At 46.0% G+C, this 57,671-nt stretch carries 54 protein-coding genes, 1 rRNA gene, 1 other RNA gene, 2 pseudogenes and 2 riboswitches (1 of these 60 running past the window's edge); of the genes and pseudogenes, 21 read left to right on the forward strand and 37 right to left on the reverse strand.

The window, feature by feature from the left end:
* The 11 genes from FYJ39_RS15515 to tadA form a co-directional block, all read right to left on the reverse strand.
* Positions 1–128, reverse strand: a 16S ribosomal RNA gene (locus FYJ39_RS15515); the annotation flags it as partial.
* A gap of 195 nt (positions 129–323) precedes the next feature.
* Entirely contained in the window at positions 324–455 is a 132-nt protein-coding gene (locus FYJ39_RS21245) for a hypothetical protein (RefSeq protein WP_268890680.1), read from the reverse strand.
* Between the two features lie 257 nt (positions 456–712).
* Positions 713–1,429: a CvpA family protein gene (locus FYJ39_RS15520; RefSeq protein WP_235919861.1), complete on the reverse strand. Its 717-nt coding sequence runs from the start codon at positions 1,427–1,429 to the stop codon at positions 713–715.
* Between the two features lie 40 nt (positions 1,430–1,469).
* Positions 1,470–2,297 carry a Cof-type HAD-IIB family hydrolase gene (locus FYJ39_RS15525; RefSeq protein WP_154473361.1) on the reverse strand — a complete coding sequence of 276 codons (828 nt, stop codon included), beginning with the start codon at positions 2,295–2,297 and terminating at the stop codon, positions 1,470–1,472.
* Positions 2,294–4,543, reverse strand: a complete 2,250-nt coding sequence (locus tag FYJ39_RS15530) for a hypothetical protein (RefSeq protein WP_154473362.1) — start codon at positions 4,541–4,543, stop codon at positions 2,294–2,296. Before FYJ39_RS15530 ends, FYJ39_RS15525 begins: the two co-directional genes overlap by 4 nt.
* 53 nt (positions 4,544–4,596) lie before the next feature.
* A complete protein-coding gene (gene recR, locus FYJ39_RS15535; protein ID WP_154473363.1) occupies positions 4,597–5,193 on the reverse strand; it encodes a recombination mediator RecR in 597 nt (198 codons plus the stop codon).
* Positions 5,193–5,537, reverse strand: coding sequence for a YbaB/EbfC family nucleoid-associated protein (locus tag FYJ39_RS15540; RefSeq protein WP_154473364.1), 345 nt, complete (start codon positions 5,535–5,537; stop codon positions 5,193–5,195). Before FYJ39_RS15540 ends, recR begins: the two co-directional genes overlap by 1 nt.
* Before the next feature lie 83 nt (positions 5,538–5,620).
* Entirely contained in the window at positions 5,621–7,237 is a 1,617-nt protein-coding gene (gene dnaX / locus FYJ39_RS15545) for a DNA polymerase III subunit gamma/tau (protein ID WP_154473365.1), read from the reverse strand.
* Positions 7,238–7,276: 39 nt separating this feature from the next.
* Positions 7,277–8,356: a 6-phosphofructokinase gene (locus FYJ39_RS15550; protein WP_154473366.1), complete on the reverse strand. Its 1,080-nt coding sequence runs from the start codon at positions 8,354–8,356 to the stop codon at positions 7,277–7,279.
* A 226-nt stretch (positions 8,357–8,582) separates the two neighbouring features.
* Positions 8,583–8,844, reverse strand: an RNA gene (ffs, locus tag FYJ39_RS15555) — signal recognition particle sRNA large type.
* Between the two features lie 123 nt (positions 8,845–8,967).
* Positions 8,968–9,630 (reverse strand): tRNA adenosine(34) deaminase TadA, encoded by a 663-nt coding sequence (gene tadA / locus FYJ39_RS15560; RefSeq protein ID WP_178258891.1) that lies wholly within the window; start codon positions 9,628–9,630, stop codon positions 8,968–8,970.
* A 93-nt stretch (positions 9,631–9,723) separates the two neighbouring features.
* Here tadA and FYJ39_RS15565 point away from each other — a divergent pair, with 93 nt between their 5' ends.
* Entirely contained in the window at positions 9,724–10,440 is a 717-nt protein-coding gene (locus tag FYJ39_RS15565) for an anaerobic ribonucleoside-triphosphate reductase activating protein (protein ID WP_353954613.1), read from the forward strand.
* Between the two features lie 63 nt (positions 10,441–10,503).
* Here FYJ39_RS15565 and FYJ39_RS15570 read toward each other — a convergent pair whose 3' ends face one another.
* Positions 10,504–12,117 (reverse strand): DUF6128 domain-containing protein, encoded by a 1,614-nt coding sequence (locus FYJ39_RS15570; RefSeq protein ID WP_154473367.1) that lies wholly within the window; start codon positions 12,115–12,117, stop codon positions 10,504–10,506.
* A gap of 219 nt (positions 12,118–12,336) precedes the next feature.
* Between FYJ39_RS15570 and nagB the strand changes: the two genes are divergently transcribed.
* The gene (nagB, locus tag FYJ39_RS15575; RefSeq protein ID WP_154473368.1) at positions 12,337–13,062 is read left to right on the forward strand and encodes a glucosamine-6-phosphate deaminase; all 726 of its coding nucleotides are present in this window, start codon (positions 12,337–12,339) and stop codon (positions 13,060–13,062) included.
* Between the two features lie 530 nt (positions 13,063–13,592).
* Here the strand turns inward: nagB and FYJ39_RS15580 are convergent.
* The 9 genes from FYJ39_RS15580 to FYJ39_RS15620 all read right to left on the reverse strand — a co-directional run bounded on the left by FYJ39_RS15580 (position 13,593) and on the right by FYJ39_RS15620 (position 23,352).
* Positions 13,593–14,207 carry a substrate-binding domain-containing protein gene (locus FYJ39_RS15580; RefSeq protein WP_154473369.1) on the reverse strand — a complete coding sequence of 205 codons (615 nt, stop codon included), beginning with the start codon at positions 14,205–14,207 and terminating at the stop codon, positions 13,593–13,595.
* A gap of 17 nt (positions 14,208–14,224) precedes the next feature.
* The gene (locus tag FYJ39_RS15585) at positions 14,225–14,668 is read right to left on the reverse strand and encodes a MarR family winged helix-turn-helix transcriptional regulator (RefSeq protein WP_353954612.1); all 444 of its coding nucleotides are present in this window, start codon (positions 14,666–14,668) and stop codon (positions 14,225–14,227) included.
* 136 nt (positions 14,669–14,804) lie between these two features.
* Positions 14,805–16,154 carry a UDP-N-acetylmuramoyl-L-alanine--D-glutamate ligase gene (murD, locus tag FYJ39_RS15590; RefSeq protein ID WP_178258887.1) on the reverse strand — a complete coding sequence of 450 codons (1,350 nt, stop codon included), beginning with the start codon at positions 16,152–16,154 and terminating at the stop codon, positions 14,805–14,807.
* A gap of 33 nt (positions 16,155–16,187) precedes the next feature.
* Positions 16,188–17,630, reverse strand: a complete 1,443-nt coding sequence (locus FYJ39_RS15595) for an adenine nucleotide alpha hydrolase family protein (protein ID WP_154473370.1) — start codon at positions 17,628–17,630, stop codon at positions 16,188–16,190.
* A 110-nt stretch (positions 17,631–17,740) separates the two neighbouring features.
* Positions 17,741–18,268 carry a spore maturation protein gene (locus tag FYJ39_RS15600; RefSeq protein WP_178258885.1) on the reverse strand — a complete coding sequence of 176 codons (528 nt, stop codon included), beginning with the start codon at positions 18,266–18,268 and terminating at the stop codon, positions 17,741–17,743.
* Between the two features lie 175 nt (positions 18,269–18,443).
* The gene (locus FYJ39_RS15605) at positions 18,444–19,808 is read right to left on the reverse strand and encodes a GntP family permease (protein ID WP_154473371.1); all 1,365 of its coding nucleotides are present in this window, start codon (positions 19,806–19,808) and stop codon (positions 18,444–18,446) included.
* 31 nt (positions 19,809–19,839) lie between these two features.
* Positions 19,840–21,516: a dihydroxy-acid dehydratase gene (ilvD, locus tag FYJ39_RS15610; RefSeq protein ID WP_154473372.1), complete on the reverse strand. Its 1,677-nt coding sequence runs from the start codon at positions 21,514–21,516 to the stop codon at positions 19,840–19,842.
* A gap of 300 nt (positions 21,517–21,816) precedes the next feature.
* Positions 21,817–22,509 carry a FadR/GntR family transcriptional regulator gene (locus FYJ39_RS15615; protein WP_154473373.1) on the reverse strand — a complete coding sequence of 231 codons (693 nt, stop codon included), beginning with the start codon at positions 22,507–22,509 and terminating at the stop codon, positions 21,817–21,819.
* A gap of 174 nt (positions 22,510–22,683) precedes the next feature.
* Complete coding sequence (locus FYJ39_RS15620) at positions 22,684–23,352, reverse strand: 4'-phosphopantetheinyl transferase family protein (protein WP_154473374.1); 669 nt, start codon at positions 23,350–23,352, stop codon at positions 22,684–22,686.
* A 504-nt stretch (positions 23,353–23,856) separates the two neighbouring features.
* Positions 23,857–23,965: riboswitch (TPP riboswitch) on the forward strand.
* 47 nt (positions 23,966–24,012) lie between these two features.
* Positions 24,013–24,120: riboswitch (TPP riboswitch) on the forward strand.
* Between the two features lie 262 nt (positions 24,121–24,382).
* Between FYJ39_RS15620 and thiW the strand changes: the two are divergent.
* The 12 genes and pseudogenes from thiW to FYJ39_RS21725 all read left to right on the forward strand — a co-directional run bounded on the left by thiW (position 24,383) and on the right by FYJ39_RS21725 (position 31,946).
* Positions 24,383–24,884 (forward strand): annotated as a pseudogene (gene thiW / locus FYJ39_RS15625) (energy coupling factor transporter S component ThiW).
* A gap of 12 nt (positions 24,885–24,896) precedes the next feature.
* Positions 24,897–25,718, forward strand: coding sequence for a hydroxyethylthiazole kinase (thiM, locus tag FYJ39_RS15630; protein ID WP_154473375.1), 822 nt, complete (start codon positions 24,897–24,899; stop codon positions 25,716–25,718).
* Entirely contained in the window at positions 25,705–26,346 is a 642-nt protein-coding gene (gene thiE, locus FYJ39_RS15635; RefSeq protein ID WP_154473376.1) for a thiamine phosphate synthase, read from the forward strand. The genes thiM and thiE overlap by 14 nt, the downstream gene beginning before the upstream one ends.
* A complete protein-coding gene (locus tag FYJ39_RS15640) occupies positions 26,343–27,005 on the forward strand; it encodes an HAD family hydrolase (protein ID WP_154473377.1) in 663 nt (220 codons plus the stop codon). The genes thiE and FYJ39_RS15640 overlap by 4 nt, the downstream gene beginning before the upstream one ends.
* Before the next feature lie 90 nt (positions 27,006–27,095).
* Positions 27,096–27,902 (forward strand): bifunctional hydroxymethylpyrimidine kinase/phosphomethylpyrimidine kinase, encoded by an 807-nt coding sequence (gene thiD / locus FYJ39_RS15645; RefSeq protein WP_154473436.1) that lies wholly within the window; start codon positions 27,096–27,098, stop codon positions 27,900–27,902.
* A gap of 1 nt (position 27,903) precedes the next feature.
* On the forward strand, positions 27,904–28,569 hold the full coding sequence (tenA, locus tag FYJ39_RS15650) for a thiaminase II (protein WP_154473378.1): 666 nt from the start codon (positions 27,904–27,906) through the stop codon (positions 28,567–28,569).
* Positions 28,570–28,571: 2 nt separating this feature from the next.
* Complete coding sequence (locus tag FYJ39_RS15655; protein WP_328597568.1) at positions 28,572–29,327, forward strand: ABC transporter ATP-binding protein; 756 nt, start codon at positions 28,572–28,574, stop codon at positions 29,325–29,327.
* Complete coding sequence (locus tag FYJ39_RS15660) at positions 29,324–30,079, forward strand: ABC transporter permease (RefSeq protein WP_154473380.1); 756 nt, start codon at positions 29,324–29,326, stop codon at positions 30,077–30,079. Before FYJ39_RS15655 ends, FYJ39_RS15660 begins: the two co-directional genes overlap by 4 nt.
* A 14-nt stretch (positions 30,080–30,093) precedes the next feature.
* Entirely contained in the window at positions 30,094–31,089 is a 996-nt protein-coding gene (locus FYJ39_RS15665) for an ABC transporter substrate-binding protein (RefSeq protein WP_154473381.1), read from the forward strand.
* Positions 31,090–31,473: 384 nt separating this feature from the next.
* Positions 31,474–31,659: pseudogene (locus tag FYJ39_RS21715) on the forward strand (MATE family efflux transporter); the annotation flags it as partial.
* 1 nt (position 31,660) lies between these two features.
* A complete protein-coding gene (locus FYJ39_RS21720; protein ID WP_235919864.1) occupies positions 31,661–31,903 on the forward strand; it encodes a hypothetical protein in 243 nt (80 codons plus the stop codon).
* Positions 31,887–31,946, forward strand: coding sequence for a hypothetical protein (locus FYJ39_RS21725; RefSeq protein WP_456236694.1), 60 nt, complete (start codon positions 31,887–31,889; stop codon positions 31,944–31,946). The genes FYJ39_RS21720 and FYJ39_RS21725 overlap by 17 nt, the downstream gene beginning before the upstream one ends.
* A gap of 642 nt (positions 31,947–32,588) precedes the next feature.
* Here the strand turns inward: FYJ39_RS21725 and FYJ39_RS15680 are convergent.
* The 3 genes from FYJ39_RS15680 to FYJ39_RS15690 form a co-directional block, all read right to left on the reverse strand.
* Positions 32,589–32,810: a hypothetical protein gene (locus tag FYJ39_RS15680; RefSeq protein WP_154473382.1), complete on the reverse strand. Its 222-nt coding sequence runs from the start codon at positions 32,808–32,810 to the stop codon at positions 32,589–32,591.
* A gap of 19 nt (positions 32,811–32,829) precedes the next feature.
* Positions 32,830–33,552, reverse strand: coding sequence for a CPBP family glutamic-type intramembrane protease (locus FYJ39_RS15685; protein ID WP_154473383.1), 723 nt, complete (start codon positions 33,550–33,552; stop codon positions 32,830–32,832).
* Positions 33,553–33,677: 125 nt separating this feature from the next.
* Positions 33,678–34,547 (reverse strand): motility protein A, encoded by an 870-nt coding sequence (locus FYJ39_RS15690; protein WP_154473384.1) that lies wholly within the window; start codon positions 34,545–34,547, stop codon positions 33,678–33,680.
* Positions 34,548–35,228: 681 nt separating this feature from the next.
* Here FYJ39_RS15690 and FYJ39_RS15695 point away from each other — a divergent pair.
* Together FYJ39_RS15695 and FYJ39_RS15700 are read left to right on the forward strand one after the other, a co-directional pair.
* On the forward strand, positions 35,229–35,846 hold the full coding sequence (locus FYJ39_RS15695; protein ID WP_154473385.1) for a recombinase family protein: 618 nt from the start codon (positions 35,229–35,231) through the stop codon (positions 35,844–35,846).
* A gap of 753 nt (positions 35,847–36,599) precedes the next feature.
* On the forward strand, positions 36,600–40,616 hold the full coding sequence (locus FYJ39_RS15700) for an exo-alpha-sialidase (RefSeq protein ID WP_154473386.1): 4,017 nt from the start codon (positions 36,600–36,602) through the stop codon (positions 40,614–40,616).
* A gap of 253 nt (positions 40,617–40,869) precedes the next feature.
* Here FYJ39_RS15700 and FYJ39_RS15705 read toward each other — a convergent pair whose 3' ends face one another.
* From FYJ39_RS15705 to FYJ39_RS15725, 5 genes are read right to left on the reverse strand one after another with little or no spacing between them, the layout of a single operon-like run.
* Positions 40,870–41,688 carry a PTS system mannose/fructose/sorbose family transporter subunit IID gene (locus tag FYJ39_RS15705; protein WP_154473387.1) on the reverse strand — a complete coding sequence of 273 codons (819 nt, stop codon included), beginning with the start codon at positions 41,686–41,688 and terminating at the stop codon, positions 40,870–40,872.
* On the reverse strand, positions 41,689–42,435 hold the full coding sequence (locus FYJ39_RS15710) for a PTS mannose/fructose/sorbose/N-acetylgalactosamine transporter subunit IIC (protein WP_154473388.1): 747 nt from the start codon (positions 42,433–42,435) through the stop codon (positions 41,689–41,691).
* A 35-nt stretch (positions 42,436–42,470) separates the two neighbouring features.
* Positions 42,471–42,941: a PTS sugar transporter subunit IIB gene (locus FYJ39_RS15715; RefSeq protein WP_154473389.1), complete on the reverse strand. Its 471-nt coding sequence runs from the start codon at positions 42,939–42,941 to the stop codon at positions 42,471–42,473.
* Complete coding sequence (locus FYJ39_RS15720) at positions 42,938–43,366, reverse strand: PTS sugar transporter subunit IIA (RefSeq protein ID WP_154473390.1); 429 nt, start codon at positions 43,364–43,366, stop codon at positions 42,938–42,940. Before FYJ39_RS15720 ends, FYJ39_RS15715 begins: the two co-directional genes overlap by 4 nt.
* 33 nt (positions 43,367–43,399) lie before the next feature.
* Positions 43,400–44,413, reverse strand: a complete 1,014-nt coding sequence (locus tag FYJ39_RS15725) for an SIS domain-containing protein (RefSeq protein ID WP_154473391.1) — start codon at positions 44,411–44,413, stop codon at positions 43,400–43,402.
* 244 nt (positions 44,414–44,657) lie between these two features.
* Between FYJ39_RS15725 and FYJ39_RS15730 the strand changes: the two genes are divergently transcribed.
* Positions 44,658–45,404, forward strand: coding sequence for a GntR family transcriptional regulator (locus FYJ39_RS15730; protein WP_154473392.1), 747 nt, complete (start codon positions 44,658–44,660; stop codon positions 45,402–45,404).
* A gap of 72 nt (positions 45,405–45,476) precedes the next feature.
* The gene (locus FYJ39_RS15735; RefSeq protein WP_154473393.1) at positions 45,477–46,157 is read left to right on the forward strand and encodes a GntR family transcriptional regulator; all 681 of its coding nucleotides are present in this window, start codon (positions 45,477–45,479) and stop codon (positions 46,155–46,157) included.
* Between the two features lie 133 nt (positions 46,158–46,290).
* Here FYJ39_RS15735 and FYJ39_RS15740 read toward each other — a convergent pair whose 3' ends face one another.
* Genes FYJ39_RS15740 through FYJ39_RS15755 form a run of 4 tightly spaced genes read right to left on the reverse strand, consistent with a single transcriptional unit; the run spans position 46,291 to position 50,050 of the window.
* Positions 46,291–47,304 (reverse strand): siderophore ABC transporter substrate-binding protein, encoded by a 1,014-nt coding sequence (locus FYJ39_RS15740; protein WP_154473394.1) that lies wholly within the window; start codon positions 47,302–47,304, stop codon positions 46,291–46,293.
* Between the two features lie 15 nt (positions 47,305–47,319).
* Complete coding sequence (locus FYJ39_RS15745) at positions 47,320–48,072, reverse strand: iron ABC transporter ATP-binding protein (protein ID WP_154473395.1); 753 nt, start codon at positions 48,070–48,072, stop codon at positions 47,320–47,322.
* Complete coding sequence (locus tag FYJ39_RS15750) at positions 48,072–49,049, reverse strand: iron chelate uptake ABC transporter family permease subunit (protein ID WP_154473396.1); 978 nt, start codon at positions 49,047–49,049, stop codon at positions 48,072–48,074. Before FYJ39_RS15750 ends, FYJ39_RS15745 begins: the two co-directional genes overlap by 1 nt.
* On the reverse strand, positions 49,040–50,050 hold the full coding sequence (locus FYJ39_RS15755) for an ABC transporter permease (protein WP_154473397.1): 1,011 nt from the start codon (positions 50,048–50,050) through the stop codon (positions 49,040–49,042). The genes FYJ39_RS15750 and FYJ39_RS15755 overlap by 10 nt, the downstream gene beginning before the upstream one ends.
* Positions 50,051–50,402: 352 nt before the next feature.
* On the opposite strand from FYJ39_RS15755, the gene FYJ39_RS15760 reads away from it, so the two are divergent.
* Genes FYJ39_RS15760 through FYJ39_RS15770 form a run of 3 tightly spaced genes read left to right on the forward strand, consistent with a single transcriptional unit; the run spans position 50,403 to position 51,536 of the window.
* The gene (locus FYJ39_RS15760) at positions 50,403–50,621 is read left to right on the forward strand and encodes a spore coat associated protein CotJA (RefSeq protein WP_154473398.1); all 219 of its coding nucleotides are present in this window, start codon (positions 50,403–50,405) and stop codon (positions 50,619–50,621) included.
* A complete protein-coding gene (locus tag FYJ39_RS15765; RefSeq protein ID WP_154473399.1) occupies positions 50,614–50,925 on the forward strand; it encodes a spore coat protein CotJB in 312 nt (103 codons plus the stop codon). The genes FYJ39_RS15760 and FYJ39_RS15765 overlap by 8 nt, the downstream gene beginning before the upstream one ends.
* On the forward strand, positions 50,925–51,536 hold the full coding sequence (locus FYJ39_RS15770) for a manganese catalase family protein (RefSeq protein WP_154473400.1): 612 nt from the start codon (positions 50,925–50,927) through the stop codon (positions 51,534–51,536). Before FYJ39_RS15765 ends, FYJ39_RS15770 begins: the two co-directional genes overlap by 1 nt.
* 271 nt (positions 51,537–51,807) lie before the next feature.
* On the opposite strand, the gene FYJ39_RS15775 is transcribed toward FYJ39_RS15770, so the two are convergent.
* The 4 genes from FYJ39_RS15775 to FYJ39_RS15790 form a co-directional block, all read right to left on the reverse strand.
* On the reverse strand, positions 51,808–52,593 hold the full coding sequence (locus FYJ39_RS15775; RefSeq protein WP_154473401.1) for a sirohydrochlorin cobaltochelatase: 786 nt from the start codon (positions 52,591–52,593) through the stop codon (positions 51,808–51,810).
* A gap of 393 nt (positions 52,594–52,986) precedes the next feature.
* The gene (gdhA, locus tag FYJ39_RS15780; protein ID WP_154473402.1) at positions 52,987–54,321 is read right to left on the reverse strand and encodes an NADP-specific glutamate dehydrogenase; all 1,335 of its coding nucleotides are present in this window, start codon (positions 54,319–54,321) and stop codon (positions 52,987–52,989) included.
* A 270-nt stretch (positions 54,322–54,591) separates the two neighbouring features.
* Positions 54,592–57,207 carry a bifunctional acetaldehyde-CoA/alcohol dehydrogenase gene (gene adhE, locus FYJ39_RS15785; protein ID WP_154473403.1) on the reverse strand — a complete coding sequence of 872 codons (2,616 nt, stop codon included), beginning with the start codon at positions 57,205–57,207 and terminating at the stop codon, positions 54,592–54,594.
* Positions 57,208–57,435: 228 nt separating this feature from the next.
* Positions 57,436–57,671: the 3' portion of a methyl-accepting chemotaxis protein gene (locus FYJ39_RS15790; RefSeq protein ID WP_154473404.1), read on the reverse strand. It continues 1,807 nt past the right edge of the window; the window shows 236 of its 2,043 coding nt (coding positions 1,808–2,043); its start codon lies beyond the right edge, outside the window — the gene reads right to left on this strand; it ends in the stop codon at positions 57,436–57,438.

The raw sequence follows: 57,671 nt of genomic DNA on the forward strand, positions 1-57,671 counted from the left end.
CTCACCCGTCCGCCACTCAGTCATCTTAAATTCCATCCGTAAACTTCCTTTATGATGCTTCGTTCGACTTGCATGTGTTAGGCACGCCGCCAGCGTTCATCCTGAGCCAGGATCAAACTCTCATGTTTAAGTTTCCTCTTCCCAGGCTTCCTTTACGCCCTTGGCTTAAAGGCTTCCCTTAAGAGTGTTTCTTGGTTAAGACTACTTCGCTTGGCTTTTTCGTTCTTTCCCGTCTTACTGTTGGTTCTGTTCTGGATTTCTCTCAATCCAAGGCCCTAACCCGGCCTTTGTTTTCTTAGAATTTTCAGGGTTTTACATACTGTTTAATCTTCAATTTTCAAGGTGCTTTCAACATTGACGCCAAAGCGTTTCAGCGGCAACTCCTCTATCTTATCACAACCATTCCGCTTTGTCAATCCTTTTTTAACTGCTTTCAGAATATTTCCTTCCAGCATACCCCCACGTTAATGTGGCGGACTTTTAATATAGCACTCCGGTTTTCATTTGTCAAGAGAATTTGTATCACTTTTTCAAACAATTTGTAACTTTGTATTAAAAACTACTACATATGCATGTTTTTCTTGCTTTTCCTCTATAATTTGTGGCAATAAGATAAAAGATGAATCACCGAAAAAAGAATCTTATCTTTTGCCGTTGATTTGCTTTTTAATTAATTGAATGTATGTTAAAAACAATTTATACTGCTCTTATTCTAAAAAATCCCCCTCATTATCCCTCCAAAAAGGATCGAAAGTAGATTATAGCGGTAAAGGAAGTTAAGCCACCGGCTTTGGTTCACCTGCTCTATCAGCATTCCTCCGGTTGGTGTGGCAGAGAAAAGCTTCATCAGAAATAGAGCCATCCACAAGAGCAATAGTCCGTAGGCCAGCCCCATCACTGCGCCAGCAATATGATTCAGTCCATGTATGATCGGCAGCCGGGCAATAATATCCAGCCATTTTACCGCCAGATGAATCAGAATGAATACAATCAGAAACAATACTGCGGATACAACCGCATTGATGAGCATATCAGCCAGATAGAGGCTAATATATTCCGCGAACTGACTGACTCCCAGCATATGATAAATCTCACTGTTGTTATTTTCCAGGAGAATTTCCTTTACCGGCTCCGGCAGATTCATTTTCTCAATGGATATTCTCTGGGCGGCAGGAATTCCCGTCTGATTTTCCGCAGGCGCTTCCCATCCAGCCGCTGAAAGAATGGCGTTGCCTGCGTTTTTCCGAATAGATGGGTTATCCTTTAAAAAATCAGTTATATAAGGTGTTGACAGTTTTACAATTACTATAGTAAGAACCAAAGCTCCCAGAGATACGCATTGCTTCAGCAGACCACGGTAATGTCCATACAACATCATTCCAATTAAAAATATTCCTGCCCCTATGGACAGCCAATGCTCCAATATCATATCACCTCTTCTTTCAGTTCCTGTTCATATTCATCTAAATTTAACACAGTATTAGCCTTTCAATAGCGGCAGCCACTCCGTCCTGGTCGTTGGTTAAAGTCAGCTCATTAGCTGCCGCTTTGGCTGAATCCTGCCCGTTTTCCATAGCTATGCCAATCCCGGCTGCCTTCAGCATGGAAATATCATTTTCCCCATCTCCAAATGCCATGGTAGCTGTTCTTTTAATTCCCAGGTGATTAGCCAGCCATAGAAGAGCCTCTCCCTTAGTGGCTCCCTGGGCATTCAGCTCCAGATTATTATTCAGAGAAGAGCTTATGATAAGCCCCTCAACCTGTTTCAATTCCTCTCTTACAAGCTCCCTGTCCTCCGGCCTTAAAAAAAACACGTTCAGCTTTTCTACATCATAGCCAGTTTCTCTTACATAGGACTCTGTATCTGGTACGATATATCTGGTTTCACGGATCATTTTTTGAATAGCCGGTTCAATCCCATAATTATCCATATGCTCAATAAAAGCAGGCTGTGAAATGCCTCTTCCATTTATGTATGGATCGTACATCGCATGGTATTTCTTCAAAATGCCTATGAGTTCCAATACTGTTGCGTTAGAAAGAACACAGCTTTTAAGCACTTTTCTTGTATCCAGGTCAACTACAGCCCCTCCATTTGTTGTAATCGCATAGCGGATTCCTGGAATCTCCTGTACCTTCTTGGGTATACCGTCAACTGCCCTTCCTGTAGCAGGCACAATCCATATTCCCTTCTGCGAGCAGCGGCTTAGGACCTCCAGAGTGTGCTCTGAAATATTTTTTCGGCTGTCAAGTATGGTACCATCTAAATCAAAGGCGATGAGGCTGATATTTTTCATATAAAATGCTCCTCTTTTAATATTAGCAGGCCCTCTTTGTCGTATTTGGATGAAAAAATTCCTGTAAGGCGCTTGAAAAAGGACGGATGTTCTGCCTTATCAGCTGCCTCCTCTATCAGCTCCTCCGCATTTTCTTTTATGAGAGGGATTCCATCCTCCTCCATAATCTCAATTCGCTCATAAAGGGCCAGCATACTTTTTCCTGAAATACTACAGTCGATTTCACCAGCATACTTACAAGCATACTTGGCGAATTCGTCAATGTCCATCTCCTCCTGCTCATCTTCATACTCTGGTTCTCCAGGCTTCCCAGAATTCTCCGCAGACGGAGGCGCCTCCCCATGCCATTTATAAGCAAGCGCGCTTTTGGAAGGGGCTGCTGCCTGTCTAGATTGTATCTGAACCGGCTTTGGCTGGGCCGCAGGTTCACGCCCCGGCTTTGGCTGAGGCTTTGGTTCTGCCATAGACTGTGGCTTTCGCTCTCCTATAGACTGAGACTTTCGCTCAGGAATATCCCTTGGGGCGGAAGTCTGAGGCTCCATCTGCCGAGGTCTCGCGGTAGGAGCCTCCGGAGTGGCTCCGTCGTTAAGCGGAACAGGCCTTCCTGCATTTTCCCTCTTAAGCTCTATATGTCTTACAGGGCGATTGTCCTTCTCAGGCTCAGCTTTAGATACAGATTCCTCAACCGTCTGTGCCTTTGTAAGCTCAAACTGTTTCGCAAAACCGGGATAAATCTGGTAAAGCTTCTGCAAACGATCCGCAGAATCAATTAATACCACGTTCATGCCTGTCTCATCTCTGGCTATCAGCTGATTCAACTCCTGGAGGGTACTCTCGGCCATCACACCAGCCTGTTCCACGATGAGATCCTTGCCTGTAAGCTTATCTGCCACCGCAAAGACGCCCTTCAGATTCAGCTTTTCTCCAGTAATTTTGGCTGCCTGATTCTTAGAGCCTGTTTCCCTGTGGATCTTCTTTAAGGCATCCACCGCCTGTTTCAGTCCCTGCTCCGGCGTCTCTGCTTCTATCATGAGGCGGAAAGCTACAGGCGTAGCCGCTCCTCGCTTGATATCCCGTATATCGGTGAGCACTCGTGTCTGAGCCATCTCCAGTTCCGGCTGGAAGCTGGGCCCCTCTGAAAGCCTGGACATTTCAGAGGCAAGATTGGCCTGAGCCTCAGCCTCGTGAATCCGTGCTTTTAATGCTTCATCGGATATGACCGACGGAGTAACAGGCTCCTGCGGCGTCCACTGGGAAGGTTCTGGCCCCTGGCCCTCCCCTGTTTCCTCAGGCTCTATGGTAAGCCGGGAGGACTCAGGCGTCTCATCTTCTTCGTCCTCAAAAAGCTCCTGCCTTCCCTCTCTGACAGGATGCTCGCCTTGTTCCTCATAACTGTCCTGGGGCCTATTTACAGAGGCTTCCTCATCAGCCTCTTGGCTGCTCCGGCTTTCATCTCTATATGCATCTCTCCGGCTTTCACTCTCAGGCTCCATGGTGTATGCAGCCTCCTGGCGGGCTCTGTAGGAAGGCTCCTGGTACCCGTAGGAAGCTGCCTCTGCCACAGTTCCTTCCTCGTACTCCCCAGATCCTCCCATATGGTATCCTTGCTCCACCGCCTTTAATCTGGCTTCATATTTATCCCGGTTCTCCACCAGGTCCATCTGATACTTTGTAAGTGGGGCCAGCTGCATCTTAAGCTCCATGGCCTTATCCACGTACTTGCCCAAGCCAAACATAAGCATAATTTTATCGCAGGTCATTATGCAAAGATCGTCTAAGCCCGCCTCTCTGTAAAGCTCCGCCAGCTCGTAGAGCCACTTCTCATCCAGCTCCAGATTACAGTACTGCTCCAGCGTATGAATCAGCTGCTGGGCAGGAGCTCCCTTGGCGTCCAGAATCAGATACCGCAGTATATATTGCCTGGGATCATCAGGAGCCAAATCACAAAATTCCCTGTAATAATCTTCCGCCTCCCTGAGACTTCCCTCCTTAGCAGCCAGCTCCGCCAGCTTATACAGAAGCCGCTTCCCAATGGGCGCCCGCTCAAAGGCCAAAAGCAGAATATCCTTAGCCTCCTGATACTCCTCATTTTTCTCATAAATGGCAGCAGCCATGGACAGGATATTGATGTTGCGAACTCTGCGCCAGTCAATGGTGTCGGCGATCTTCATAGCTGTCACATAATCGCTCCTTGCCACCATTTTCTTAATCTGCTCAACCTTAATGTTAAACTCGTATTTATCCATCTTTTGCATCTCCCTATCGCAATTTCCGGTTTGGCAATAAGCACCCTGATGATTTATAATTCTGTTCTGCCTTCCAAGGCCCTAAGAAGCGTTACCTCATCAATATACTCCAGATCTCCGCCAACAGGCACACCGCTGGCAATTCTGGTGACCTTTATTCCTGTAGGCTTAATCAGTTTGCTTATATACATGGCTGTAGTTTCTCCCTCCAGACTGGAATTAGTTGCTATGATGACCTCCTCTACCTCAGACTGAAGCCGCTGCATCAATTCCTTTAGCTTAATATCATTGGGGCCAATTCCAAGCATAGGGGAAATAGCTCCGTGAAGCACATGATAGACCCCTTCATATTTGCCCGTCTTTTCATAAGCAGCCAAATCCCTGGTGTTCTCCACTACCATAATGATCTTGTGATCCCTTCTGTCACTGCTGCAAATAGGACACAGTTCCTGATCCGTAAGGGTAAAGCATTCTTTGCAGTAACGGACATTCTTCTTGGCTCCTGTCATAGCGCCTGCCAATTCTTCCACCTGTTCCATTGGCATATTAATAATGTGAAATGCCAGTCTCTGAGCCGATTTGGCCCCTATCCCCGGAAGCTTTGACAGCTCCTGGATTAATTTAGTGATTTGACTGCTGTAATAATCCATCAGAAGGGGAAACCTCCGCCTAGGCCGCCTGTAAGTTTAGCCATAGCTTCGCTGCTCTCTGCTTCCATCTGACGGAATGCCTCGTTAGTAGCCGCTACAATTAGATCCTCTAACATTTCAATATCGTCCGGATCTACCACCTCCTCTGCCAGCTTTACAGATACCACTTCCTTTTTTCCCGATACAGTTACAGTAACCGCGCCGCCTCCGGAGGCCGCCGTGTATTCCCTGCTCTCCAACTCCTTTGTTGTCTCCTCCATCTGGCGCTGCATACGCTGTGCCTGCTTCATAAGGTTATTCATATTGCCAGGCATGCCGCCTGGAAATCCGCCACGTTTCGCCATGGTGTTTTCCTCCTGTTATCTTACTCTTTTTATAGCTATGAACGCTTAAACCGTTTCCTTTAAGCCCCTGTGCGCTGCTTCTGTTAATCTTCCTCTATTATATCTATATGAATCTTTTCCTTCAGCTCTTCCTCTGTAACATAGATCGTATTCAGCCGTTCTCCCCGTCCAGCAAGCCTAGTCTTAAAATAGATAGCCCTTCCGTAACTGGCCTCCACATACCGTTCCAGCTCGCCGATGACCTTAGGACGTTTCCCCATATCATAGCTCATGGAATCCATAAAAACAATGGTAAGGCAGCCTTCTCCTCCTGGCTCTACCACAGTGTCCCTCAGATAGGATTTGGCCCCTCCTCCGATGCTTCTTACAATTTTGGCCCATTCATTGCGAACCAGCTTTAAATCCTCCATCTGAGCCGGCGGAAGAGCTACCCGCTCCGGAGGCGTCTCTGTCTCTACCGGGTGGGACGCAGATACCTGACGCATTTCCATAGCCGCGGTACAGCCATCAGGACTTGAAGCCGGGATGGCAATCCGGCCTGCCTCCAAATCCTCCAGCTGGGCCTCCAGCGCTCCCAGACGCTGAAGGATTCCATCCAGATCAGGTTCCATGGCCGGGCGGGTAAGCTTGATTAAAGCCACCTCCACCAGCACCCGCTTCTGAGCGGCATAGCGCAGTTGGTTGGAAAGCTCAGAAAATACCCGGATGTAACGCATCAGAGTAGGGCCATCAGACCGGGAAGCGTCCTCTTTCAGCAGCTTTCTATTCTCCTCCGACATATCCACAAGGCCTTCCACATCATCCGAGCTTCGGATCAGCAGGAGATTCCTCATATACCAGATAAAGTCTGTGACAAACTGTCCCAGCTCTCTGCCCTGGATCAGGATTTCTTCCAGACTGCAGATGCAGTCTCTGGTTCTGCCCTCCCGGACGGCATTGAACATCTGGCTGAATACCGCTGTGTCTACGGCTCCCAGCACCTCCAGAACATTTTCGTAGGTCAGAAGCTTCCCATAATGGAAAGCCGCACACTGATCCAAAAGGCTTAAGCCGTCTCTCAGGGAGCCGTCCGCAGCCTTGGCAACGTACATGAGAGCCTTGTCTTCCACTTCGATGGCTTCCGCCTGGGTCAGCTCCCGCAGGCGAGCGGCTATGGTTTCCAGGGAAATGCGTTTAAAATCATAGCACTGGCATCTGGAGAGAATGGTTACGGGAATCTTGTGAACCTCCGTTGTGGCAAGTATAAAGATAACGTAGGAGGGCGGCTCCTCCAGGGTTTTTAGCAGAGCGTTGAATGCTCCGATGGACAGCATATGAACCTCGTCGATGATATATACCCGGTATCTTCCCTCAGTGGGAGGATACTGAACCTGATCCCGGATATCTCGGATATTTTCCACGCCGTTATTGGAGGCAGCGTCGATTTCCACTACATTCATAGAGGACCCGGAAAGGATCGCCTGGCAGGTTGGACATTCATTGCAGGGACTGCCGTCCACAGGACGCTCACAGTTGACAGCTCTCGCATATATCTTGGCAATACTGGTTTTTCCGGTGCCTCTTGTTCCGCAGAACAAATAGGCATGACCGATACGCTCCGACGTTATTTGATTTTTAAGAGTCTGAACAATAGGCTCCTGTCCTTTTACATCTTCAAAGGAAACAGGACGCCATTTGCGGTATAACGCCGTATATGACATGGTGATTACTCCTTATTCCTTATATAGTTAGGTTAGGCTTTACTCATCTCCAAAGCTGATTCCTACCATCTTGGCCTCCTGGATCATGGAGCATTGTGGGTCTACTGTCTTAAGCTTTCCTGCCACCTCCGAAAGAGGAACCTTGTTAATATTGTTATTCTTAACCACTACCATATATCCATATTCTTTGTCTCGGATCAATCTGGCTGCCACGGCTCCCATCCGGGTAGCGAGAACCCGGTCATAGGAGCAGGGCTCCCCTCCTCTTTGCATATGGCCCGGTACCGTTACCCGAACCTCCATGCCTGTTGTCTCCTGAATTCTGGCTCCGATTTCGTAAGCCACCGAAGGGTAAATGACGCTGCTCTTTTTCTTTTCCTTTAGCTCCTTCTTGGTCATCCCAGCATCCTCCCTGGAAATGGCCCCTTCCGCAACAGCAAGAATAGAAAAGCGTTTGCCTGCCTTCGAGCGCTTCATCAAAGCCTCACAGACAAGATTGATATCGTATGGAATCTCCGGCAGAAGGATGATGTCCGCGCCTCCGGCCAGCCCCGCATATAAGGTAAGCCAGCCTACCTTGTGACCCATGACCTCTACGATGAACACACGGCCATGGGAAGCTGCAGTGGTGTGTATGCAATCAATGGCATTCGTCGCTACATCCACAGCGCTTTGAAAGCCAAAGGTCATATCTGTGCCCCACAAGTCATTGTCTATGGTTTTTGGAAGAGAGACAATATTAAGCCCCTCCTGACTAAGCATGTTAGCTGTTTTCTGGCTTCCGTTGCCTCCCAGAACTACGAGACATTCCAGCTTCAGCTTCTTATAGGTGTGCTTCATGGACTCTACTTTGTCCAGTCCATTCTCATCAGGAACGCGCATCTGCTTGAAGGGCTGACGAGAGGTTCCAAGAATCGTTCCTCCCTGAGTCAAAATACCAGAAAAGTCAGAGGGCTTCATAACCTGATAGTCAGCGTACATCAGGCCCTTATAACCATCCTCAAATCCGATAATCTCCACGTCGTCAACCATGTTGTACAAGGACTTTGCTACGCCGCGCATAGTAGCGTTCAGTGCCTGACAGTCTCCGCCGCTGGTCAGCATTCCAATTCTTCTCATATCGCACTTCCTCCCTATCAGACTTTTTCTTTACTTGTTATAAGCTGGTGAATGGTCTATTATTCCCATTTTGTAATTATAACCGAAAGGAACCCCTGGGGCAAGTATAAATTAAAGCTTATGGCCGAAACAGCAAGGCTGACCCCCGGATATCAAACAAAGGGGATATAAATCTGCCGGCACAGCATATCCGTATCGTCAGATTTATATCCCCTTTATTTTAATTCCACGCGCCTTGCTTTGTGTAATGGCCACGGACGTTACTCATGCAGTTAACTCAGTCCAGGCGACCTTACGGCACACGGGAGCTTCTGCTTAGTGCTGCTGCATTCCTGCCCTGACACGGTTCACAGATTCCCGTTGCGTAAGACCCAAACGTCAACGCCACTTGCATAAGGCAGCTTCGCAGCCCATTACCCGGGGCAAGGCATCACCCCTGCTGGAGCGGTTTGCAGGTACAGGGCACCGCTATCTCCCCGGCTGCGTGGAAGCTTTATAACTGAATCAGGCCTGTGAAGATAACCGGAATCCGGTCAAAGCTTCACAATCGCCTGTTTAGTATACTCTGCACAGGACTATTTGTCAAGGGGGCGATAGCAGCCCGTCTCCTATTAGCCCTTATCCGCATCCTTAGCCCGCCTTAAATCCTGAAAAAATTCCTTCATTAACAGAGAGCACTCCTCTCCTAAAATTCCCATCTCTGTTTCTGTCTGGTGATTAAAGCCCGGCTGGTGAAGCAGATCCAGAACGGAGCCGGCACAGCCGGCTTTGGGATTGGCGCAGCCCATCACAACCCTGGGAATTCGGGCCTGGACAATGGCTCCGGCACACATGGGACAGGGTTCCAGGGTTACATACAAAACGCAGTCCTCCAGCCGCCAGTCCCCCAGCTTTTTACAGGCTTTTCGGATAGCAGACACCTCGGCGTGAGAAAGGACATTCTTATCCGCATTCCGGCGGTTATAGCCTCTTGCTATAATCTTTCCACGCCGGACCAGAACGCAGCCAATGGGCACATCCCCTGTACAGGCTGCTTTCCTGGCCTCTCCAAGGGCCTTTCTCATAAACATCTCATCCTGCTTTCGTTTGGCTTCTTCCAGAATATGAGCCTGTTCTTCTGCCATTCTTTTCTTTTCCATACGCTGCTCCCAACGGCGCTGCTTCGTGGCACGGCCTTTTTCTTCCTGAGTGAGAGCGCCAACGCCAGGGCTGCTGTTGCTTGCGTCCCCATCAGATGTCAGCAGCTCTCCAGTTTTGATTGACTCTGTTGTCATAAGCTTCTTCCTCTTTTTTTTCAGCTTTCAATATGCTATACTAACAAAACAGATATATGTTTTATTATATAGAACAAACCAGGAAATGAAAAGGTGCAGGTTATAAGAATTATGAACATATGCGGATTGCAAAAAACCACGCTGCTGGATTATCCCGGACGGGTGGCTGCTACTGTATTCACAGGAGGATGTAATTTCAGATGCCCCTTCTGCCATAACAGCCAGCTGCTCAAGGAGCCTCTGACTGCGGCTTATTCCTCGGAAGAAACGCTGGCGTTTTTAACCAAACGGAAGGGCGTTCTGGAGGGTGTTTGTATCACAGGCGGGGAACCTACACTATGCTATGATTTGGAGGATTTTTTAACAGAGATCCAAGCATTGGGGCTGGCTGTAAAGCTGGACACCAACGGCTATAATCCAAACGTTCTAAAAAGGCTATGCGACAGGGGCTTGGTAAACTATGTGGCTATGGATATAAAAGCCTCCAAAGAAAATTATGGGAAGGCGGCTGGAGTGCCAAAGCTTCGGATTGAGTCTATAAACGAAAGCGTTGAATTTCTTTTATCAGGCAGCGTTCCTTACGAATTTCGGACAACTGTTGTCCGCGGCCTTCACACCAGTCAGGATTTCGACGGGATCGGGCCGTGGATTAAGGGCTGTTCTGAATATTATTTGCAGTGTTTTGCAGAAACCGGTCACATACTTGCACCCGGCCTGTACAGCGCATTTACAAAGGATGAAATGCTGGGCTTTGCTAAGCAGGTAAGCCCCTTTGTAGGAAAGGTGGTTCTGCGGGGGATAGAGTATTAAGCCTTAAGCCCGCTTCTTGACGTCTAAGCCATTTATCAATTTTATTAAAGATACCTACTAGAGCTAATCCTGATTCTGCAAGCGGATATCTGTATACCAATAGCCGAAGCGGCCGTCCTGGGACGGTTGTTTTTTTGACAGTACGAAATGGGGGAAACCAAACATGGAAGCCATATATTTTTCGTTGCTGTAGTAATGGCCCGGCACCCCCAGAATATACCGGATCTGGCTACCTTCTCCTCCGATGCGGGCCAGAACTAAATAGCGATAGTTATAGTATCCATGGAGAAGAAAGCTGTTATTTCCATAATTCCAGTTTTCTCTTGGCAAAAGTCCGATGTCCTGCGGCTTGATTGTGAGAATTTCACATCCGTTGGCACTGTCGAACGCTTGAATCTTAGGATACCGCTTCCTAAATCCTTCCCATATTTGCTGAGGCTGGCTGTATTCCTGTTCCTCTTCCTCCAAACGAGCCAGCTCCTGGGGATCACTTAAGAACAGCTCCTCCTCTCCAGAGTCAACAATCGGCTGCCTCTCCTGGGCAGACGGGCAGCCTATATCTGCTGCCGGAGCGTCCTGAAGGGGCGAAGACGCAGCGGCAAAAGAAGACCGTTTGGAGGCGGGAGCATTATCAGCAACAGATACGTCCTCTGATACAACAGCCGGATCATATCCAGATTCTGATAATCCGGCAGGGCCAAACGTCCTGCTGAATGTATATGCCTCATCACGAGCCAGCTCATCTAAGCCTTCCTCCTCTGGAACACGGTTAGCTTCACTCCATACTACCAGATTCTGTTCCTTTATCGGCATTCTCTCCTGGCCTGCCGGCTCATTCCTCTGAAGCTTCTCTGCCTGCTCCTGCTGTATCACCTCCATGGCAGAAGCCTGTTTAGCAGGTTCCCCAGAGACAGATTCTTCCTCCTGGCTTATGACTTCCTTCTGTTCTCCCATTCTGTCTGCCTCCGTTATCCCCTCTGCCGTCTGAGTATTCTCTTTTTCCCACTGCGCTTCTGCCTCGATCTCCTTTACTGCCTGGCCCTTCATCGGAGCTTCCGTCCCAGCCTTCTGGAGCTCAGTCTCCTCCTTCCGGCTCTCCTCCGTATCTGCGGCCCTCATATCAGGCGTATCTTCCTCCGGCTTCACGGATATTTTAATAATCTCCGGCTCAATATCCGATTCTGTCACAGGCGCCTCTCCCAAGGCCTTCTCCTGTGCCTCCAGCTCCCGATCCAGTTCCTCCATCTTTTTATGTATCTGCTCGTCTGCATTTCCACGATTTTCGGAGGTGACGCTTGCCAGCTCCAGCTCCGCAGCCTGGGCCACCGCATCCTCCCATATGGTGGTATAGGCTCGCCAGGACTCTCCTTTTTCATGGATCGTAAGACCATAGCAATGTTCCATGCTGCAGCCGGAATCGGCAGCATTGTCCACTGCGACGGCAGCTCTGAACTCTCCGGTTCCTCCCCGGATAAAAATACTTCCCAGGAATATCTCTCTTCCCGGAGCCAGCAGATAAACCCCAAGGTCGCTGCCTCCTACATAGACTTTTTTTACATTGACGCTGAGCTTACACTGTCCGTTCCTAGACTCCAGCTTGGCAAAGCCAATATTTCTGCCCTTTACTTCGCCCTCGTAAGCATAGATATAAGATATCAGTCTTCGATAATTGGTCATGCTTTCACTCCTCCCACCTTTATCTGCAGCTGCCCTGAAAACGGCCTATCTGCTTTTATAAATATTTTATGCAATTACCCCTTGAAAGTATGTTAGGAAAATGCTATCCTATGTTCAGACATAAATAAAAAATAAAATTTTTTCATAAAATGCAGCCCGGAGTTAGATAACTGCGGAAATGCAACTATTATGCAGTGTAATAGAAAGGTGGCAACAATAATGAGAATCATTCAAGCATCTGATTACAATGACTTAAGCCGAAAGGCCGCTAATGTGATCGCAGCACAGGTAATCATAAAGCCTGACTGTGTACTGGGCCTGGCAACCGGCTCCACGCCGCTTGGCACTTACAAGGAGCTAATCGAACGCTATGAAAGGGGCGATCTGGATTTTTCCTGCGTTAAGAGTGTAAATTTGGATGAGTACAGGGGACTTACAAAAGACAACGATCAGAGCTATTACTACTTCATGCATAACAATCTTTTTAAGCACATTAATATTCATCCCGAAAATACTAATGTTCCTGACGGGACCGAGCCTGACAGCCATAAGGAATGTACCCGCTACGAACAGATTATCCAGAGCTTAGGCGGCATTGACCTCCAGCTGCTTGGCCTTGGACACAACGGTCATATCGGTTTTAATGAGCCAGACGAGTCCTTCGCCCCTGTTACTCACTGCGTGAATCTGACAGAGAGCACCATTGACGCCAACAAGCGTTTCTTTGCCTCTGCCGGCGACGTTCCCAGGCAGGCTTATACCATGGGTATTGGAACCATTATGAAGGCCTCCAGGATTCTTTTGGCAGTAAGCGGGGAGGATAAAGCTCAGATTCTTAAAGATGTAGTCTTTGGACCCGTTACCCCTCAGGTTCCTGCCTCTGTGCTTCAGCTACATAAGGACGTTATTGTAGTCGCAGATGAAGCTGCTATGTCTAAGTTCTAGTATAAGAGTTTTTTATCAAACGTTATCTGCCCATTGGCAGCAGCTGATTCAGACGATTCTAAAAGCAAGCTAACCTAATGGCAGACGGAATGATAATCAAAAAGGAAAGCTCATGGTTTCCAGATTGGAGCATGGGCTTTCTTATAGCTAAAAATATTCTCCGGCTCACCGGCATACCAAATAAAGGGTTCCCAATTTGGCTGATTTTCTCCTATTTTCGCTAAAATCAGATCTGGAAGCACTATAAATACATCTACATCAAAACAATTCAATATAGCTCAAAACGAAGTTGGCGTTACAAATTCAACTAACCCGCAAGAGAATTATGTCCTGAACTTTAACAATGGATTTTAGCCTTCTCCCCTCTGCTATCGATTCCAAATGCAACAGTATATCAACCAAAGTCATATCCATTCCGTATTAAAAAAATACGGTTCCAGCAGCTATAAAAGCCACTTAGAACCGTACTTTTTATTTTACAAAGGCTAAATTTTCAATTTACTATCGTGTTTCTGTTATCCTGCTCATAATTATTTCACCGATTTGTAGTTTGTGTTGTAGGTAATAAAATCACCATCCCCTTGCTTAATGGTATTACCCTCAAAGTTAGCTCCATTAACCTTCAGCTTCAGCTTAGCAAGCCCAAAGTTCTCTGTAAAGGTATTGCCAAGCTCAGTGAGAAACATTTCATCCGAGTGCCCATAAGCGCTCTCTGCGTGGTTCAGATCCAGCGTTCCCACAGCTTCCTCTGTCTGAGCCTCTGCTCCCGGCCCCTGGGAACTTGCGCTATCTGCTTTCTTTCCCTCCACTGTAAAGCTTAAGACCTTTGTCCCTTGTGTAAGAACACCATATTCTATCAGCTTATCTACCAGAAGTTGCGCGTCCAATTCGTCTGTGTCCAGAGAATCCATATCCTGAATCAGTCCATCATCCGTACCATGATATATAGAAACTACAGCCACTGGCTTTATGTTAGGATCTGGAACCTTGTCGCTGACCCCCCCGGTGCTGTGAGGCACCATACTCTCCTGGGCCTCTCCTGCCGCTGCTGTCGTCTGTTTATTCTGCTTCTCAGTCGTAGGAGTACAGGCTGCCAGAGCAACTGCCGTCATAACTGCCATCACGCCTATTAACCATTTTTTCATATTTGATACTGCCTCCTTTAGTTCTCTTCAAAGCTTCTGAACCAGGCATTCAGCTTAGTCAACGCCTTTACGAGGGCCTCCAGCTCATCCTCCGTCAGTTCCTTCACTACCCCGTGGATCATCTGCTCGTGAAACTTCTTATGATGCTGATAAGCCTTTACCCCTCTTTCTGAAAGGGAAATATACACAACCCGCCGATCCACGCTGCTCCTCTGCCGCACTACATAGCCCTTTTTCACCAAGCTGTTCATGGAAATAGTCAGAGTTCCCACCGTAACCGACAATTCCCTAGCTATAGACGACATATTTTTAGGCGCCTGAATACCAATGGCGTCAATCACATGCATATCATTATTGGTAATGTCCTTAAACTCCGGGGTTATAATGGCCTTCTGCTCAATGTCGTTTACATCCCGAAACAATTTTACCAAAACCTCGTTCAGCGTATCGTAAGCTTCCACACTTCTCCCTTTCACTTTCTATTTCAAAAGCTTCCTACTGATTGTACAGTATTTTAATTATTCGCACAAGCCCAAAATCCTTATAAAATTCTTAAAAGACTGTGTACTTTTCTTGTATCTTCTGCGTTTTTCAGGATTACTTATCCAGTACAAGACGCGCAAAGGCCTTCCCCCGCTCCTCAAAGTTCTTAAAAATGCCATAGCTGGCCGCAGCCGGAGACAAAAGGCAGCTCCGCCCCGGCCTGGTTATCTCTCTGGCCCTGCGGACTCCTTCCTCCAAATGCTCTGCCAATATCAATCTGGCCTTGTCCTTAAAATCAGGATAATACTTGTATATTTCCTGATAAATGCGCTTGCCTGTAGACTCCATTAGGATGATATGGGGCACCTGGCACAGGGACAGATACTCTATCAGCTCCCGGTAATCAATTCCCCGATCCATACCTCCTATTAGTACGGTATCCGTATCCTTCAGGGTCTTAAGAGCCTGAATCGTAGTGTCACAAATAGTGGAAATAGAATCATCATAATACTTAACTCCATCCCGTTCCCCAAGATATTGGAGCCTGTGGGGCAGCGGCTCATAAGATGTAAGGCCCTCCTCAAAGGTTTCATCATCCATTCCCAGAATCACGCACACGCTGTAGGCAATGCCAATATCAAAGTAATTATGCTGTCCCAGAAGCTTAATCTTGTCTCCGGGAATCCGAAAGGCTCTGTCCCTGAAATAAATCCAGGTTTCTCCCCCTTTCTCCCTTACATTCAGCTCTGCTTCCGGCTCATCCATTCCCGCCCGGATCAGGCAGGACGGACAAGTACCGGTCTCCGGCAGACATTGAACATTGCAGATAAGGATATCCGAGTCCTTCTGATGCTTATAAATCTGGCGTTTGGATTCCACATATTTTTCCATAGTGCCATAGTGATCCAAATGTTCTTCATGAATATTGACTAAAATGCCCATATGGGGAGATACCGTCATATACTCCAGCTGATGACAGGACAGCTCAAAGACGATCTTTGTCTCCGGCCTGACCTCCTCTATATGATCCAGGCAGGGTATTCCAATGTTCCCCACCAAAAGGGTGCTTTCCCCTCCCGTCTTCAGAAGGTGGTACAGCAATGTTGTAACTGTGCTTTTGCCCTTCGTTCCGGTAATGCCGATAATCTGATCCCGGAAACAATGGAAAAACACCTCCGTCTGGGAAAGAATCCTGCATTTATACTCATAAGGCTCCTTTTCCAACACAATTCCTGGGCTTTTAAATACCACATCATAGTTATCCAGGCATTTCTGATAATCCGGCCCCGTTATCCACACCATCTCCCTGTCAGGCAGCTCCTTTGGGGATGACTGATCGGCAATATCCAATTTTGCATAGCTGCCAAGCTGCCGGAGCACATGATAGGTAGACTGGCCTTCCCTTCCAAAGCCCAGAAGCAGTACCCGTTTTCCCTTAATCCAGGGCTCTATTCTTTCAATCACGTCATTTCTCCTTTACAGGCACAATGGATGATATTATCCATTTACACAGCTGTCCTTCACCAGACTTGCCCAGCGGGCAGGCACCAGATTTTCTTCGTCATAATAGGAGGAATACAGGTTCCCTGCGGCCTTATACCGCTGGTACAGCCCTGTGGTTTTATAATAAGCCAGAAGAGCCGGGAGCCTTCTCCCCTTCGCTTCCATCCTGTCAATGGTTTGAACAATCGCCGTATTAATCTCATCCCGGCTTCCTACGCACTCAAAGGGCTTTTCCTCATGAAGCCCCACCAGCTGCTCTAAGGTCACTTTCATTGTCTCGTCCTCCAGTATATTCCGTCCGAACATACGCACCATCTCCTCCGGTGTCAGAAAGGGAGACAGAATCAGATACACGAACAGGCATTTGGGACACCGGCCGCACCAGCTGTCTGTTTTACTTCCTACGTTACAGCTTCGGAAAATGCTGTGGTACTGCTTCCGGGACGCAAAATACCGGGCAATCTGATATTCGCTTAAGGGGCGAAGCATACTGAAATAATATGCGCTGCCTGGTAGGTATTCTTCCGTGTATCTGTGGAAATCTGCCTCAAACTTAAAGCTCTTGGAGTACTGGTGGTTAACTGTACTGCCTTGAACGGTGCTTTCATTGGCACTAGATTCATTGGACAGGGCAACATAAGGCAGATCATATAATCTGGCCGCTAATATGCTGGAAAATGCCACCAGCGCGGAAAAAGGAGTATGCCCGTTTAAAAATTCCTTCTGGTTCAGCTCCAGCATATGAACATCCAGCGTCCGCTTTACATGAATCCTATGGGCCGCATCCAGACCTGCAACCTCCGCAGTATGGAGGGTGGCTCCTCTGGGATTGATAACGTATGCATACAGCTTTTCCCCTGCCTGTCTCATAAGCTCCAAAGTAACGGCGGAATCCTTGCCGCCGCCGATAGGGACAAGAACCCCTTTGATGGGCCGTTCTTGGGTTCTTAAGGCAATGCCAGCTTCCCCTGAGAACGTTCCCCCGGCCTCTCTATGATCATCGGCCCCTTGAGCGCCGGCTGCCCTTTGAGCTTTTCCGGCTTTGATTTCCATAAAATCCTCAAGCCTGGCTTCATTGATCCGATTTATATAAAAAAATTCCCCCAGTCCATTAAAATATAAATCCTTCCACCAGTCAATCTGCTCCTGGCTTAAGGAGCCGGCTTCCACCACTACCTGAGGAGAGCAGGTAAGCTTCCAGTAGCTGACCAGCTCTACCAGTCCCAGTGAAAAAACCAGCTCCTGCAAAAGCCTGTCCCTCTTCCAGCAGCGTCTGTCTCCTTCTGGCCTGGGAAATATCCATTCCGGCCGAAAAGAGGAAAGCCCTTCTGTCTCGAAGCTGTACGTAAGCTTCAGCTCTTTCTTAGACTCTTCTATCTTGTATCCTCTGTAAAAAAAGCGTGGGTACTGCTCACGCAGCTTCAGGTATGTTTCCATAAGCGCTCCTTTTTCTCTCAAAAGCATAAACCCGCTGTACGCTCTAATGTCATACAGCGGATTTCCATAGTTATTATAGTCAATAACCCTTGATTTTGCAACGTTTTTTTCTAAGACATGACTCCTGCCATTACCACGCTGGCAGCAATTCCCACAGCCGTTGCTATGAGCCCGCCTGCCAGAGTATACCGTGTTTTTGTAATCCCCACAGTTCCAAAGTAAACGCTCAGGCAATACATCACTGTCTCTGTACTGCTCATGAGGATAGAGGCTACAAGCCCCAGGTAGGAGTCCGTACCATATTCCTTGAAAATATCCAAAACCAGCCCGGTAGCCGCTGAGTTAGAAACCAAGCGCACCAGAATGACAGGCACAATCTGGGGAGGCAGATGAATAAGGGCAGCAGGCATTGCCAATATACCTCCCAAAAAATCCAGAAAACCGGAAGCCCTCAAAATTCCTACGGAAACCATCAGTCCTACCAGCGTGGGCAGGATTCCAGCCACTGTACTCATTCCCTTTTTGGCTCCCTCTATAAAATCATCCAACACCGGACGCCGTGACAGCAGACCAAATCCTACAATATAGAAAATAGTTAAAGGCACCATAACCTCTGATAAAAATACAAGAACCTTCACACTTCATCACCTGAAAATGTCTCTTGTTCTCATTCTATTACTGGCAGGCTACTTTCATGAACAGGACTCATATTTTATAGCTTCGTTCTTTTGATTTACATTTCATATTCAGAAACGATTCCTTCAGACAGCAGCCTGATATGATATTCAGCTGCCTTTATTCATACCAGATCCATTATCCAACTGCCCCTGGCAGCACCAACGCAAAAATCAAAGTCAAAACCATAATCGATATTGACATAATAATCTGTGCAAGAGTATAGGTCTTTAGTCCTCCCTTTACATTAAAGCCGGACAAATTACTTACTACCCAAAAGCCACTATCGTTAACATGCCCAACACTGATTCCGCCTGCCAGAGCTGCCAGAGCGATATATACCGGATGAATAGCAATGCTTGGAGCGATGGTTGCCATAATCGTCATAGCAGTAATACCTGCTACAGTTCCGGAGCCCTGTGCAATACGGAAAATACATCCAATAAAGTAAGCTAGAAATAATACTTTAATTACAGAACCACTGTTAATGCTTAATGTATTAACCAGTGCATTTCCAATATCTGTAGCAGAGATAACCGCACCAAACGATCCCCCTGCACCTGTAATCAAAAGCACAACGCCAGCCTGTTTTAAAGCCTCATTGGCAGAAAGCTCTACCTTATTTCTCCCAAGATATTTGTATCCAATCAAATAGGCGCAAAGAGTACCTAACATAATCGCAATAATCTTATTTCCTAAAAACTGTGCTGCCACAGGAGTATTATCTCCATAAATAGCAGATGCGCCGGTTCCTAACAAAATACATACAACAGGTATTAAGATAGGAAGCATTGATGCAAAGAATGAAGGTGTTTTACCAGCTGCTTCCGTTTCTAACATTTCCTGATTCAATTCCATGATCTGATTTGTATCTTTTTCCGGTTTAAAAAATCCTGTATTATGAATTTTGGTATATACGAAAACAGAAATTACGGTTGCAATAGAGCCAATAATCAACCCCATAATTACCATAGAGCCCAGATTAAAGCTAAGTAAATCAGCTGCTGCCAGTGGATTCGGCGTAGGAGGTACTAAAGTCTGAGCAATACCGTCGCCAATTGTTAAAGCACCTACCACATATGCCAGAGGTTTATTCACCTCTTTAGCTACAGCAATTCCGATTGGGATTAAGATAATAAATGTTACATCAAAAAATACTGGAATAGCCAGAATAAAGCCTGCACCTGCAATTGCATATAATACGAACTTATTAGGTACCGCATGTACAATTGTTTTTGCAATCACCTTAGCAGCGCCTGTATCGCTCATCAGCTGTCCCAGAATAACACCAAAGCCAATCGGAAGACCAATACCGGCCATCATATTTCCAAAACCTGCTCCGATTGTGTTAATTGACGTAACAAATCCCAAACCACAAGCTACCCCCATATATAAACTGGCAATAACCAGACAAATAGCAGGATTCAGCTTTGGAATCAAAATCAATGCTATCATAATCGCAATTGCGATCACCAGATTCATAACTAACAATACACCTGACATACTAATTTCTCCTTTTTTATTTTCACTTTATTTATGATTCCTTCGTAGCTATGTAGGCTCCCTTTGATGCAGTTGCGACATTCTTTCTATACTGATAGAGGCAGCCTTGTACCGGTGTTTTCTCTTTCCTTACGATTTCATGTTTTCTCTGTTCAAAATCCACATCTGCTTCTACCGTTCCCTTCAGTATGTCTACAGTAATCATATCGCCATTCTTCAGATAGGCAATCGGACCATCATCAAGCGCTTCCGGACAGATATGTCCCACAAAGCAACCATTGTTAGAGCCTGAAAAACGTCCATCTGTAATTACACAAACCTTACTTCCTAGCTTCATACCTACCAGTACCTTCATTACTTTGTACATCTCCGGCATTCCCGGACCGCCTTTTGGACCTTCATTGCGGATTACAACAACTTCTCCGGCCTGTACCTGATGTGCCCTGATTCCTTCCAACGCCTCATGCTCACTTTCATAGATTTTAGCCGGACCACAGAACTTCAGAGCCTGTTCCGGTATTGCAGACGGTTTTGTAACTGCTCCGTCAGGCGCTACATTTCCTTTCAGAACAGCAATTCCGCCTCTTGTATGTACCGGATGATCCAAGCTGCGGATTACATCCCGGTTTTTATTCTTTACGCTGCGTATATTATCTTCCATACTTTTGCCCGTACAGGTAATGCCGCCCAGCTTCAGGATGGAAGACAATTCTTTCATTATAACCGGAATTCCACCAGCTTCATAAAAGTCCAGCAAAGTATATTGACCTGCGGGAATCATAGGCACCAGATGAGGAACCGACATGCTTACCTTTCCAAACTCAAAGATGTCCAGGTCAACTCCTGCCTCATAGGAAATTGCCAGAAGATGCAGCACTGCATTCGTTGAGCCTCCAATTGCAGAATTTACTTTAATAGCATTTATAATAGCATCCTTTGTAACAATATCTTTGATACAAATATTCTTATTCACCAGATTCATTACTGCTACACCGCTCTCAAAAGCAATACTCTGACGGCGGCTGTAAACTGCAGGCACTGCTGCGCTTCCCGGTAAAGATAGTCCCATAGCCTCGGCTAGACAGCACATTGTATTCGCCGTTCCCAGCATTGCACAAGAACCGATTGTAGGAACTGCATTATTCTCAATCCAGTCAAATTCTTCCTGTGTGATGCTACCCTGGCTTAAAGCGCCTTCTGACTGTTGAATAATAGAATGATCAATATACTCCCCACCATAAGGATTCCCTTCTTTCATTCTTCCCGGAAGCGTAGGCCCTCCATTGACAAATACCGTTGGAAGATTCACGCGCAGCGCTCCCAGAATCATTCCCGGAACAATTTTATCGCAAGATCCCAAAATCACCAGTCCATCCAGCCGATGCGCCTCTATCATCGCCTCAATATCATCTGCAATCATCTCTCTTGCCGGAAGGATATACTGCATTCCTTTATGGCTCATCGCCACACCGTCACAGGCTCCAATCGTTCCAAATTCTACGGGTGTTCCACCTGCTGCATAGATTCCTTCTTTCACTCTCTGCGTAAGTTGTTTCAGAACCGCATGTCCGGGACACACCGTATTATAAGAATTTGCCACCGCAATCAGTGGTTTCTTCAATTCTTCCTCCGTAAAACCGGAGGATTTATAGAGTGCTCTGACATTGGCCCATTCTGGCCCTTTTAAAATATCACTGCTTCTTCCCATATCCTTCTCCTTTTCTTCGGTTTTATCATAATGTCATCACGTTGTATGATGATATTATTATATGTTATCTATATTTTTAATCAATATACAAAACGCCAAAATAGCAAGATTGTTTTTGTTAAATATATCTAAAAATCAGCGGTTACAAAACACGGCTCCGACTAAAATACTGCACAAAAAACACGGTTTCTAAATCGCTATAAAAGCCACTTAGAACCGTGATTTTTTGTTTTAGAAAGACTGCTTTTTATTCAATTTACTATTGCATTTCTATTTTACAATATCACCTATCGATTCGTTTCACTTCTTTTTTAATAATTCCAGATTCTCTCGATTTTCCTTCATATGTTCCAGCATCGAAGCGTAAGCTCCCTCTGAATCATGGCGTTTGATAGCGTCCACCACCTTTTGATGTGTAATGGCTGCCGAACCTGCCATATTGTGATTAGTAAGGTTCACATACAACGATACCCCCTGTGTAATTAATGGAATCAGCTGGGGTATTACAAGATTACCTGTTATAGTGGCAATCTTCACATGAAATTCAATATCACGTTGACTATAATCTTCCCCCCTCTTTATCATTTCACTTACATCCGTACAAATCTTCTGCAGCTCTTCAATGTCTTGCTCCGTTGCTTTTTCAGCAGATAACGCTGCAATCTCAGGTTCCAATATGCACCGCAGATCGCTTAAATCCTCTGCCAGTTTTTTCTTATCATGAGCAAAACGAAATCCCAGAGGATCTCCTACCATCCCTAGATTATCACATATGTAAGTTCCCTTTCCACGGCGAATCTCCACAACATTTCTAGACTCAAGAATTTTCATTGCTTCCCGAATTGTTCCTCTGCCAACACCTAATTGAGAAACCAGTTCTATCTCATTAGCCAGTTTATCCCCCGAATTCAACTGATTATCTATAATTAATCCCTCGATTTTATCCGCTACTCGCTCTGCCAGAGAACTCGTATCTATACTCTCTAATCGCATATAGCATCTCCTTATAATTTACTCATCCTTGAATTAAGTATAGCAGTTTCTTAAAAATATGGCAACATTTCATTTTATGTGTGAACCTTGTGGCGCTTGCTTCCGATGGTTCTTGATCAAGCTTTTCCTGAACATAAATTCCTTTTAAATTCTCCTGATAGAATCAATCACATCCTAAAGCAATATTTTTTCTAATCTCCATCCCCTGACCTCCGGCTCCTCCGCGCATACAGCTCCCCGGCAGCCCTCCAGTTCAAATTCCTTAAAATAATATGTATTTTCATTGACCTTCTGCTTTACAGAAATGTCCTCATCCTCTATCCGAATCTCGAATGCATTTAACGGCAGCCTCATACCTAATCCTGTAGCCTTCAAAAAGCTTTCCTTTAAGACCCACATACGAAAAAAGCCCTGGATACGCTCAGCCTCCGAGGATAAGCCTTCCAGCCAGCGAAGCTCACTTTCATGAAAAAAACGCCTGGCAACCTCTTCCCCATCACTTCCTACCTGTTCAATATCAATTCCTACCGGGGTGTGGGCCCACACCCCCGCCGCATAGTCTCCAGAATGAGTCAGATTAAAATGAAGCTGGGAGCAATGGGGGATGTAAGGCTTTTGATTCTCCCCATATTCCAGAACTGTCTCTGATGAATTTAAACCAAATTGTTCCAGTATTTCGTTCAAAACCAGTCCTGCCCCCAAGGACTGGAGCTTGCCTGATACCGTTGCATGGCGCTCCACACGCTGCCGCCGATCAGGAGAAACCTGCTCTAAAAATGTTTCAAAAACACCAGGAGTCTTTAGCTGGTTTATATTCAGCACTAATATTTGTTCTCTTGCCATCTTCCATCCTCCCGGCTCTTTCCTCCTGTGTGCTGCGTCCAACCATACCTTCTGATTCCAGGTGTCATCTTGTTTCAACACCTAAAGGTAAGCAATGTAATCATCAAAAACCCAAAGGCCATTACGTCCTGAAGGTTAAATTCCATCTGCACCGCTTTCCATCTTTTGGTCAACGCCACCCTGCAACACAATTTTGTTTCTTTTCCAGTATATCATACCGCTCTATCAGGAACAATCCCAAATCTTCTTTCACCCCCGCCCCATCCAGCTATTTTAAAACTAAATATTTGAAATTTTAATTTGTGAAGCTCTGGATTGTAAAATAGCCGTCCTACTCTTAGTAAAGTCTGATCATATCCATTATTCAACCATTAGTTCGTGGTTTTTTTGATGTAAAGTTGTAGAATATAAGCCTTTATTTTGTTCATGTATTAAGTTAACTTTTTGTGTCTTTTCCAAAAAACCTATTGTATTTTCAAAAAACAGGGTGTATAATGTTTAGCGAAATAAATACAGGGGAGCTTGTGTTAGCAGGCTGAGAGGAAGTAACCGAACTTCGATCCTATAACCTGATGCGGATAATACCGCCGTAGGAAGTCATATACAAGGATTTTTTACAGGAGGCATCCAAAAGGATTGTCTCCTGTTTTTATTTTGCAACTGAAAACGCAGGGGAGCTTGTACTGACAGGCTGAGAGGAAGGTATCACCTTCGACCCTTATACCTGATGTGGATAATGCCGCCGTAGGAAACACTTGCGCTCTGTTACAGGAGGATACCACAAAAGGTATTCTCCTGTTTTTTCTTTATCTTTTGAGAAAGGAGGAAACGAGATCCACTTATGTGGCGGACTGAGGGGGAGAGCCCTGAGTCTTGTATATCAGCGATGGGAAGCCGTGTTCCGGCGTGAGAGGATGCCAGTAAGCATCGACCGAACTTCCATGCAGTTTCCATTGGGGTAACTGTGACTATTTCTGGAAGCGCCGCTGATGACTGACGTTTCCTAATTCACTCAAAGGAGAAATTGAATATGAACAAAACTAACACAAAAAAATTAGCGATTGCCGGTGTATTCTGTGCTGTTGCTGCTGTGGGAAGTCTCTTTTCTTTCCCTGTTTTCGGGAGCAAATGCTCTCCTGTTCAACACATGGTCAACATCTTGTGCGCAATTCTGCTCGGTCCCGGTTATGGACTGGGTGCAGCCTTTGCAGCGGCTTTGATTCGTAATCTGCTTGGTCTTGGAAGTCTGATGGCTTTCCCTGGCAGTATGTTTGGTGCATTGGTGTGCGGCGTGGTTTACGCTAAGACCAAGAACATCTTGAGAACCTTGATTGGCGAAGTATTTGGTACTGCTATACTTGGTGGTCTGTGTGCTTACCCGATTGCAATTTTCTTTATGGGACAAAGCGCAGCCGGTCTTGCTTTTTATGCTTATCTCTACCGCTGGCGGCGCGATTATATCCGCAGTTTTGATTTACAGTTTGAAAAAATCCAACATTCTGCATATCATGCAGAAATCTCTCAACCGATAAGGAGGAAGAAAAATGTTTCAGACTATGCTTGAAAATGTACGAAAGAATTGTCCGCTGATTCATAACATTACCAACTATGTGACAGTCAATGACTGTGCAAATATCGTGATTGCCTGCGGCGCATCCCCTATCATGGCTGATGATAAGGAGGAAGTTGCGGAAATCACTACGATCTGTTCCGGTTTGAACATCAATATCGGTACACTGAATAGCCGAACGATTGCATCCATGCTGATTGCAGGCAAACGAGCCAACGAACTGAACCATCCCGTTGTGTTAGACCCCGTGGGAGCCGGTGCATCCAAACTGAGAACCGAAACCGCCATGCAGCTTCTCGAAGACGTAAAGTTCTCCGTTATCCGTGGTAATATCTCTGAAATTAAAACCTTGGCTTCCGGCAGTGGCACAACAAAAGGCGTGGATGCTGACGTAGCAGACAAGGTGACGGAAGAAAGCCTCGATGATGTGATTGCTTTTGCGAAAGCATTTGCAAAGAAAACCGGAGTGGTCATTGCCATCACCGGTGCTATCGACATTGTAGCAGACAGCAATAAGGCTTACTGCATCCGTAACGGACATCCAAAGATGTCTTCCATTACCGGAACGGGTTGTCAGCTTTCTGCTATGACTGCGGCTTTTGTAACTGCAAATCCCGATCATCCTTTGGAAGCTACGGCTGCTGCTGTTTCTGCTATGGGTTATGCAGGTGAGGTGGCTCACAGCAGACTCACCGAAATGGATGGCAACTCTACCTACAGAAATTACATCATTGATGCGATTTACAATATGACCCCAGAGATGCTGGAGAAAGGGGCAAAATATGAAGTGCGATAAAAAAGCAATGCTGCTCTACGCTGTCACGGATAGAGCTTGGATTGGCAAACAGAGTTTGTACGAACAGGTGGAGTCCGCCTTGAAAGGCGGTGCAACTTGTGTTCAGCTCCGTGAAAAGGAACTGGACGATGAAACATTTCTGAATGAAGCTATGGAAATCTCGGCTCTGTGCAAACGGTACGGCGTTCCGTTCTTCATCAATGACAATGTGGAAATTGCAATCAAGTGTCATGCTGACGGCATCCATGTTGGACAGGAAGATATGGAAGCCGCACAGGTTCGCCAGAGAGTTGGCAATGATATGATGATCGGTGTTTCTGCACACTCGGTTGAAGAAGCTCTGGAAGCTGTCAAGAACGGCGCAGATTGTCTTGGCGTAGGTGCAATGTTTTCCACATCTACAAAAACGAACGTAAATGTTCTGCCGAAAGAAACGCTTCGTGATATTTGTGCTGCTGTTGATATCCCTGTGGTTGCCATCGGCGGCATTGGTAAATCCAACATTTCTCAGCTTGCTGGTACTGGTGTAGATGGTGTTGCATTGGTCAGTGCCATTTTCGCAGCTGATGACATCGAAAATGAGTGCCGTTTGCTTCGCAAGCTGTCAGAAGAAATGGTGAACGCATGAAGATAAAGTGTGCGATCTTCGACTTTGACGGAACGCTCTTCGATTCCATGTTCATTTGGGACAGTATTGGTGAAATCTATCTCCGTTCCCTTGGAAAAGAGCCGAAACCATCTATGCGTGAAGATGTCAGACCACTGAGCCTTTATCAGTCCGCCTGCTATTTCAAGAAAGAATATGACATCTCTCTTTCTGTAGAGGAAATTATGGCAGGTGTCAATCAAACGATTGAGCAATTCTACATCCATGAGGTTTTACCGAAGCCCGGTGTTGTCGATTTCTTGGAACAGATGAAAAAAGCTAAGATCCCGATGTGTATTGCAACGGCATCTGACCGCTATCAAATCAAAGCTGCTCTTAGCAGATGTGAAATGGAACACTATTTTGAAGCAATCTTCACTTGCAGTGAAGTTGGACATGGTAAGGATGAACCTGTCATTTTTCAAAAGGCAATGGAACATTTTTGTGCTGATCGTAGTGCTACCATTGTTTTTGAAGATGCCATTCATGCTATTCAGACAGCCAAAGCTGACGGTTTTGCAGTAGTCGCAGTATTCGATAACAGCGAGAAACGGCAAACCGAAATCCGTGATCTGTCAGATTGCTATATTACGGATTTTGAACATACAGAAGAATTTTGGGAGCTTGCTTCGGCTGAGTAAGCCGAAAGCTTCAAGCGGCACATTGGGGGCACCACCTTATGCCGCTATATAAAACGATGCTGAAAACGAAAGGAGTACAAAACTATGAAAATGAAAACAGCATTGACCATTGCAGGAAGTGACTGCAGTGGAGGCGCCGGTATTCAGGCAGATATGAAAACAATGACCATGAATGGTGTTTATGCCATGAGTGCAATCACAGCACTGACTGCGCAAAACACAACCGGCGTGAGAGCAATTCAGGAATCAACACCAGATTTTCTGAAACAACAATTGGATGCGATATTTGAAGACATCTATCCCGATGCCGTAAAAATCGGAATGGTAGCATCCAGCGAGCTGATCCGTGTCATTGCGGACAGACTGAGATACTATGATGCCAGGAACATTGTTGTTGACCCTGTTATGGTGGCAACCTCCGGCTCTGCCCTAATGAAAAATGATGCAGTTCAGACCTTGATTGAAGAATTACTGCCTCTTGCCATCCTCATGACTCCAAACATTCCGGAAGCACAAGTTCTTTCCGGTCTGACCATTGAAACAAAAGAGGATATGGTGACTGCGGCAAAGCAAATCGGAGACAGCTACCATTGTGCCGTTTTGCTCAAAGGCGGACACAGTATCAACGATGCCAACGATTTGCTTTATGCAAACGGAGGGTCTCAATGGTTTGAGGGTAAGCGTATTGACAATCCCAATACCCACGGCACAGGATGTACACTCTCAAGTGCCATTGCATCCAATCTTGCCAAGGGATTTACACTCGCTGAATCCGTTCAGAGAGCAAAGGACTATATCTCTGGTGCTTTGGCAGCAATGCTTGATCTTGGAATGGGTTCCGGTCCGATGAACCACTTGTTTGACCTGAATAGTAATTACATGAAGGAGGCTGAGTAATATGACCAATTCTGTATCTTACCGCCTTCATGATGCGGCAGCTTCCATTTGGGAAGCGTGCCTGAAGCATCCCTTTGTCACCGGCATTGGTGACGGAACGCTTGCCGTAGAGAAGTTCCAGCATTTCATGTTGCAGGACTACCTCTATCTGTTTGACTATGCACGCGTTTTTGCCTTGGGTGTGGTCAAGGCCAGAGCTCCCGAACTGATGCGGACTTTTGCCGCCAATGTGGACGCTATTCTGGGTGGTGAGATGAAGATCCACCGTGCCTACATGAAACGTCTTGGTATTACAGAGGAGCAGGTATTTGCGGTGAAACCTGCCCTCGATAACCTCTCTTACACCAACTATATGCTATCTGTTGCAAGCTCCGGTAGTCCCATGGAAATCGTTGCCTCTATTCTCGCCTGCTCCTGGAGCTATGCGGAGATCGGACAGGCACTTGCCACCATCCCCGGCGCAGCGGAGCATCCCTTCTACGGTGAATGGATTCAGGGCTATGCCGCTGAGGAATATGCCGCTACGAATCAGGCTTTGATTGAATTGATGGATTCTCTGGCGGCAAATGCCACCGAGGAGCAAATTGCATATCTGACAGAGGTCTTTGTCAACTGCAGCCGGTATGAGCTGGGCTTCTGGGATATGTCTTGGGAAATGCGGACATGAGTATTCTGAGCTTCGACAACGTTTCCTACCAGTACCCCAGTGAGGATTTTGATATCATCGACCGGCTCTCCTTTTCCGTGGAACCAGGCTCTTTTCACTGCATCATCGGCATCAGCGGCTGCGGCAAGAGCACCATTTTTCGCATGACCAATGGTCTGCTGAAGCCGAAGGCCGGCAACATCAGTGTCAACGGCAGCCCCATTACCGGGCAAAACCATTACTGCGGCTATATGCCCCAAAAGGATATGCTGTTCCCATGGAGAACGATCGGCGAAAATCTGGCGCTTCCTTTGGAGATCCAGCGGAGGTATACAAAGTCAGAGCAGCGGGAGCTGATTGATGCAGCCTTGGCAGATGTGGGTTTGGATGGCTGTAGGGACAAGCGTCCGGACGAACTCTCGGGCGGTATGCGCCAACGGGCCGCTTTTGCCCGTACTATGCTCACCGGCAGTGATCTGCTGTTGTTAGACGAGCCTTTTTCTGCACTGGACTTCCTTACCCGCATTTCCATGCAGGAGTGGCTTCTGGATCAGTGGCAGCGCCATAAAAAAACGATCCTGTTCATCACCCACGATGTGGAGGAAGCCGTATTTCTGTCTTCCAGCGTATTGGTAGTGGAGAAAACGCCGATTCACACGCTAAGAGAGATTCCGGTTCCCATGGACTATCCCCGCACCCGGCAGGATTTGACCCGCCCGGATATCGTGGAGCTGCGGGAGCAGCTGGTGGATATGCTGAGAAAGCAGGTGACGGAATGAAGAAAGCCTGTAGAAGCAATCTTCCGGCCCTCATTTTCCTGTTTGCCTTGCTGATGCTGTGGCAGCTTGGGGCGATGAAGGTAAACGCTGCCTATATTATGCCTACCCCCATTCAGATCCTGCAAAAGCTATGGGAACTGCGTACTGTGCTGTTTACCGTACATCTTCCCGCTACCATGCTGGTCACTCTTGTGGGGTTGGCCATCTCGCTGGTGTTTGGCTTGGGTCTTGCCATACTGATGGATGCCAGTCCATTTTTCCGGAAAGCCATGTATCCGGTGGTCGTGGCATCCCAGACGATCCCGACGACTGCCATTGCGCCGTTGTTCGTGCTTTGGTTCGGCTACGGCATCTGGAGCAAGGTGCTGGTGACAGTACTCATCACATTTTTCCCCATTACCATCACAGTATATGACGGTTTGCAGTCTGCAAAGGTGGAAATGACGGAACTGCTGCTGACCTACGGCGCAACAAAGCGAGATATTTTTTTCAAAATCAAAGTCCCCTGTACGCTTCCATACTTTTTCTCCGCTATCAAAATGGCCATTCCTATGAGCATCATTGGTGCTGCCATCGGTGAATGGCTGGGTGCGCAAAGCGGTCTGGGATATTTCTCCCGGCGCATGATGACGCAGCTGGATGGCGCAGGTGTCTTTGCGCCTATCGTACTGCTTTCTGTAGTTGCGATGCTGGCTGTGGCGCTTGTAGCATTGCTGGAGAAAAAAGTTGTTCGCTGGCGGGGAGAATTTTAAGAGAGGTTATCATTATGAAACGTATATTATCTATCCTGTTAGTTTGTGTGCTGTTACTTTGCGGATGCAGCACAACAAACAATAACGGAAATTCTGACAAATTAAAAGAATTGGACGTGGTACTGGACTGGTATCCCAACGCTCTGCACGCCTTTATGTATGTAGCCATTGAGAAAGGATACTATGAGGAAGAGGGTTTGAAGGTAAACATCCAGTTCCCATCCAACTCCAATGACGCTATTTCTCTTGTGGCAGCCGGACAGGCAGACATTGGCCTGTACTATCAGCAGGATGTTATTCAGGCCCGCACAAAGCAGAATGTTCCTGTGAAGTCCATCGGAGCTGTCGTGCAGGGGCCGCTGAATATTGTGCTGTCTCTGAAAGAAAAGAATATTACCACCGCCGAAGATTTGGTGGGCAAGACCATCGGTTACGCCGGTACGGAGCTGTCGGAGGCATTGATCCGCAGTATTATGAATTATGTGGGTGCTGACTATAGTGATGTGACCATGATTGATGTCGGCTTTGATCTGATGAGTTCAATGACTACCGGAAATGTGGATGCCACCATCGGCTGTCTCGTCAACCATGAGGTTCCTCAGATGGAGGAAGAGGGCTTCGCTGTGAATTGGTTTGCTTTGGATTCATATGGCGTCCCCTCCTACTATGAGGGTGTGTTCCTTGCCAATGATGAGACTATCGCTAATGATAGCGAGATGCTCAGTGCTTTTTTGCGGGCATCTGCCAAGGGATTTGCCGATATGAAGGCTAATCCGGAGGAGGCACTACAGATCCTGCTGGCCAACCAGAATGAAGAGAACTTCCCTCTGTCTGAAACAGTAGAACGCAAGAGCATGGAAGTTTTGCTGCCTATGATGGAAACTGCGGATGCCTCTTTCCTGTCCCAGTCTGATGAATGCTGGCAGGAAAACATTGACTGGATGCTGGAGCAGGGCCTCATTTCTGAAACGGCCGCTCTGGATGAAGTCCGCATCAATCTGGTGTACTGATGATGGCACGCTGTGTAATTATAGGCGGTGCGGACATCAATAATTAGAAAGCTCTAACTGAGCAACTAAGCAAACACAAATAAAAGAGCATCGGAGGACTGTGCATCGCAATGCACTGGGGCAGATTCTCTGCTCCTCGGTCGGATAAGATGTCGAGTGCGCTCGGTTATGAAAATAACCGGGCGCTGATTTTTTAGAAAGGATTTGATAACAATGAACTTATTGAAAGACAACATCAAAAAATGTATTTTAAGTACCTTGCCGCAGCCTTTGGCTCGTCGCTGAGCAGTACGATTTACGGTTTTGTGGATATGATCGTGATCGGCAGATACGAAGGCCCTGCCGGATGCGGCTAAGGCTGGCATTTCTCCTATCTGGAATATTATTTTCAGTTTAGGCTTATTATTTGGTATCGAAGGAAGCGTTTATTTCAGCAACATCCGAGGCAGGGAACAAAAAGACGGCGAGAATGAAAACGAATACTTCACCGTTGCTACCATTGGTGCGGCATTTTTCGCAGTGCTTTGTACGGTTATTTTCGTTTTCTTTGACAAGCAGATTTTGATGCTCTTTGGTGCGGATGAAGCATTTCTTCCGAAAAGTAAAGAATATCGTTGTTACCGGCTTTTCCTCTTTCTTTGTAGATGTGGCAATGGGTATTGTCACTGCCCTGCTCAACAACCAGATTATGAAATACACCGGTGCAGACGCAGATCGCCAGTCACCGCAGGCAGCAAAAGGATGCTGCCACACAGATCTTCTCCGGTCTGGTGAAGTGTGCGGACTGCGGATGGCCGATGCGTTTCGGTACTAACAGTCAGAACAAGAAACCGTACAGCCATTACATTTGCAGTTAATATGGGCAAGGATTAAGACAATGTTCTGCCCACTATATCCGACTATATCCGCTATGACTACCTCTACCACTACGTTCTGACAAGAATACAGGATTTATCGAGACAGGCACAGTTGGATGAACAGGCACTTCTGCATCGGCTGCTGAAAGCGAGTGACCAGGAGATTGCCTCCAATGCAAAAAGGCAGAGCGCAGAGCTTACAAGAGCCGAGAAACGCAGAACAGAGGTTGACCATGACTTCTTACTCCTTGTGTTCGCAGGATGCTTTGCAACAGAGAGTATTTTGTGGCGCTCAATTTTGATTACAGCGGGAATCATTATCTTTTCTTGCGGAATATGGGTAGCACTATATCTTGAGCGAGAATCTGGTTATTATAAATGTGAAAAATGTGGTCATATCTATGTACCAGATGCTGCAAGCCACTCTTTTGCCATGCATTTGGGAAAGACACGCTTCATGAAGTATCCAAAGTGTGGACAAAAAGTTGGCAGAGAAAGGTTCTAACGAAAGAAGGCAAAGAATAAGACTTTCAGTTTGATAAAACTCCCAATTCATCCAGCCCAAAGCTGCCGTTGCAGAAGCCATTCCCACAACGGCAGTTTTTATTTTCTCCTGAGCCGGAAGTTCAAGCGTTTTGGATTTCAACTGTGCGGCAGTGAGCGTTTCAGAATAGAGGTTCCCTTCCGCATGGCGGTGCTGGCGGATGGGTGTGCCTCTAATCTTCCAGAAAACTCGTTCCTATCCCAGAAACGGGCAGTTGCATGGCGGTCTATGTAAATCTCCGTGTCATCATAAAGGTAGCGTTTGGTATTAGCAAAATGCTCTACGGAAATCGTGCATTTGTCTTCCTTTCTCATAAGCATATTTGCGATATACCCCTGGCTATAAAAGGAACAATATTCCAGCCCCCAACACATCCGCAATGGAATGTGATAAAAAGAAGGGGTATAGATTTTTCCTTCCGCTTTTTTCGTACAGAACATAATACAGAGTACCTAAAAGCAGCCCAATACCAGCTGCGGATACCATGCCTTGATAGGTGTGGAAGGAAAAACGCACAAGAAGAGAGAATAAAAATGCGCCTCTTACTTTTTTCGGATTAACGCATAGGCACATACCTAGGAAATAAATTTCCTCATATATTCCATTTAACAGGGCATAGATAAGAATCGAACCATCAATCACAGGTAAGGAAACCGGGACGGCTGCGCTCATTACCGCATCATAAGCGCCAATCTGTACATAGGAGACTACGATAAAATAAAGGTCCATCATCAAAGCGGCTACAGCAAATAAGCCTACGGAATACAACGTCGTTTTAGGCGTAACATGTATCCTCCATTGAGAAAAATCAAAATTCCGCAGCCACAAATAAAAAAGGGCAATCAGCAGCAATATAAGCTGCAGCATAAAAGCGCCATAATTATCTGCCGCAGAAAACTCAACCGCTTCCTCAAACGAGCCGGTATCGGTATTAGCGAAATAACCCCTAGTAGATGTACAGATCGCATTTCCAAACAGGATTACAGTGAGAATGCCTATATCCCACCATCTTAGCTCCCTAACTGGTTCTTTGTTCCTTTTTAATCGCTCTAGCAGTTTCAATGTTTCCTCCTTATGTTATAATTCTTTCCGCCTAGGCGGCAATGCAGCAGAACTCTTTTTTAAAAAGGCTCCGCTCCTTTTTGAACAAGCCGGCCAACAGCCTATATGTTAAAAATCACGCTTCTCTAAAGCCGTTCTTGCTCAAAATCAGACTTTTTTAATACATACCGCTTTCTTCCCAAAAGGCTCTCGTCCCCTCTGTAGGCATCCTTTTCCTCCAGACGAGAAAGCGCCTTGTCCTGCAGAGACTTTTTAAGCGCAGCCAAAAGATGCTCTCTTAAAAATTTAGGATGCTCTCCTCTTTGAATGCCAATAACCCCTTCTATAACAGCAGAACAGTAAAACGCCTCCTGCCTATGCCGTACCCGGAGCTTTTGAGCAATCGGATGAAATATCAGGTTTGCCAAAACAGAGCCGTAGAAAGTGGTAATAAGCGCCAAAGACATATCTCTGCCCATGCTGAAGGTTCCACCCATGCCAGGTTCCATGCCCTTTAGCATATTGATCAAACCAATCAAGGTTCCTATCATACCAAAGGCCGGGGCATAGGTGGCAGCCTTCTCATAGAATCCTGCCGCCCGGTCATGACGGTTCACCATATCCTCCAGCTCCTTTTCCAAGACGCAGCGTATCTTCTCCGGCTCCTGTGCGTCCACAGCCATCAGAAGGCTTTGCTTAAAAAAAGGCTCCTTTATTTCCTCTGCCTTAGACTCCAAAGCCAACAGGCCATCCTTTCTGGCCAATATCGCCAAATCTACCAGCTGATCCACAAGCTCCACAATATCATACCTGTTACCCCTAAACAAAACTCTTATGTGTCCTGGAATATCACGCAGGATGCTAGAAGAATAGCTTGCGACAGAGGCTGCCAGAGTGCCTCCTGCTACGATTAAAAAGCTGGAAATATCTATAAAATTACTGACACTTCCAATTCCAATGCCATTGATAATCAATAAAAAGCCTGCCGCAATCCCAATCATTGTCATTAAATCCATACTTTTCCCCCTTGTTCATTATCTGCTTTTTCCAGCAGTATGCTCATTCAGAAGCCTATTTTTAAGCACTGTCCGCAACTAACGGTTCAAACGTTACAGGCTCCTTAATACAAATCGTATTCTTGCGTCACCAATTATGAGAATTCGTATTACTCAGCCTTTCCATCTGCAATCTTAACGATTTTTTAACTTATGAACAAAGTATATCAAAAAATATATTATATTTCTACTTAAATATATCTTCTTTTCATCATAGAATCTCAAATGCAGGCACATGAAGGATTGTGCTTTCTAAAAATACCGATTCTCCTATGATTTGTGAAAAGCACTAAAGCATTGCCCCGCAACAAGTCCTTGACAAACCACAGACTCTTGTAATCACTGATAGATACCCTTCGATCATTCTGATTTAGCATGTTACAAAAGCAAATTTCTCGCTCAAAGCCTTCCAATATAGTAAAATGAAAGCTCCCTTATCAATCTGCCTTTACACAGAACCATTTTCTGTGAGAAGCAGAACCGGCTTCTTTTATTTGTCCGGTCGAAAAGGCGTTAGCATAGAAACGCTTACAGCCATGTAAATATGGGTATACTGGGACTATCAGACAGAGCAAACGGTTTACAGCTCAGCCGAAACATGGGGAAGGATTGCGGAGAAATATATCAATTATGGAGGAAACCATGGAGAGAACGACATACGGGTATATCCGTGTTTCAAGCGCCGATCAGAACGAGGATCGTCAGGTAATCGCTATGCGGGAGCAGGCGATTCCAGAACAAAACATCTACACAGATAAGCAGTCCGGAAAGGATTTCGATCGGCCCCAATATAAACGCCTTGTAAAAATGCTGAAAGCAGGCGATCTGTTATATCTGTTGAGCATCGATCGCCTGGGGCGCAACTATGAAGAAATACAAAACCAATGGCGGCTTCTGACAAAAGACATTGGGGTGGATATCTGCGTGTTGGATATGCCCCTTCTGGACACCCGGAATGGAAAAGATTTGATGGGAGCCTTTATTGCAGACCTGGTACTGCAAATCCTTTCCTTTGTAGCCCAGAAGGAACGGGAAAACATCCGAAAACGTCAGGCGGAAGGGATTGCAGCAGCTAAAGCCAGAGGCGTGGTGTTTGGCCGGCCCTTTGTAAACGCTCCAGATGATTTCCTTCAGATCGTAACAGAGTGGCGAAAAAATAGTATCCCTTTTTCCGAAGCCTTAAGCCGCAGTGGTCTAAGCTCATCCACCTTTTACCGCCGCCTGAGAGAGCAGCAAATGGTAAAAGCTACCAGAGAATAGCATCAAATGTCACAATGTACACCTTTTGATAGCTGCCAATATACATAAAAAATAACATATAAACTCTTTATTTTCAATATAATTTTATTAATTTTCATCCTCTTTTTGTCTAACTAAAAAGGGGAATTTCTACCATTTGCATCCTGGGGCATTTTATCAAAAGGTGTACTTTTTGACAAAGTCTGTATGAGAGTGTCCCAAAGGTACTTCAAACTCAAACTTGTACCTGATATAGATATATTAATAAATCTATTATTAAATATTATAAATTCTATATAGTATCATTCCAAAAATTAGAATGACTTTTGAGACACTACCATAAATTTATAGCAGGAGGTGAAGAAAATTATAACAGTCAAGTACCGAGATAGCTCATCATCTGATCAGATGATAGGGTATCATCCAATCAAAGGAATTTGACCTTCTGAATTTACCGGAAACAAACCGGAATTCCTAATCTATCCGGCCGTTGGTATCCCAGACTCTTTAAAAGGATTTAGCTTCCGGAACAATGTCCTACATTTCTCAAAGGAAGCTTCTCTCTAAAAACGAAATAAAGCTCTGAACTGCCTGTCAGCCCTATTTTCGCCAAACAAATAGCAGCAACCAGAGCCAGCCTTTTAATGTATCTTTAGGAAAGGGCGATTCTATAAGGTGTTCCTGCCTAAGCAATCACGAAGTATTAAGTTTCTTTTTGGTTATACCTACTGTTAAACAGCCTATATTAAAAATCTTGCGAAGAGAGGAAAAACTATGAAAAAGCGTGTTTTATCATTTCTGCTATGTTTTATAATGGTGATGACACTATTTTGCAACAAACTTCCAGCCTATGCCAAAGCAGGCAGCTCCCAAGAAACCGGCACAGAAAACCTAGCAGAGGAAACGAATCTAAAGGGAACCTCTTCAGAGGCTCGAAGAAAGGAAGCTGACAGCCAGCCCAGAAAAGAAACGGCAGAAAGACAGGAAGCGGATCTAAAATCAAACAGGAGTTCTTCCAAGGAAGAAGGATCGGACACCGAACCAGCCACTCCTTCTTCCGGTAAGAGGAATACTGACGCTGAATCAGCCACTCCTTCTTCTGGAAAACGAATGAAACGGACAGCAGAGACGGATTGGGCTCTGCCCCAGGCCGGACCTCTTGCAGGCAGCTCTACCACAGGCCAGCCCATGAACGGGGGAACTGGAGGAAGTCAGAACTTCCGTATTCCCGCAATCATTACCCTGCAAAATGGCTGGCTTATGGCGGCGGCTGATACCCGCTGGGGAACCGGTGGTGACGGCGGAGGTCTGGACACTATTGTCAGCATCTCCAAGGACAATGGCGACACCTGGGAATACAGCTTCCCCATTTATTTTCCCGACAGCAACGGCTATGCAGGCAATCGGGCTACCACGATCATTGACCCGGCTCTAATCCAGGGAAGCGACGAAACCATCTATCTAATCGCCGATGTGAACCCTACCGGCGTCACAACTATGGGCGGCTTTAAAATGCCGGGTGCCGGCACCGGCTACATCAACATAGATGGTGTAGAGCGTTTGGCTCTGACTAACAACTACAGCAAAGTCAACATTTCTCCTACTAATAGCGATATTACCTCTTATCCCTACTATGTTGGCGATGTGGGCGAGAATGGTTATTCACCTGTAATCGACCGTGCCACCAGTCAGCCCACTGAATATGTAGTAGATGAATGGTTCAATCTTTTCAAAGTAGGAGAGGACGATTCCATCCTCGTACTGACGCAGAAGCAGGTGAACACCTCCCAGGATATTAAGCAAAATGTGTTCTACAAGGGTTCCGATCTCCACGTCTACAATACCGGCTATATGTGGCTGCTCACATCAACAGATAATGGAGCAACCTGGAACATGAACGATCTGAATCCCCAGATCAAGCGGAACACCGAGACCGGCCTGCTGGTTTCTCCAGGCCGTGGCACGCTGCTTAGGGACGGCACCATTGTTATTCCGTTCTACAATCACTTTGATTCTGCCAGCAGCACTCCTAACCTTGAACATTCCAGCTTCATCTGGTCCAAGGACGACGGCGCCACCTGGCACAGAACTGAAGATGTACCCGGAACCAACGGCTTTAGCAGTGAGTGTGAACTGGTTGAATTAGACGACGGCACCCTGCGTCTGTTTGTCCGCAGCAGCCAGAACGCAGTCGCCTATGCGGACGCAGTCTGGGATGGCGAAAACTATGTATGGAACACTGCGGTCGTTTCCACCGGCGTGCCGGCACGCTCCGGCTGTAACGTCTCCGCCATCATGTATTCCCAGCAGATCGACGGCAAGGACGCAATCTTGGTCGCTTGCCCTGGCAATCCCAACAGCCGTTCCGACGGCCGTATTTACGTATTCCTGGTGGATGATGACAATTCTATGACCCTGGGCTATACCTTTGCAGTCAATAACGCTTATTTCGCTTACTCCTGCCTGACCGAGCATGCTGACGGAAAGATCGGGCTGTTATGGGAACATAAGGGATCGGCCATTACCTACAGTATCTATGACATCACAAAAATTGCCTTAAAAAGCGCAATCAACGGAGAACGCCGGCTGACGGTCCCTCTGTACGGAACCCTGACTGAAAGCGCCTATGGAGGATTTGAACCCGATCCTATGCCCGATGGCTCCATACTTTCCATTGATACCCAGGAGTCCAGCGAAACTATGGCTCTTTTGGGAAGCAACCATACCTTTAGCGGCAAATCAATTTCTCTTAGGGATTGTCTGTACACCTTTACCGGCGATAGTATTAAAGGCTGGACCGTCAGAAGCGTCAGCAACAACAGCATTTATTTAAACCACAGCGTCAAGGCTGGCCAGCCAAACTCCAACACGCCTAAAACGATTCAGGTAGAAGCTGGGCAAAAGGAAGGATTCTCCCTTAAGACAAAAGCTGCCAACAATGCTGATACCTTTCTGTATTTCTGGAAGAATGAGCAGGTTGGCAAAACATACAGTTTTGACCGTCAGGGAAATCTCGACCAAAGCGGCAAAACCGACTTCCTGCTTTATCATCCAGCTGACGGGGAAAAAGGCAGCGCTGAACTTCCCGGCTATGTCAAGGTGACCGATAAGGACGCTATCGTCAGCGGTGAACGTTATCTGGTGGTGTCCCATGTAAACGACAGCTACTTTGTCCTCCATCCTACCTTCAGCATTACCGATCGATACGCCCATGTGGCAAAGGCAGGAGGCGCTGATACAGTTATCCAGATCACCTACACCGGCCTTAAGGACGGCTCCGTTACCTTTACCGACAAGGTAAGCGGCTATAAATACATCGTCAACATTATTGCTCCGAACCTGGTGGAGGTACCGGTAAAGGCAGGGGATACTGTGACCTTCGATCTGAACCGTACAGAGGTCACTCACAAGGCAGATGATACCATCGCCCTTGCAGAAGCCGCGACTACCAAAGTTACCACCACCTATAACGGCTGCCAGGGCAATCTGGGTGCAAATTCCAGCTATACCGATGCCGCCGTGCCCATGAGCAAAGCTCTGTATACCTTCACTTCCAAAGACGGCGGGACTTCCTATAAGGTTTCCGGACAGACGGTTGACGGCACCCCGGTATATTTGAGCCTTCGCGATGGTCAGGCCGGCTATCCCCAGACCTTTGACGCCGCCAATGCCGGTACGATTTCCCTGTCAGCAGACGGAAGCGGAGGCTTCTATATACGCAGTAACACAGACAGCTACAGCGGATACCTGCATTTCCATCATCAGGATGCCAAGGCATTCCGTTTCGACCAGCAGAAGAACTTCGAGACGTTGGATCAGCTTAAGTTCCAGCTTTTCCGTCCTGCCAGGGAGAGCGAGCCGCACGGCGAAATCCCCGGCTATCTGCAGGTGACTGACGCAAAAGAGATTGTCAGCGGCCAACGCTATCTCATCGTTCATAAGGTTAATGGAGCCTACTATGCTCTATATCCCTCTGCCAGCGCCGGCAGCTATTATAGCCACGTCATCAAGGCAAATCTTGGCAGCGGCATCGTCTCCGATACCATTACTGACACCTTTCACACTCTAACCATCACGGGTGTTGCCCCTGGCGTCACTGACTTCATGGTAAACGGAGTGGTTTACCGGATCAGAGTTACCGCTGATCAAAGCTCCGAAGCGGAAGCAGCTACCAGCTCCAATACCGGAAATCTGACAGTAATCAGCTCAGGAACAGATGACGGCAGCGTCTTAACCTTTACAATTATCTTAGACAAGCCGGAGGTTTCCGGTACCTTTGGAGATATGACCTTTACCAGCGGAATTGCCAGCTTCACCCTAAAACCCGGAGAGAGTAAAACGGCAGCGGGCCTTCCTGCAGGGACGTTCTATTCCGTAGAGGAAAAGGGCAACCACAATTATAGCCTGGCTAAGACCAATACCTCTGGCACTATTAGAGACAGCGCAACCGTTCTTGTAGCCTTTGAAAGCTATAAAGGAGGCTCTGGCTCAAGCGGTCAATCAGGAAATTCCGAAACAAGCAATGACGGTGGAAGCAGCCTTACAACAGAGACACCCAAAGTACCCCTGAAAGCCACCAATGCCATAAACGGCCTGATTCCAATCAGAAGCAGCTTCACCTTTTTTTTGAGGAACGCAAACGGGCAAACGCTGCAGGTAAAAACCAATCAGGGAGCCAGCATCACCTTGGACACCCTGATGTTCAATCAGACAGAACCCTTTACCTACTATCTTCTCCAGCATCTGGGAATGATAACAGCATCAGCTACACTACCATATCCTATAAGATAAAGGAGGCCTGCCGCTACAGCCACGCAGCCAGCGCGGTATATGAGAAGGTTGTATCAGTCAATCACAATGAGGAACATGTATTCCGCTCCTATGCCTATACGGACTGAAGCAACCCGGATTTATGTCCCCAACACATGGAAAAAGTAAGGAAGGCATCCCTCTATGACACCGGAATTTCGGCGTCATAGAGGGATGCCTTATTAACCTGTTACATGCCGCTATCACACGGAGAATGACGCTTTATAACAGTAGACTAGAATATCCCAATCCCACACCCCAGGATACAGAACACAAAAATCCCAAGAATAATAGCAATGGTTTTCACATTCCGGTTAAACAGCCAGACACACAGAAATGTGGCTCCCAAAGGAAGCAGGCCAGGGAATATCTGGTCGAAGATGGACTGCAGCGTTGTCTCTGTACCAGAAAGGTTAAAGGTCAGGGAGGTCTGCAGCGTCACCATGGTTCCAATCATGGCTCCAATAACAGCAAGTCCCAGGATAGACGCCCCGTAGGACAGTTTCTCAATAAGATGATTTTCTGCCGAATGTTCCAGGAATATGGTTCCCATCTTGTACCCTGCGTTACCAGCGATATACTTTGTGAGGAAATGGATTGCCGTGTACAGAAAGAAATACAAAAGCGCTCCCAGTATGCTGCCCTGCTGGGCAAAAGCAATGCCAATGCCAGCCGTAATGACACGGAATGTTCCCCAGAAGAAGGAATCTCCAATACCGGACAAGGGCCCCATAAGTCCCACCTTCAGATTATTAATGGACTCCTTATCAAAATTATCCGTCTTTGCACATTCCTGCTCCATTGCTACCGAAAGATCAATGACGAAGGGAGATACATGCGGCGTGATATTAAAGGTTTCCGTATGCCGGTGCAATGCTTCGAAATAGTCGTCGTCCTTTGGATAAATTTTCCGTAAGGGCTTCTCAATGGAATACATAAATCCATAGGCCATCATTTTATCAAAGGACCAGGAGGACTGCATGGTAAAGGATCTTAAGAATACACTGCGCAAATCCTTCTTTGTTATAAGGGAAGTTTCTTTTGTTTCCTTCATTTAAAAATCCTCCTCCTCTTCAAATTTCATATTTCCCACAGCAATTAGGGCCATGCAAAGGCCTGCTACCGCAACGCCAATCACATCCATTTTTATGTACATAACCGCGATAAAGCCCAGAAACAAATAGGGCATCAGCTTTTTATTACCCATCATCTTGATTAAAAGTGCAAGTCCCACACAGGATAGAACACCTGCCGCCACATCAAACCCATCCAGAACTACCTGGGGAATCAGTTTGATGGCCTCGTTGATGCTACCCGCACCAAAATACATGGCAAAAAATACCAGCAGCATGGAAGGAACTCCTACCATCAGAGGCAGCGTTATGAGATGCCACATATTGGCCCTTCTTAAATTCCTCTGGGCCAGCGCTTTTTCTATCTGCTTTCCTCCCCAACTTGCACCAATAGCATAGCAGCCATTTCTCCACATCTGCAAGAATATGGACAGCGGCAGAGCCAGGGCAACCGCTGTCCCCACTCCTTCTCCACTTTGAATGGCAATGGCTGTTCCCAGCACACTGGAGGCATATACCTCCGGCGGGGTAGCGCTCCCTACCATGATAGAGCCCATAAACATCAGCTCCAGAGTGGCTCCTATCATGATACCGGCCTGGAAATCCCCAAGTATCCAGCCTACTATGGGCCCAGTAAACAGCGGACGCCCCATCATAGATGCCCCAAATGTATATTCGTCAATAGAAGCCAAAAAGGCCACAATTGACACAAGTATCGCCTGAAGCATAATCCCTTCTCCTTTCTACTACTCTCATATATCCCTTATATCAATGACATTGCGTCAATCTCTTTGTCCGTAGGTACAGCCCGGCATTCCACTACTACCCCAGCCTGTACCATGACACGGATATTTTCAGCATCATGATCGTCTATAGCAAGGGAATTGGTGATGGCCCTGCGTCCCTCTGTCTTTTTCATATTGCCCAGATTAATGTGATCCACCTCCTTCACATTCTCTGCCAGCTTCAACGCGTCATCCGTATTCCCTACAATAACAAATATTTTATATTTACCCGTTTTATCCCCGTTTAACAGGACAATGGCGTCTTCTACGGACTTTATGGAAAACTTAATTCCGGCAGGCGCGGCCAGCTTAAGGGTGGCGGCACGTATCTTGTCTGCCGCAGCATCATCATTTACAACCAATATGCAGTCAGCCCCCAATGAATTGGTCCATGCAAATGCCACCTGCCCATGTACCAGCCTCTCGTCAACTCTTGTTATCTTAATCATGCGAAATCCTCCTCTCTTTCTTCTGAGATCCGCTTCATCCGATCATTGATGAACACACACCCATCCCTGGCTGACTGCATTCCCTGCCGAATCAGTTCCTCTGTCGCCATGGCACTGTCCAGCATAGGAACCATAGCCAGCAGCATAGGAGCATTGACCCCGGCCAGAACGTAAATCCCCGGACGGGAAAGCTGCCTGGAGAAAGCATTGGACACACTGCCGCCCAGAACATCCGTCAGGACTATCAGCTCATCCCCCTCCTCCGCCCCATCCATGACAGCTGCTACTTCTCTGTCCATATCAAAATCCGGCGTGGTATATGCATTCAGGATTTCTACCTTATCATTTCCGCCCAGAACAAAATCCATCATCTGCTTCAGTCCTCCAGCAAATTCACCATGAGTCGTAATCAATATCCTTCTCATCAGGCCTTCTCCTTTATCTGGTTCATATTCTAATTAATACTCTACTGTCCTGTAATATCTGCGTATGTCCAGGCTGTGATTCCTCACATGTTCAAAATGGGCGCTGACCCGCTCTAACTGGGTAGACATCACCATGGGAGAAACATACTTCCTCATATCAGCGTCAATCCCCTCCAGAGAGTAATCCTTTGTATCCCACACCTGCACCACATCCGAATACTTCCTGACAAACTTCTCTACTCGTTCAACCAGGCAGCGTGTCTCATCCTCACCCTTAAAGAGCATAAAGCTCATATTCTTATCGGTCATCTCCACAGTACCGTGGAAAAATTCCGCTGCATGGATGGACTTGGTGGGAATCCAGAGCATTTCCTCTAATACGCACATGGCAAAGCAATAGGTCTCTCCCCAGGTGTTTCCAGCCCCCACACACATATGGAACCCTGTATCCTTATGCTTTTCGGCAAATGTAAGCGCTCTCTCGTCATTTTCTTCCCGCACCTTTAGCAGTACTTCCGGCATCTTCCTGAGTGTTCCTATAAACCGCTCATATTCCGGGAATTCTCCGTTACACATCATCAATCTGGCTCCCAAAGCAAACAACTGTATATGCAGCTCCTCCACCAGATTATCATTACATGCTGCATTCTCTACCACATAATCTGATACAGCCGCCAAAGGAGTTGTCCTGTCCCCCACAAAGGAGATGACCGTTGCTCCCACACTCCTGGCATACTCCGCTGCCGCAATGGTTTCCTTCGTCGTTCCTGATAGCGAAGAGGTAATAAACAAAGAATCCCTGGTCAGCGACTTGGGCTTTGCTGCCAGGAGTTCTGCCGCAATCTCATGATACCATATCAGTGTGGAGTTTGTTTTTAACATATAGGCCAGCGGACTGATGATAGCATAGGTTCCTCCAGTTCCAACCAAATAGATATTTTTATATCCCAAATCACTTACCTTATCTGCAATTTTATTAATCTCATCTATCCTGGAAACCGCTCCATTTAATGTTTTTAAGAAATCCTCATTCTGAAAACCGTACATTTTCATCCTCCTTATAATTTAATCAGCTGAATTTAATCTGCTATTTCAGATTGCGCTTGTACAAACCATCTTATATTTTTAATATACCAACATCATTCAGCTTTGTCAATACTATTTTAGAACCAATTCTATTTTATTTTATACTAGTCTTTATTTTTTATTTCTTTTTCCTGAAAATATGATATAATAAAACGAGAGCAGACAATAATGGCGGATAATAAATACCAGAATTGGGAGGCAGCAGATGCAAAAACAGACAAAAACAGAAACAGTCACCCAGGCACTGAAAAACCGTATACAGGCGGGCATCTACCCTTACGGAACCGCACTTCCTGCCGAGCGCGACCTGGCGGGAAACTTTGGCCTCAACCGCTCAACCGTAAGGGCTGCCATCCAGGCCCTGGTGGATGAAGGATTGTTAAAAAAGGTTCAGGGTAAGGGTACGTTTGTTATGTGCCATCCAAAGGATGATAAATATACACATTTCCGCGGTATGAGCGAATTACTTAAAAATAATGGATATACCCCTTCCTCCAGAATTTTATATACCGGCTGCAGTGGAGCCGGTTTCAAGCTATCCCGTCTGCTGCAGGTGGACGAGAACACGGCTTTGTACCGCATCATGCGTTTACGCCTTGGGAACGGGCAGCCTGTATCCATTGAAAATACCTTTGTTCCATATAAGCTGATTCCTGATATTGAGAAAATTGATTTTCAGATTTATTCCCTTTATGATGCGTTTGCCATGAATTCCCTGCGTATTGCAGATATAAAGCAGGTTTTTTCCACCACCCGGGTACGCAATTCAGAAGCAAAGTACCTGAACACGGAGCATGGCAGCCCGGTGGTATCCATAGCCATTACTTCCACCAGTAAAGAAAATGGAATCATTGAGTACACCAACGCGCTGGTACTTCCGGAATTCTGCAAATTTTATTCAGACGGCATCATCCAGGAGAACAAGCTTAATGTATATGCCCAGTCCAATTAAACCACTATGATTTTTTAAGATACCAAAATGCACCCATCTCATCAAAGCTTTTAAACAGAAAAGGAAACCAGTATGCCAAAAGTTTTCAATCTTCTAAGTTACGACATCGCAGAATATATAGAAAGATACATTCACGAACACAGACTGCAGCCTGGCAGCCGCGTGCCAACGGAACGGGAACTGGCTGCCCAGCTGGGCATTACTCGTGTCAGCGTGCGCCAGGGATACCAGCGTCTGCTGGATCAGGGCGTCATTCGATCCGAAAACGGATACTATGTAAACCCTCCTAAAATAGACCGCTCCCTGATTGCCTATTGCTTTCCCTATGCAGATCCCCTTTTAAGACCAGAGGAATTTTCCGTAAAAACCACTGAATATATGCCAAAGTCTATCCGCAATATATGCAACAATATGCTAAATGCTAATGACCATTCCCATCTGAACATGAACCGTTTTATAGAATATCTGTCCGATATTCCTGTAGGAATTACCTATACAGCCCAGACAAGCACATCCATGCTGTCGTTTCCCGGACTATTTTATGTCCGTTCCATTCCAGAGGGACTGAAGCAAACTCAGTATATGCGGATTCATCAACCCAGCCGGACCGAATACCAGCTATTGGGGCTGAATGAATATGACAGTATGCTAATGCTAGTAAATGGCTTCCAGTATGAAAGCAGCCCTATTGCTGTCAGTGTCTCTCTCTGCGTTGGAACCAGGATGAACCTGATTACTTCCATTACCATATAAATTTATATGTACCAATCTTCTTTCATCACAATCCCTCTCATAACATATCCACTAAAAGCAGGGCTTAATCAGGCAAAACAACAAAGGGGCATCTCGCTGTAATCCGAGATACCCCTTTTTGATTTATCCTACATTATTTTGCAAGCCCTTCTTCTAAGTCCTGCAGCATGATATCCAAAGCTGTGATTCCACCCTCGGCAGTGTACCATACTGCCGGATGGCTGAGGTATACGATATTTCCCTGTGCGTATGCCTCTGTCTTTTTAATCAGCTCATTTTCAATAATTTCTTTGGCTGCTTTTGCTCCTTCCGTCTGTATAGCAGCATCCCTGTCCATTACAAACATGTAGTCAGGATTTAAACCAAGAATCAGCTCAAAGGAGGACTCGTTGCCATGGGCCGCTGTGGAGGCCTCTTTATCTTTCTTTTCTTTTTCATCCTTTTTACTTGCTGCTATATCAATTCCGATATTTTCAAATCCAATATCCGTGGCAATCATTGCCAAACGGCCATCATTCCCCAGCACATTAAAGCTTCCGCTGGTTGTCAGCCCAAGAACAGCCGTCTGCCCTTCGCTATCTTTTTTCAAAGCATCAATCCGCTTGCCGAATTCTGCCATTTTAGAAGCGACCTGATCTTCCTTTCCGAAGATTTTTGCGATTGTCAAAGCATTGTCCTCTACGCTCTTAACCAATCCCTTCTCTGCATCCGTTGCCAGATAAACGACAGGGGCGATTTCCGCCAGCTGATCATAGGATTTGCTCAATCTTCCGCCAATAAAGATAATATCTGGGTCAGCCTTCATAACCGCTTCTAAATCAGCCTCTTTGATGGTGCCTAATTTTTCAATCTTATCATTGTTAGCGTAGGACTGGAGATACTCTAAGGAAGTTTTGGCGCTTCCCACAACCCGCTCTCCCAGACCCAGATTATCAATAATATCTAAGGACGCCATATCAAGAATCGCGATGCGTTCCGGATCATATGGAACCTCAATTTCTGTTTTCTCCCTGCTTCCGTTAAGTGAAGTAATCTTAACGGTTTTTTGATTCTCAGCCTGGATTGTTTCATCCTTTGGCGCTCCGGTGCACGCTGATAAAGCAAGCGCCATTAGCAATGTCATGCCTAGTGTTATCATTATTTTCATATGTCTTATCCTCCGTTAATAATAAATAGATAATGGTTTTCCTTCAATTCTCATAATTTCAAATTCTACATTATAGATTGAAGAAAGAACTTCTTTCGTCATAACCTCATCCACTGTGCCAAACTTAGCAACCCGTCCGTCCACAAGTGCACAGATGTAATCTGAATAAAATGCCGCATAATTGATCTCATGTAATACCAAAATTACAGTCTTATCTAATTCATCGCATAACCGGCGGACGATTTTCATCATATTGGTTGCATGATAAATATCCAGATTATTTGTAGGTTCATCCAGCAATATGTACTCTGTATCCTGAGCAATCACCATTGCAATATAGGCTCTTTGGCGCTGGCCACCGGAAATTTCATCAATAAATTGGTGCTGAATATCTTGCAATTCAAGATAGGCGATGGCTTTTGAAATAATTGCCTCATCTTCCTCTGTCAGGCGGCTTCCAGAATAAGGAAACCGCCCAAAGGCCACCAGCTCCCGGACTGTCAGCTTCATCTGGATGTTATTGCTTTGGGTAAGGATCGCTATTTTCTTTGCTAGTTCCTTGCTTTTCCATTTCTCAATATCTTTTCCGTTAAAATCCACGATTCCTGCGTCCCTGGCAATAAGCCTGGCCAGCATATTGAAAACAGTGGATTTTCCAGCCCCGTTTGGCCCTATCATAGAGGTAACGGCCCTTTTGGGAATTTCAATGCTAATAGAATCAACAACGGTTTTACTCCCATACCGCTTTGATAGCTTATCAATGATCATTATGATACACTCCTGTTCATCAGAAGCAGATATAGGAAATACACTCCTCCTGCTACTGTAATAAAGATACTGACCGGGATCTCATAGGAATATATCCTTTCTACAATCGTCTGGCCTCCCAGTAAAACCAGCATTCCAAAAAGCACGGAGCCTGTAACCAGATATATGTGGCGGTATGTTTTCAGCAGCTGCCGGCCAAGATTTGCTATAATCAGGCCTAAAAAGGAGATTGGCCCAACCATGGCCGTTGCAACAGCAATACATAAGGTAACTCCAAGCAAAAGCTTCCTGACGCAGTGGTCGTAATCTACGCCAAGGTTGACTGCCTGATTCTTTCCTAATGTAACCACATCCAGTAATCCCAATTCCTTTCGCAAGGCAAATAGGATAAGGGCTAACACAAAGACTGAAAAAAGTATAATCTCTGTATTTATATTACTAAAGCTTGCCACCAAGGTTGATAATAAGGCATCATACTCATTTGGGTCCATAATTCTTGTCATACTGGTCTGCACACTGGAAAAAAAGGAGGTTAACACCGTTCCTATCAATAATACATACAAAATATTGTAGTTCGTTTTCTTGAACATATAGCTATAGATTCCGGTGGCTACGATCCCCATTAATATCAGGTCAAATATAAAGGCTATGTTATCATTTGAGGCTATTACACTGGAAGAACCTGCTGCAAATACCACAGCTGTATGAATCAGGGTATACAGAGAATTCATTCCAAGCAAGCACGGCGTTACAATCCTGTTATTGATGATAGACTGGAATACAATAGAGGCCCCGCCAATGGCAAAGGCTGCTATAAGCATAGCTAATACCTTTGGCGCCCTTATCCCCATGGAATACCTGAACAATTTAGAGTTTCCAAAATTCACCTCCAGCAGCAAATAAGCAAGAGCTGAGGCTATAACCAGCGCAGCAAGTATGATCAGCTTACGTTTATTTTTTTGATGAGTCAGGAACATTTATTATCACCTCCCATGAATAAGCGGATTGATTTCCTGCCATGGCGCAGCCGATAGAACAACAGCCCGATAAAAAGAAAGCTGCCAATTATTCCAATAATCAAATCAATCGGCAATTCGTACGGAAAGATAATTAACCTTCCTAAAATATCACAAACCAAAACAAAGATAGCGCCAAACAAAGCGGTGTCAATGAGAGTTCCTCTGATTCTGTCTCCCTTTAGGATGGCTACGATGTTCGGTACAATAAGGCCGATATAGGAGATAGAACCAACAACCACAACTACGCTGGCCGTTATCACCGCCGCAATCGTCAGTCCCATAAACAGCACCAGATTATAAGGCACGCCCAGGTTTTTGGCAAAGTCCTTACCCATACCAACAATATTGAAATGATTCGCAAAGATAAAAGCCAGCGCCACAAGGGGAACCGTAAGATACACCAGCTCAAAGCGGCCTCTGAGCACAAGGGAAAAATGCCCTACTAACCAGGTGGAAAGAGCCTGAGTCATCTCATACTTATAAGCGAAATAGTTTGTAATTCCTCCTATAATGTTTCCAAACATAATCCCTACTAAGGGAACCATAACGGTATCCTTAAACTGTATCCGCTGTATGAACCATACAAATACCCAGGTGCCCAGTACTGCTGTTGCAAAGGAAAAAAGGGCTCGATCCCAAAGAGTTGCTTTCGGCAGAAACAATAATGCCATCAAAATACCAAACTGCGCAGAAGAAATCGTAGCTCCGGTTGTAGGCGATACAAATTTATTCATGCACAACTGCTGCATAATCAAACCGGCCACACTCATTCCAACACCTGTACACAGTATTGCTAACAGACGAGGCAGTCTGGAAATCAGGAATATCTCAAGTGGCTCTGTATCGCCAGATAAAAGGGCTGCTGGTTCTACTTCCAGGACTCCGATAAATAAAGATACGGCAGAAATAAGAATCAGAATAATTGTTAAAAATATAGTCGTATAGTACTTTTTAATCATACTCCTCCTTTCTCATAAGATTTTTGTTATAACTAAATCTTGAGGTTTTACTGTTTCGCTATACCAAATGATGATTGCCCTATATAAGTTAGCACAAACTAATCAAGATAACAAGTATTTTTTCTTATATTCTTTGTTGTTGATAAAAAGTTTCGTTTTCCCTTCGCTTATTTTATCCTGCCGGCGCTCTTCCACCAGAGGTTCTTACATAAAAATTTATTTGTAGAAATTTTCCTAAAGCTGTAGACTTCTGGACTGTATGACAGAATTTATATACTCTAATCGGCTTTTCTCATGCTCATACTAACTATGAAGCCAAACGGCAGCAGCAACAATGAAAGGAGTGTGTTCAATGAATTTTTGCGATTGTAATTCACAGCCAACGGCCCAGAAAGAAACATGGGGCGATAAGTCTGCCTCCCCTGGACCTGGCCTTCAGCTTGGTATTGCTACAATTCCCATGCAGCCATGGGAAACTCCCTATACGCCTGCAAGGGCATTGAAGCAGGGTACTATGTTCCCCTGTCTGGATCTTCCGTTTTTTGTAACAGGAGGTGAACTCAATGGCTGACCGCTGTAGGCTTCTTCAGGAAATAAATGAAGTCAGTTTTATTGTGAATGACTTAACCCTTTATCTGGATACCCATCCTCTGGATGCAGACGCCCTGGACGCATTCAGCCAGTCTATGGCAAAGCGGAGGCAGCTTTTGGATACCTACGCAAAGGAATTTGAGCCTCTCACCCTAAACTGTGTGTGTCCTGACACGAATAATCAATCGGAAGCTCATACAAACTACCCGGGCCAAAAGCATTTCTCCTGGACTGACGGCCCTCTGCCCTGGGACAATCAGGATGAAAAAGGAGGTGGAAAATAATGTGGATCTATGAAAAAAGGCTTCAATTTCCTGTAAAAATAACTCAAACCTGCCCTAAGACCGCATCTCTGATTATCAGCCAATTTGGCGGGCCTGACGGAGAATTAGCTGCCTCTATGCGTTATCTTTCCCAGCGCTATACCATGCCATGCAAGGAGGTGGGAGGACTTCTGACAGATATTGGAACAGAGGAGCTGGCGCACCTGGAGATAATATGTGCTATTATCTACCAGCTGACCAAGAACATGACGCCAGAGCAGGCTAAAACAGCAGGCTTTGATGCCTACTATATTGACCACACGGCTGCTCTCTGGCCTACTGCTGCCGCAGGCGTACCCTTCAATGCCTGTGAATTCCAGTCTAAGGGAGATGCCATCACAGACCTTCATGAGGATCTGGCTGCAGAGCAGAAGGCCAGAACCACTTATGATAACCTGATTCGTGTTATTGAAAATCCGGAGGTAAGAGAACCCCTTAAGTTTCTCAGGGCACGTGAGGTTGTGCATTTTCAGCGATTTGGTGAGGCCCTGGAAAAGATTAAGTCCAAGCTTAACGAGAAGAACTTTTATTATTTCAACCCAGAGTTTGATAAGCAGTTTGTCAATAAGTAAAAATCGTTCTGAAACCCTTTCAGACTAATCCTTCAGAACGCTGTAAAAGGGCTGCAGCAATATAAAACTGCGATTCGAACCTGAACAAAAATCACTAAAAAACACGGTTTAAGAAGCCTTTATAGCTACTGAAACCGTGTTTTTGTGCAGTTCGGAGATATCCATAGTTTTTCGCAAACGCAGTTGATAGAATGTTTCCTCAAACACCTTGACTACGATCCATAGGATTTAGAAAATGCTGTTACCCTCTGTTGCTGCAACGCATTTCATTTTATGAGTTTAAGGCGTCCTTAACGTGATCCACAAACATTTCCTGAATCTCGGTAAATTCTCCCAATCCCTTTACGATGCACTCCACCTGGTATCCCTTTTCTGAAAATCGGGTTTTCCAGGAGTTCTCATCGTCCCCAGCCATGTCCTCATTGGCATGATCCCCGGCCACAATCATAAGAGGCTGAAGCACTACTTTTTTGACCCACATCCCCTCAACCGCTTTCAGGCTGGCCTCTATATCTGGCTCTGCTTCAACCGTACCTACAAAGTAGCGGCTGTGGCCTGCCTTATGAAACATTTCCCCTAATTTATGATAGGCGATGTTGGCTCTATGGGCTGTGCCATGTCCCATAAATACCATCGCCGTATGTTCATCCAGCTTCTCCTGGGTGGAAGAGATCAGAATATCCCTCAGCCTCAGATAGTCCTGCTCCGCTCCAAGCAAGGGCCCTCCATAACGGATCGAATCAAACTGCTGCTCAAAGGGCTTAACCTGGCTCATCATATCATCATACTCTTCTCCTGGCATCACATGGGTAGGCTGCACCACCACCTCTTTAAATCCCTTCCATACCAGTTTTTCCATGGCTTCTCTCACAGTATCAATCACAAGTCCATCCCTGGATCTTAACTTATCAATAATCATCTGGCTGGTAAAAGCCCTGAACACCTCATATTCCGGAAAAGCCTCCCCAATGGCCTTCTCAATGGCCCCTATGGTCAGCTCCCTGGTTTCTGTATAGCTGGTACCAAAGCTAACTGCCAGAATTGCTTTCTTTTTCATTCTAAACCCGCTTTCTAAATTTACTATTTTCCAGCCGATTATAGCATAAACTATCAGAAAAAGAAAGCGTCAGAGACAACCTGCTGCTGATTCCTGTAACCTCATACGTAACTTCTTTTCTGCCTTTTCACGTTTATAATCCTCAATATCTATAGCTACAAACTTACCTTGTCTATTTCCATCAAATGCTAAAACACTATAATACCTGCTTAATTTAGCTTCTTATTAAATTTATAACCAGCTCCCTATATCATCCTCAAAATAACCGTAAATTATCTTTTATTTACGGTTATTTTGACAATTCTTTTGTCATATCAACACATAAAGAAAAGTCCCATAAACACGAAGCTTACAGGACTTATTCATATGATTTTTTATTTTAGAAATCTTCTATTAGCAAACGCCCTGAGCTAACATAGCATCCACTACCTTCTCAAATCCGGCAATATTAGCGCCTGTCACATAATTTCCAGGTACTCCATACCGTTCCGCCGCATCCGCTGCCTTTGCGAATATATCAACCATAATCTTGTGAAGCTTTTCATCTACTTCCTCGAAGGTCCAGGACATTCTTAAGGCATTCTGGCTTTGCTCCAGGCCAGAAGTAGCCACACCTCCCGCATTTGCTGCCTTTCCTGGCATAAAGAGAATTTTCTTCTCTACAAACAGATCCGTCGCCTCTCTTGTAGATGGCATATTAGCTCCCTCTGCCACTGCAAAGCATCCGTTGGCCAAAAGCGTCTTTGCATCCTCCAAATCCAGCTCGTTCTGAGTTGCACACGGAAGAGCAATATCACATGGAATGGTCCAGATTCCCTTACCCTCTGTAAATACAGCAGTAGGTACCGCATCTACGTACTCTTTGATTCGTCCTCTTCTTACTTCTTTAATTTCCTTAACAACATCCAGCTTAATGCCGTCCTTGTCATAAATGTAGCCGTTGGAATCACTGAATGCAACTACCTTTCCGCCCAACTCTATGGCTTTCTCTGCTGCGTAGATAGCAACGTTTCCAGAACCGGATACCAGGACGGTTTTGCCTGTCAGCTCTTTACCGTTGTTTTTCAGCATCTCGTCCAGAATATAAATCAAGCCATAGCCGGTAGCCTGGGTTCTAACCAGAGAACCGCCGAAGTTCAGTCCTTTTCCTGTAAGAACTCCCTCGTACAATCCTGTCATTCTCTTGTACTGTCCGAACAGAAAGCCTATCTCTCTGCCCCCTACCCCTATATCGCCGGCAGGAACATCCGTATCCTTTCCGATATGGCGGTACAGCTCTGTCATAAAGCTCTGGCAGAACGCCATAACCTCACGATCGGATTTGCCCTTGGGGTCAAAGTTGGAACCGCCTTTGCCTCCGCCCATAGGCAGGCCTGTGAGGGAATTTTTTAAGGTCTGCTCAAAACCAAGAAACTTTAAGATGCTGACGTTTACGGAAGGGTGGAAACGCAATCCTCCTTTATAGGCGCCGATTGCACTATTAAACTGCACTCTGTAGCCCTTATTCACCTGAACACGGCCATTGTCATCTACCCACGGCACGCGGAATGAGATAACTCTTTCAGGCTCTGTAAAGCGCTCCAGAATACCGGCTTTGCGGTACTTCTCCTCGTTGGCGTCAATCACCAGCCTTAAGGAATCCAGTACCTCCTTAACAGCCTGGTGAAATTCCGGCTCTCCCGGATTCTGGGTTACTACTCTCTCGTAAATCTCATCAACATATGACATTTCATTGCCCTCCTAAGTTTTATGTAAGATATGAAGTGTGGGGATGCCAGTGTTTTAATGACACACACTTAAAAAAAGTATAACAAGTTAATTTGTTAAAGTCAAGAAAGATATGAGATGAATTCCAAATCGACCAACTCAAAACGTTCTTTGCTCTAATACATATCATAATTTCCGGTATAAAACCATAAAAGAGCAGGCCCTATGCCAATAAGCGTAGAGCCTGCTCCAAACACAAAGGATAAAGGTATTTACCCACAATGGGCCGAATTATTTACCGTAATAAGCTTTCAGATACATTTCTTTAATCTCACTCATAAGCGGATATCTTGGATTTGCGCCGGTGCACTGGTCGTCAAATGCCTGCTCAACCATTTCATCCAGCCTGTCTAAGAAATCCTTTTCCTCAATACCGTAAGCGGCAATGGTCTTCTTAACTCCTACCGCTGCCTTCAGCTCCTCAATCTTATCAATGAGCTTCTTTACTGCCTCTGCGTCATCCTTGGCATTAATGCCACAGAATCTTGCGCACTCAGCATATCTGGCCTGTGTATGAGGATACTGATACTGGGAGAAGGTACCCATCTTACGTGGATTCTCCGCTGCATTAAAATCAACTACCAGAGAGATTAACAGCGCATTTGCAATACCATGCGGAAGGTGATGGAAAGCCCCCAGCTTATGCGCCATAGAGTGGCAAACGCCCAGGAATGCGTTGGCGAAGGCCATACCGGCCATACAGGATGCGTCAGCCATCTTCTGACGTGCCTCTACATTGTCCGGCTCGCTGTAAGCAGTGGGCAGGTAGTCAAATACATTCTTCATGGCTTTTAATGCCAGGCCGTCGGTATAATCAGTAGCCATTACAGAAGCGTATGCCTCCAGAGCATGGGTCAGTACGTCAACACCAGATGCGCTGGTAAGGCCCTTAGGCTGGCTCATCATATTATCCGTGTCTACGATTGCCATATTAGGAAGCAGCTGATAATCTGCCAGCGGGTATTTTACGCCGGTCTCCTGATCGGTAATAACTGCAAACGGCGTAACCTCAGAACCTGTACCGGAAGAGGTTGGAACAGCGATAAAGTAAGCCTTCTCACCCATCTTCGGGAAGGTGTATACACGTTTACGGATATCGATAAAACGCATTGCCATATCCATAAAGTCTGCTTCCGGATGCTCATAGAGTACCCACATAATCTTAGCCGCATCCATTGCGGAGCCGCCGCCCATTGCGATAATCACATCAGGCTCGAACTGTGCCATCAGCTTGGCTCCGGCCTGAGCATTGGCAAGAGTCGGATCCGGCTGTACATCGGAGAATACCGTGTAGGTGATGCCCATTTCATTTAAGCGGTCTGTAATCACATGCGTATAGCCATTCTTATACAGGAAGGAGTCAGTTACAATAAATGCCCGCTTTTTATTCATTACGTCCTTCAGCTCGTTTAGCGCTACAGGCAGACAGCCCTTCTTAAAGTATACCTTCTCCGGTGCACGGAACCACAGCATGTTCTCTCTCCTCTCAGCAACAGTCTTAACATTCAGTAAATGCTTAACGCCAACGTTTTCGGATACGGAATTGCCGCCCCAGGAGCCGCAGCCCAGGGTTAAGGATGGAGCCAGCTTAAAGTTGTACAGGTCACCGATTCCACCGTGGGAGGAAGGTGTATTGATAACGATACGGCAGGTTTTCATCCTGGAAGCATGCTCCATAATTTTTTCTGTTTCGTTAACATTGATATACAGAGAAGCAGTGTGGCCATAACCGCCGTCTGCAACCAGCTGCTCTGCCTTCTGGAGAGCCTCCTCAAAGGTTCTGGCCTTGTACATAGCCAGTACAGGAGACAGCTTCTCATGAGCAAATTCCTCGCTTATATCCACAGAGTCCACCTCGCCGATGAGAATCTTGGTATCCTCAGGCACTTCCACTCCTGCCAGCTTGGCGATAACAGCTGCCTTCTGCCCGACAATCTTAGCATTGAGCGCTCCGTTTACAATAATGGTTTTACGCACCTTATCGATCTCGCCCTGCTTTAAGAAGTAACAGCCTCTGTATTCGAATTCTTTCTTCACTTCCTTATAAATGGACTCCATAACAGTTACAGACTGCTCTGAAGCGCAAATCATACCATTATCAAAGGTCTTAGAATGAATGATAGAGCTAACGGCCATCTTAATATCAGCAGTATCATCAATAATAACCGGTGTGTTGCCCGCTCCAACGCCCAAGGCTGGCTTTCCTGAGGAGTAAGCTGCTTTAACCATTCCAGGTCCGCCTGTTGCAAGAATCAGATCTGCATCCCTCATAACCTCATTGGTCAGCTCCAGGGAAGGCACGTCAATCCAGCCGATTATGCCTTCTGGTGCACCTGCCTTTACCGCAGCATCCATAACGATCTTAGCTGCCTCAATGGTACAGCCTTTTGCCCGTGGATGTGGAGAAATAATAATGGCGTTTCGCGTCTTTAACGCAAGCAATGTCTTAAAGATAGCAGTTGAGGTCGGATTTGTAGTAGGAATAACAGCCGCGATCAGGCCGATTGGCTCCGCGATTTTCTTAATGCCGTACTCCTCATCCTCCTCAATCACACCAACTGTCTTCGTGTTCTTATAAGCATTGTAAATGTACTCTGCCGCATAGTTATTTTTAATGACCTTGTCTTCAACGACACCCATGCCGGTTTCAGCTACTGCCATTTTAGCCAGAGGAATACGCATCTTATTTGCTGCGCTTGCTGCCGCGAAAAAGATTGCGTCTACCTGCTCCTGCGTATATGTAGAGAAGATTTTCTGCGCTTCCCGCATTGCGTTCATCTTTGCGTTTAATGATTCAACGCTGTCAATGATTTCCGGAACAACAACTTGCTCAATTTTCTTTGCCATTTCCTTTTCCTCCAAATTTTCCTTGTGTTTGTAGTACATAAGATTGCTTCTGTTTGGTTGAGGTCGTTTCTTACAATTTGTTAATTAATTATCAATCTTACTGTCTGCATTATAAACCTTCGTTAAAAAAATGTCAATATGTATTTTAAAATTTATCTCTTTTATTGCCGGACAGACGAACCCGGTTTACAAAAAAGCAGGCTGTGCAGCAGCTACAAAAATATATGCTTAATTTTTCTGTATCCGAAACTTCTTAATCAAATCCTTCATTAGCTGAGCCTGGTTTGACAGCTCCTGACAGGCTGCGGCGCTTTCCTCTGCTGTGGCCGAGCTTGTCTGTACCACTGCTGATATCTGCCGGATTCCCTGAGTAACATGATTTACCGACTCTGCCTGCAGGCTGGAAGCCGCCGATATTCCATTGATAATTCCCGCTACCTCCTGCACGCCTTCCAGAACATACT

The sequence above is a fragment of the Clostridium porci genome (assembly GCF_009696375.1).
Classification (GTDB): Bacteria; Bacillota; Clostridia; order Lachnospirales; family Lachnospiraceae; genus Enterocloster; species Enterocloster porci.

What these genes read in the sequence shown, in the direction of transcription:
- FYJ39_RS15615 (WP_154473373.1), bottom strand. Translation starts at nt 22,509, where the DNA reads ATGCGATTAGAGAGTATAGATACGAGTTCTCTGGCAGAGCGAGTAGCG.
- nagB (WP_154473368.1), top strand. Translation starts at nt 12,337, where the DNA reads ATGAGAATCATTCAAGCATCTGATTACAATGACTTAAGCCGAAAGGCC.
- FYJ39_RS15595 (WP_154473370.1), bottom strand. Translation starts at nt 17,630, where the DNA reads ATGGAAACATACCTGAAGCTGCGTGAGCAGTACCCACGCTTTTTTTAC.
- FYJ39_RS15745 (WP_154473395.1), bottom strand. Translation starts at nt 48,072, where the DNA reads ATGATCATTGATAAGCTATCAAAGCGGTATGGGAGTAAAACCGTTGTT.
- FYJ39_RS15770 (WP_154473400.1), top strand. Translation starts at nt 50,925, where the DNA reads ATGTGGATCTATGAAAAAAGGCTTCAATTTCCTGTAAAAATAACTCAA.
- FYJ39_RS15580 (WP_154473369.1), bottom strand. Translation starts at nt 14,207, where the DNA reads ATGAAAAAATGGTTAATAGGCGTGATGGCAGTTATGACGGCAGTTGCT.
- FYJ39_RS21245 (WP_268890680.1), bottom strand. Translation starts at nt 455, where the DNA reads ATGCTGGAAGGAAATATTCTGAAAGCAGTTAAAAAAGGATTGACAAAG.
- FYJ39_RS15755 (WP_154473397.1), bottom strand. Translation starts at nt 50,050, where the DNA reads ATGATTAAAAAGTACTATACGACTATATTTTTAACAATTATTCTGATT.
- thiM (WP_154473375.1), top strand. Translation starts at nt 24,897, where the DNA reads ATGTTTCAGACTATGCTTGAAAATGTACGAAAGAATTGTCCGCTGATT.
- FYJ39_RS15705 (WP_154473387.1), bottom strand. Translation starts at nt 41,688, where the DNA reads ATGAAGGAAACAAAAGAAACTTCCCTTATAACAAAGAAGGATTTGCGC.
- FYJ39_RS15750 (WP_154473396.1), bottom strand. Translation starts at nt 49,049, where the DNA reads ATGTTCCTGACTCATCAAAAAAATAAACGTAAGCTGATCATACTTGCT.
- FYJ39_RS15700 (WP_154473386.1), top strand. Translation starts at nt 36,600, where the DNA reads ATGAAAAAGCGTGTTTTATCATTTCTGCTATGTTTTATAATGGTGATG.
- ilvD (WP_154473372.1), bottom strand. Translation starts at nt 21,516, where the DNA reads ATGGGAAGAAGCAGTGATATTTTAAAAGGGCCAGAATGGGCCAATGTC.
- FYJ39_RS15520 (WP_235919861.1), bottom strand. Translation starts at nt 1,429, where the DNA reads ATGATATTGGAGCATTGGCTGTCCATAGGGGCAGGAATATTTTTAATT.
- FYJ39_RS15605 (WP_154473371.1), bottom strand. Translation starts at nt 19,808, where the DNA reads ATGTCAGGTGTATTGTTAGTTATGAATCTGGTGATCGCAATTGCGATT.
- FYJ39_RS15715 (WP_154473389.1), bottom strand. Translation starts at nt 42,941, where the DNA reads ATGATTAAGATAACAAGAGTTGACGAGAGGCTGGTACATGGGCAGGTG.
- tenA (WP_154473378.1), top strand. Translation starts at nt 27,904, where the DNA reads ATGACCAATTCTGTATCTTACCGCCTTCATGATGCGGCAGCTTCCATT.
- FYJ39_RS15735 (WP_154473393.1), top strand. Translation starts at nt 45,477, where the DNA reads ATGCCAAAAGTTTTCAATCTTCTAAGTTACGACATCGCAGAATATATA.
- FYJ39_RS15725 (WP_154473391.1), bottom strand. Translation starts at nt 44,413, where the DNA reads ATGTACGGTTTTCAGAATGAGGATTTCTTAAAAACATTAAATGGAGCG.
- FYJ39_RS15730 (WP_154473392.1), top strand. Translation starts at nt 44,658, where the DNA reads ATGCAAAAACAGACAAAAACAGAAACAGTCACCCAGGCACTGAAAAAC.
- FYJ39_RS15640 (WP_154473377.1), top strand. Translation starts at nt 26,343, where the DNA reads ATGAAGATAAAGTGTGCGATCTTCGACTTTGACGGAACGCTCTTCGAT.
- FYJ39_RS15690 (WP_154473384.1), bottom strand. Translation starts at nt 34,547, where the DNA reads ATGGATTTAATGACAATGATTGGGATTGCGGCAGGCTTTTTATTGATT.
- FYJ39_RS15760 (WP_154473398.1), top strand. Translation starts at nt 50,403, where the DNA reads ATGAATTTTTGCGATTGTAATTCACAGCCAACGGCCCAGAAAGAAACA.
- gdhA (WP_154473402.1), bottom strand. Translation starts at nt 54,321, where the DNA reads ATGTCATATGTTGATGAGATTTACGAGAGAGTAGTAACCCAGAATCCG.
- recR (WP_154473363.1), bottom strand. Translation starts at nt 5,193, where the DNA reads ATGGATTATTACAGCAGTCAAATCACTAAATTAATCCAGGAGCTGTCA.
- FYJ39_RS15540 (WP_154473364.1), bottom strand. Translation starts at nt 5,537, where the DNA reads ATGGCGAAACGTGGCGGATTTCCAGGCGGCATGCCTGGCAATATGAAT.
- adhE (WP_154473403.1), bottom strand. Translation starts at nt 57,207, where the DNA reads ATGGCAAAGAAAATTGAGCAAGTTGTTGTTCCGGAAATCATTGACAGC.
- FYJ39_RS15775 (WP_154473401.1), bottom strand. Translation starts at nt 52,593, where the DNA reads ATGAAAAAGAAAGCAATTCTGGCAGTTAGCTTTGGTACCAGCTATACA.
- FYJ39_RS15680 (WP_154473382.1), bottom strand. Translation starts at nt 32,810, where the DNA reads ATGCTTATGAGAAAGGAAGACAAATGCACGATTTCCGTAGAGCATTTT.
- FYJ39_RS15660 (WP_154473380.1), top strand. Translation starts at nt 29,324, where the DNA reads ATGAAGAAAGCCTGTAGAAGCAATCTTCCGGCCCTCATTTTCCTGTTT.
- FYJ39_RS15550 (WP_154473366.1), bottom strand. Translation starts at nt 8,356, where the DNA reads ATGAGAAGAATTGGAATGCTGACCAGCGGCGGAGACTGTCAGGCACTG.
- FYJ39_RS15530 (WP_154473362.1), bottom strand. Translation starts at nt 4,543, where the DNA reads ATGGATAAATACGAGTTTAACATTAAGGTTGAGCAGATTAAGAAAATG.
- FYJ39_RS15525 (WP_154473361.1), bottom strand. Translation starts at nt 2,297, where the DNA reads ATGAAAAATATCAGCCTCATCGCCTTTGATTTAGATGGTACCATACTT.
- FYJ39_RS15765 (WP_154473399.1), top strand. Translation starts at nt 50,614, where the DNA reads ATGGCTGACCGCTGTAGGCTTCTTCAGGAAATAAATGAAGTCAGTTTT.
- FYJ39_RS15740 (WP_154473394.1), bottom strand. Translation starts at nt 47,304, where the DNA reads ATGAAAATAATGATAACACTAGGCATGACATTGCTAATGGCGCTTGCT.
- tadA (WP_178258891.1), bottom strand. Translation starts at nt 9,630, where the DNA reads ATGACAACAGAGTCAATCAAAACTGGAGAGCTGCTGACATCTGATGGG.
- FYJ39_RS15620 (WP_154473374.1), bottom strand. Translation starts at nt 23,352, where the DNA reads ATGGCAAGAGAACAAATATTAGTGCTGAATATAAACCAGCTAAAGACT.
- FYJ39_RS15720 (WP_154473390.1), bottom strand. Translation starts at nt 43,366, where the DNA reads ATGAGAAGGATATTGATTACGACTCATGGTGAATTTGCTGGAGGACTG.
- thiD (WP_154473436.1), top strand. Translation starts at nt 27,096, where the DNA reads ATGAAAACAGCATTGACCATTGCAGGAAGTGACTGCAGTGGAGGCGCC.
- FYJ39_RS15570 (WP_154473367.1), bottom strand. Translation starts at nt 12,117, where the DNA reads ATGACCAATTATCGAAGACTGATATCTTATATCTATGCTTACGAGGGC.
- FYJ39_RS15665 (WP_154473381.1), top strand. Translation starts at nt 30,094, where the DNA reads ATGAAACGTATATTATCTATCCTGTTAGTTTGTGTGCTGTTACTTTGC.
- thiE (WP_154473376.1), top strand. Translation starts at nt 25,705, where the DNA reads ATGAAGTGCGATAAAAAAGCAATGCTGCTCTACGCTGTCACGGATAGA.
- dnaX (WP_154473365.1), bottom strand. Translation starts at nt 7,237, where the DNA reads ATGTCATATACGGCGTTATACCGCAAATGGCGTCCTGTTTCCTTTGAA.
- FYJ39_RS15695 (WP_154473385.1), top strand. Translation starts at nt 35,229, where the DNA reads ATGGAGAGAACGACATACGGGTATATCCGTGTTTCAAGCGCCGATCAG.
- FYJ39_RS15710 (WP_154473388.1), bottom strand. Translation starts at nt 42,435, where the DNA reads ATGCTTCAGGCGATACTTGTGTCAATTGTGGCCTTTTTGGCTTCTATT.